This window comes from Romboutsia timonensis, from assembly GCF_900106845.1.
GTDB lineage: Bacteria > Bacillota > Clostridia > Peptostreptococcales > Peptostreptococcaceae > Romboutsia > Romboutsia timonensis.
Window position 1 is genome coordinate 546,736 of sequence record NZ_LT629850.1, and the last position, 57,671, is coordinate 604,406.

Consider the following 57,671-nt stretch of genomic DNA (forward strand, 5'->3'; position numbering starts at 1 on the left):
GCAAAATTTTGGCTATCAGTTTGTAATGATTTGAAAAATAGAGGCGTAGATGATATTTTAATTGCATGTATGGATGGTTTAAAAGGTCTACCTGAGGCAATTAAAACTGTATATCCAGATGTAAGTATTCAAACTTGTATAGTTCATCAAATTAGAAACTCTCTTAAATATATAGCATCAAAAGATCAGAGAGAGTTTATGAAAGATTTAAAAAGTGTTTATAGAGCATTTAATGAAGAAACAGCACTTAAAAATTTAGATATTCTTAAGGAAAAATGGTATTCAAAATATTCTGTTGTAATAGATTCCTGGTACAATAACTGGAGTAATCTGAATACGTATTTTGAGTATCCACATGAAATTAGAAGAATTATTTATACTACAAATGCTCTTGAGGGATTTAATAGACAGTTAAGAAAATATACTAAGGTAAGAACTGTATTCCCAACAGATGAGTCACTAAGAAAATCACTATATTTATCTACCATGAAAATTATGGAGAAATGGACCTCTCCAAACCAAAATTGGGCGTCTACTTTAGGACAGCTTACAATCATGTTTGGAGAAAGGATACCTAACTCTTACACAATATAAGTTTTTTTGAAATTATGGAAAATTTAGTGTATAAATAATTAAATTAAACACATAATAATTGTGTAAAGAATTCCAGTATTAGTATTTCTCAAAAATAAAAAAATATTACTGGAATTTAAAATTTCCAGTAATATAAATTATAAAAAATCTTATTTACACAAATCTATAGACATTCTCTTAAAAAATTACATTTTGAGTAAATCGAATTTTTATAATAATTTTATAGGTCACTTAAATAAACATAATTATAATGTTTTTAACTATTTTATCTTTTAAAAACTATTGTACTAATAAATTATTTAATGTAAACTATATTGTACTAATAAATTATTTAATGTAAACTATATTGTAGTTAGCAAATTAACAAATTTTGCATCTGGGGTGATAAAATGAAATTTATAGTGTCTGATACAATAAATTTTTTATCAAAGACATTTCCAAAGATATATTCTAGTTTTTACTTAGAATATTTAAAACAATATGCATCTACATATAGTGTTAATAAAACACAACTAAGGGCTTTAATTACTTTAAAAAATAATGGGGCAATAAGTATGACAGCTTTATGTAATAAGCTAAATATTGAAAAGGGTAGTTTAACTAGCATGGTAGATGATTTAACAAAAAAGGGTTATGTTACAAGGGAGAGAGATATATCTGATAGAAGAAAGTACCTAATAACTATAACTGAACGTGGAGAAGGAATTGCTTCTGATTTTGTAGATAAGTTAAAGCTTAGTTTAGAAGAAAGGCTTATTAAGCTTACTGAAGAAGATAAGAAAAAATATATTGGTGCAGTAAAAACATTAGAAGAGATATTTGATAAATATGAACAAGGATAAAAGCAACCGTTATAGGTTGCCTTTACTATATTAAGAATCAATATTTGATAATTAGTTTAAAATTTTATTTGTTTTTTAATTCTAAATATTTTTCTAAACCTTCTTTTAATATTATAGCAGCTTTATGAAGGTCATCTTCCTTTAGTACATATGCAAGTCTTATTTCATCTCTGCCAAGCCCAGGGGTAGCATAAAAGTCTTCAGCAGGACACGCCATAACGGTTTCTCCATCTTTATTAAAATCAGTAAGCATCCATATAACAAAATCTTCAGCATTTTCAATCGGTAATTTTGCAACAATGTAAAATGCTCCAGCTGGTTTTTTACAAATAACTCCCTTGACTTTAATTAATTCATTATATAAAACATCTCTTCTATTTTTGTATTCATTATTAACTTCAGTAAAATAAGATGATGGAGTATTATAGAGTTCAACTGATCCTACTTGATCTAATGTAGAAACACATAGCCTGCCTTGACATAATTTTAATATTTCAGCAATAAGGGTTTTATCTTTAGACGCTATAGAACCTATTCTTGCACCACAAGCACTATATCTTTTAGATACACTGTCTATTATTATAACTCTATCTTCGACTTCTTTTATATTTCCAAAACTCGTATACTCAAGTCCATCATAAACAAACTCTCTATATACTTCATCAGATATTATCCATAAGTCATTTTCTTTAGCTATTTCTGAAATCATGTAAAGTTCTTTTTTTGTATATACAGTACCAGTTGGATTACCAGGATTAGAAATTAGTATTGCCTTAGTTTTAGAAGTGATTAGTGATTGAATTTTTTCCTTGCTAGGTAGATGGAATCCTTCTTCAGCTTTAGTTGTAATAGGTGTAATATTAACATTTATAGATTGGCTAAATCCATTATAGTTACTGTAGAATGGTTCTGGAACTAATATATTATCTTTAGGATCACAAGTTGCCATAAGCGCAAATAATAATGCTTCACTACCACCATTAGTTACTAATATTTCATCAGATTCGAAATCCATATTATATGTAGTGTAATATTGTTGAAGTGAGGATATTAGCTCAGGGAGTCCTGGGGAAACAGCATATTCTAAGACTTCATTATTAAAATTTTTTACTGCCTCAAAAAAAACTTTAGGAGTTTTGATGTCTGGTTGACCTATATTTAAATGATAAATTTTAATTCCTTTAGCTTTAGCACTACTAGCTATATGAGCCAACTTTCTAATTGGAGAAGATTGCATAGTAGTTATTCTCTCTGAATATCTCATTAAAAAACCCCCTTAATATATATACATTTGTATATATATTTATTTAACTTAAGATTATAATAACATGTTTAAAATCAAAAATCATTAATATAAAAAGTACAAAAATTTATTTATAAATAAATACAATAAAAGATTATTATTTACCTATAAAAAGGTAGATGATATGGTAAAATAGTAACGAAGAGGTGCTGAATATGAAAGAGATAAGGGTTGATGAGATAAATAATGATATAGTAATTTTTGCAAAAGATAGAGCGAGAAGGCCTATGGATAAAGTTATTAATGAAAATGAGGAAAGTATAATAGCTGAGTATAATAAAGATTGTCCATTTTGTAAAGGAAATGAACATTATACTCCAAAATCAAAGTTTAAGATAGAAGATGAAAATGGTTGGATAGTAAGATCTATAGATAATAAGTTTCCAATAGTAGATAATTCACAAAAAAGCATATATGGAAGCCATGAAGTGATGATAGATACTTATAGACATAATGGAAATTTTTATAATATGGATGAAGATGAGTTTTATAATATGCTTTTAATGTATAAAGATAGATATTCAAATCTTATAAAAGATGAAAAGGTACAATATGTAAGTATATTTAAAAATTATTTAAGACAAGCAGGCGCATCTTTAAATCATCCGCACTCTCAGATAGTTTCTATATCGATAATACCACCTGACATAGAAAGAGAGATTAATATATCAAAACAGTATTATATAGAAAATAAAAGATACTTATATGATGATATTATAAATGAAGAAATAAAAGAAAAAGAGAGAGTTATAAATAACAGTGAAAGTTTTTTAACTTTAGTACCAAAATCAACAAAGTATACAGGAGAGATTAGAATTATATTTAAAAAAAATATAAAATTTGAAAATATATGCAATAAAGATATTAGAGAATTATCTATAATATTTAAAAATTTATTTTCAAATTTGTTTAAAGTAAATGGAAATTTACCATTTAATATATTTATACATTCTCACCCTAAGAATATTGAGGGAAATTATTTTAATGTACATATACATATAATTCCTAGAAAGTATAGCTTTGGTGGATTTGAATTAGGTACTGGGTTATATGTATCTTCAATAGAACCTAAAGATATAGCAAATAAAATAAAGTTTTAATAAATGTTAAAATGTTTACAACTAAGGGTAATATAAAAATATCAATATACAACAATTTGGAGGACAATATGAAATTTATATCATGGAATGTAAACGGCATAAGAGCCTGTGTTACTAAAGGATTTTTAGACTATTTTAAAGAAGTTGATGCAGATATATTTTGCTTACAAGAGACTAAACTTCAAGAAGGTCAAATAGATTTAAATTTAGAAGGATACTATGATTATTGGAATTATGCACAAAAGAAGGGTTATTCTGGTACAGCTATATTTACTAAGAAAAAGCCTATAAGTGTATCATATGGAATAGATATAGAAGAACACGACAATGAAGGTAGAGTTATAACATTAGAATTTGAAGATTTTTATTTTATAACAGTATATACACCAAATTCTCAAAGTGAATTAAAAAGACTTGACTATAGGATGAAATGGGAAGATGATTTTAGAGAATACTTAAAAAAATTAGATAATATAAAGCCTGTAATAGTTTGCGGTGATTTAAATGTAGCTCACAAAGAAATAGACTTAAAAAATCCTAAAACAAATAGAAAAAATGCAGGGTTTACAGATGAAGAGAGAGAAAAATTAACTACTTTATTAAATAATGGATTTATCGATACATACAGATATTTTAATCCAAATAAAGAGGGTATATATTCTTGGTGGTCATATAGATTCAATGCAAGAAAAAATAACTCAGGATGGAGAATTGACTATTTCTTAGCATCTGAAAAATTAAAAGATAGATTAGTTAGTGCAGATATACACACTGAAATATTGGGATCAGATCACTGCCCCGTTGAATTAGTTTTAAAATAGTATTAATTTATATCATAATTATATAAAATTATTAATAAAATATACTGTAGGATAATATAATGTATAAGATTATTAAATATTTTATTATTAGGGGGTATATTTATTAATGAATTTATTAGATTTTAAAAATAAATTAATAAAAGGAAAAGAATTAGGTGGAGAAGTTGTATACATAAAAGAGGACAACCTTTTATATGGTATAGAATCAATATATAAAAATCATGAAGTAAATAGTATATCTTTATTAAAGTCAGAGCAAAACTCAATAAAAGTACATGATCTTATAGAGTTTTTAGAAAGAGAATGTGATGATTTTTATGAAGGTGATGTATTTATAGGAAACACTATACATTCTCGAGAGGATAAAAAAGGGATTGTAAGTGTAGAGTTTGCACAATATGAAGCTATAAAGATGATATTTATAAACATATAATTATAAAAAAGATAGACAAATTTATAAAATGGATCCTATATGGTGGACACGAGAAAAAGCGTGTCTGTCTATATGGGATCTTTTTTTGTACAATATTAACTAAGAGGTGATTATAAGATGAGTAAAAAAATATTTACAGAACAAGAAATATTAGAATTATCTAAAAATAAATATGTAAAAAATGTAACTGCTAAAGGTATAACTTATACTAATGAGTTTAAATTGCAGTTTATTGCTGAATATGAGAATGGGAAAACTTCAAGAGCTATTTTTGAAGATGCAGGATTTGATGTTAATATAATTGGAATTAAACGTATAGATTCTGCTAGTCTAAGATGGAGAAAAGCATATAACGATAAAGGTATTTTAGGTTTAGAAGATACTAGGACTTTAAATTCAGGAAGAACACTTAATAGAGAATTAACTATTGAAGAGATTATCGCTAAAAAAGATGCTGAAATAGAGTATCTTAAAGCGGAGCTTGAATTGATAAAAAAGTTAGAGCTGCAAGAAAGGCAGGTGATAAATAAGAATATACCTGCATCTAAAATATTTAGACTAATACAAAATTTAATTCAAAGTTTCAATCTTAAAAACATGACGAGACATTTATGTAAAATTGCTAATGTCTCTACTTCAGGTTACTATAATTTTTTAAATAATTTTAAGACTAGAAGTATAAAGGAAAATAAAGATCTTATATCTAAAGAAATTATCTTAAAAGCATTTAACTATCGTGGATATAAGAAAGGATCTAGGTCTATAAAAATGGTATTAGAAAATAAATTCAATATTATAATGAATAGAAAGAAAATCCAAAGAATTATGAGAAAATATAATATTACTTGTCCTATACGTAAAGCTAATCCATATAAGCGTATTGCTAAGGCTACAAAGGAGCATAGAGTAGCTCCTAATAGACTAAATAGAGAATTTAAGCAAAACATACCTGGTAAGGTAATGTTAACTGATATTACATATATGCCGTACGGCAATAATAAGATGGCATATTTATCTACAATAAAAGATTCATCAACAAATGAAATATTAGCCTATAATCTTTCTAATAACTTAGCTATAGATATTGTAACTGAAACTATAAATAAATTAGTTAAACTAAAGTCATTTAAATTACATAAAGATGCATTTATTCATTCTGACCAAGGCTCTCATTATACAAGTCCAATCTTTCAAAAATTGCTTAAAAAATATAACTTGGGTCAATCTATGTCTCGTAGAGGCAATTGTTGGGATAATGCTCCGCAAGAATCATTCTTCGGACATATGAAGGATGAAATTGATTATAAAAGCTGTGAAACAATAGAAGAACTTAAAATATTGATAGATGATTACATGGATTATTACAATAATGAACGTTGCCAGTGGAATTTAAAAAAGCTGACTCCTGTGCAATACAGGAATCAGCTTTTAGTAACTTCTTAAGAACCCTTTTTTCTAGTGTACTTGACAAAGGGTCCATTTTATTATTGTCTATCTTTTTTTATATATGGTTGACTCAGTTAAAAACTGGTTTGTTTTACCCATTTTATAAGCTAGATCTATTATTTTTTTATCCTCTTTGGTTAAATCTCTTTGAAGAATCTTAGCAAATTCAGCAAATAGCTTATCATAATTAATTTGCTTTTTAATATTCTTTTTTGCTGAAGACGGCTTAACTGTAGTATACATATAAACATCAGGAACTATACTTGGATTATATATTCTTATAAATACTTGAGCTGTATAATAAGCATCATTTAAAGCATTATGATAAGATTTATCCTGATCTAAATTTAATATTTGTATAGCATTTTGAAGGCCGATACTTTTACCAGCGGGATTATTAAAGTATCTAGATGCGTAGTGTTGAATATTTATATATGATTTTGTAAGAGTTTTATAAGGTAAATCATAGTAAGTTATATTTCTGAATAATTCTTTCAAGTCTCCTGTTCCCCATACACAAAGAACTGTATTTTTCTTGGTAGATACAAATTTTTTAAATTCTTTATATACTTGAGGAAATGATGGTGCATCCATAACATCTTCAGATTTTATTCCAGTCATTTTGCCTACAAAAGGGTGTATAGATTTATATAGCTGTGGCTTAACATAGCTATTAAAAGTATCTATTATATTAAAATGAGAATCTAATTTTATAGCACCTATTTGAATTATTTCAAATGGACACCTTTCATTAGACACTGTCTTATTAAGAGTTTTATCAAAGCCTTGGTTAAACTCTAAATCGAAAACTACATATTCCATAATAATTCTCTCCTAAATTAAGTAACTGATATATTAAATTTATATTACAAAAAGTATATGATTAATAACTATATTGTTTAGTATACCAAAATATTTTTCTATTTTTAGTATACCCTATATTTATATAAAAGTTAAACTTTTAAATATAAGTATTTATATAAAATAAAAAATAAAAAATATTGCGAACTTTATATATCTAATATATAATAAGTATAAATAAAAATACGAATAAAAATGTTGGATAATAAGATAAAATACGATATTGAAAATTAGGGGAGTGACAGTATGAAAGGCTTATTATATACGATAGAAAAAGAAAAACATAATGAAAAAGATTTAAAAGAGATTTTAACAGCAAATCCGCAAATAAAATTTGTATCACTTATGGGGATAGATTTAGGTGGAAATGCAACTGATGAAAAAATACCTGTAGAGTTATTTTTAGAAGATATAAATGACTTTTTAGAATCAGCAGTTCAAACAGATGGCTCAAGTGTTGAGCTTTACAATATAGCTACTTTAAATAATGCAAAAGTAGATCTAAAGCCAGATTCAGATTGTAAGTGGTATATAGATTATAATATGGAACATATTGATAGTGAATTAAATTTACCAATAGGTACACTTAGAATACCAGCATTTTTAATACATGATAATAAGAAAGTATGTTCAAGAGGGGTTTTACAAAGAGCAGAAAAGTATTTTAAGACATCATTATTTGAAATATTTGAAAAATATCCTCATGTTATAAATAATATAGGGATAGATAGTGTATCGGATATAGAAGATATAATATTAACATCAGCTACAGAGCTAGAATTTTGGGTAAATACTCCAGAAGATAAAGCTGATTTAGAAAAGTTATATGTATCTCAAAGTCTAAAAGAGCAGTATTGGAAAAGAACTCATGGTATAATTAGAACTTGTTTAGAGAAAAGTTTAATTGCACTTCAAAATATAGGGGTAAATCCAGAAATGGCTCATAAGGAAGTTGGAGGAATAAACAGTTCTATAAGTATAGATGGGAAGACTAATCACGCTATGGAACAGCTAGAAATATCATGGAAATTTTCATCTCCTCTTCAAGCTGCAGATAGTGAATTAATAGTAAGAGAAGTTATAGAAGATATATTTACATCAAATGGGTTAGAAGTTACATTCAAAGCTAAACCAATACATGGAGTTGCTGGTAGCGGAGGGCATACTCATGTTGGTGCTAGTGCAAAGCTTAAGAACGGAAAAATAGTAAATATATTTGCACCAAAAGATATGAAAAATGATTATTTAAGTGAGTTAGGATATGGAGCACTTATGGGATTACTTCGTAACTATGAAGTATTAAATCCATTTGTAACATCTACAAATGATGGATTTAATAGATTAGTTCCTGGATTTGAAGCACCTGTTTGTACGGTAACTTCATTAGGTCATAGTTATGAAATACCATCAAGAAATAGATCAGTACTTGTAGGATTAATTAGGGATATAAAAAATCCTAAAACTGTAAGATTTGAATTAAGATCACCAAATCCATTATCAAATACATATTTAGTTTTAGCTGGATGTTATCAAGTTATGTTAGATGGTATAAAGGCTAGTGCTCAAAGTAAATTATCAACTAAAGACCTTGAAAAAGAATTGAGCAAGGGACTAGGTGAAGAGGGGTTCTATTTAGAAAAAGATAGAATGTATAGAGATGAAAATGATGTATTTGAGCATTATACAATGGAAGAAAGAAATGAAAGATTCTCAGTTCCATCAGCGACAGTTTATGAAAATATGCAAAATCTTGAAAAGTATAAAAACAAGTTAGACTCATTAAAACAAGGAAATGTATTTACAGATGCTATAATAGAATCATTTAAGGTTGGGGCTATAAAGAAATGGAAAAAAGAATTAAGTAATAGGATAATTGATGATGCTATGGATAGCATAAGAAGTTATTCAAAATTACATGAAAAAGAAAATAGGGATGCTTTAGATGAGGTTATGTGGAATTCTATAGCTGATATAAAGTTTAATGTAATGAAAGATACACTAACAAAAAAATCTTTATTTACTCAAATAAAGGAAGCATTGGAAGTTAAAGATTATGCAAGAGCTTCAAATTTACAATTAGAATTAAAAGCTAATATGGAAGAAATACAACAATTATATGTAAGATATAAGAAAAATATATATTAAGCAACAAAAAGGAAAGAGGACACTTATATAAGGAGAGGTCCTCTTTTTTACATTTCAAAAATTAAATTTTATATAAAGATATATTTATATAAAGTAATGGATAACTAAAGCAAATAAAAGTAAATAAGAAAGAACATTTAGTAGATAGCTATTATTAGAATTTTTAGATCCAAAGAAAGTGAATTTAGTAACCAGAAGTAATATAAAAAAAACTGCATATCCTGTGTTAAGAATAGGTGTATTAATAAATATACCTAATATATGAAGTATAGAGCTAACTAAAGCTAACACTAATAATAAAGAATTGTATTTTGAAAAAAATGGTAAAAGTTTATTTATGAACCTCCTTAAAGACTTATTTTCAAAATAATAATAAATATTTCTAAGTATATACATAAATGAATAAAGAGATATAGACACTGAGGCTATAATACCAAATAATAAACTATAAATTTTAACCATTATAGAACCTCCATCACTATATTAGTTACAAATAAAAGTATATTAATAATATATAATATTTAAATTTATAGAATATGTTAGTACAAAAAAATATGTAATAAAATAAAAAAAACATGTCAATATTAATAAATGGTTAAAAAAGGAGTGAAAATATATGAAAAAATATATAAGGTTTATTGCAGTATTTGCAACTTTAGTTTTAGGATTTTCTATTTATAAAAAAGAAGATTCTAATGTATACGCTATTGAACTAGAAAATAAAATAGACTTATTAATTGAAAATAAAGATATCCAAAAAGAATTAAGTTTAGAAATTGAAAATTTACAAAATGAAATTAATTCAATGGTAGAGTGTAAAAATAATAATACTCAGGTAGAAGTTGTAACTGTAAGCTTTGTGCAAACAAGTACAGTATCAAAAGAATACATAGAAAAAACTGAGCTAGAAAATTTAGCAAAAAAGAAAATTGAACTAGAATCTAAATTACAAGATTATATGATAGAAAGTGTTAAATTAGAAAAGCAAATAGAGGAAGAAAAAAAAGAAGAGCTTAGTTTAAACAACACGGAATATTTAAAAGGAATATGGCCAGTTAAATCATATAAAGAAATAAGTTCTCCATTTGGACAAAGAATTCATCCAATTACAGGTAAACAAAGTTTTCACAAAGGGATAGATATCCCAGCTCCACAGGATACAGATATATTATCTTGTGATGATGGTATAATTTCATTCTCAGGAGTAATGAATGGATATGGAAATGTAATTAAAATAAAACATTTTGATGGAAAAGAAACTTTATATGCACATAATAATTCAAATGTAGTTGAAGAAGGAGATGTAGTTAAAGCTGGACAGGTTATTGCAAAAGTAGGTACAACTGGAAATTCGACAGGAAATCATCTTCATTTTGAAACTATAATAAATAATGAAAATATAAATCCAATAAATGTTGTAAACTAGATTAAAAATCGAAGGAATAAATATTCTAGGAAAATTTAATATACTCATAAAGTAAAGTTTAAGAGGGTTTATTTGATAAAAGTAGAATTATATAAATGATAATTAATAGACAATCATTTAAAGGGGGAGGGCATTTTGAAAAATAAGCTATTATCTGACTCAATAGTATATATAATATCTCCGATAATATTATTAGCATTTACAAATTATAGCACAATTATATATTTTGCATCAGCTTTAGTATTTATTCTGAGTATTTATACTATAATAACTAAAAAAAGGGAATCGAGAATTAATGTAAGTGGAATTATATTTTCTACTACATATATTTTAATGTTTTTATTTAGACAAAAAGTACAGAAGGGATTTGATATGTATATATATGATACATGTTTGATGATAGTACTGACCCTAATTATTGTGTTACCACTACTATTAAATAAAAATATATTTAGACAGATATATATAGATATAAGAAAATGTAAGAATGATAATAATCTAAGAATACTTAATAATATAAAAAAAATTAATTTAGATAATGATTTTAAAAATTTATCTTTTATATTTACAATTCATTTAGTATCCTTAATACTTATAAGAGTATTTTCAATATATATTTTTGGATTTGAAAGTTATGAAAATAACTTTATGATACAAGTACTACTTAATATAGCATTTATAATATATGAAATGTATATGGTGTCTAAACTTATGTCTAAGTTAAAGAATAACATAACAATAAAAAAGAGAAGCTCTAGAATAAAAAAATCACCAATAAATTGCAGGGTAATAGACATAGAACAATATAAAAATATGAATAAATAACAAGAGTCTAGCTCTTGTTATTTATTATTTCTGATATATATTCGCAGATTTTATCTGGATGTATTGACTTTTTAAATTCACTCATATTATCTTTCATAAAACGCATTAATGGTTCAAATTCATCATCAACTATTTTAGTAAATATATCTTCTAAATCTTTTTCGTCATTATAAATTAAGCCAATTCCTTTATCAATTATGAATTTAGCATTTTCTATTTCTTGACCTACTTTAGGAGATTTAACTATAACTGGAGTGTTAGCATATATGGCCTCGAATAAAGTAGCACCTCCAGGCTTTGTTATTATCAAGTCACTTTCTTCTAATAATTCATACATATTATTTACAAATCCTAAAACTTTAATATTATTAAGTGGCTTTTTTTCTGTAAGGTTGCTATATAATTTAGAGTTACTACCTGTAACTATTGTAACTTCTAAATTTTCTTTATGATCTTCAATAAAGTTATCTATCCAATACATAAATTCTTCACTTACATCAAATAAACCTCTACCACCACCAAGTAATAATAATTTATATTTTCCTGGGGTTATATCTTTACTACTAACATTAAAGTTTTTACTGATTGGTACACCAGTTACTTTAATTTTACTAGGGTGTATACCTTTTTGTACAAATCTATTTTTTATTTCACAAGAAGGAACAAAGTACATATCTGTATTAGGGTAAACCCATTCTAAACTATCTACAACATCAGTTATAACAGTTAATGTAGGGATATTTATATGATTGTACTTCTCTCTGAAATTATAAACACAAGCGGCTGCAAGTGGGAATGTAGATATAATTAAATCAGGATTAACTTTAAGTATGTATTCTATAAGCTTAGGTGTATATAATTTATGTGCTATATCATGTCTAGGGTCAAAAGATTTTTTTAAATAATAATAGTAATTGTATAATCCAGGTGTATACTTAGTATTATTTTCATAAAGCTTAACCATAGGTTTATTCATAATAGGAAGGCTAGCATCTATAAAATTTTCAATAAGTATATTTGAATCACTGTATTCTTCAAGAATATAATCCTTTATAGCTTTTGCAGCACTTATATGACCTGCTCCAAATTGAGCTGTAAGAATTAATATTGTTTTATTATTAATGCTCATTGACCATTCTCCTTAAATTTCCAAATATATTAATTATAGTATTATACCTCTATAGAATATTTTAGGCAATAGTAATGAAAGTTATTATTAAAATAAAGGAAATATTTATTGAAAGTTGAAAAATATATAAGAGGTGGTGTGGATGGAGAATATATCTAAAGAGGTTGAATCGAATGATATAAAAATAGATAAATTTTTTGAAGTAGCGAAGGTTATAATATATTCTATAATAGGGATAGTAGTATTTTTTATACCTGTTACTATAGATAATCAAACAAAAACTATACTACATCATATTACATATAAACTACAAGTAAATTATAGAGGCTTGTTACAACTTTGTACAATAGTATATATAACAATAGGAGTTATTAAATCAACATTGTCAAAACATAAAAGTAACTTAAAGAAAATATATTCATACTTTAGTATATTTAGTATATTTATAGTAATAAGTATATTTTATGATAAATACTCAATAGTATTATTAGATGATAATATATCTTTAATACTAGAGGAAACTATATTAAATTTGATTACATTATTACCATTAAGCGCTATATTTATGCCATTTATATTGGACTTTGGTCTTATGGATATAGTAGAGGCTTATTGTCATAAATTAATGAAAAAATTATTTAATTTAAGCGGTAAGAGTGTATTAAATATAATTATGTATATATTCAATGACTGCTTTTGTGGTTATTTTATGACAAACTTACTATATAAAAAAGGCCAAATAAGACAAAGGGAAGCCTGTATTATACTATTAAACTTTTCTATAGCATCAGTTTCAATTAGCAATTATATAGCAGAAGAACTTAATATAAATAAGGTAAATTTTTTTATTTTATCTATGTTTATATTGATTTTAGTAAACACTATATTATGCAGAACTTATCCAATAAATAAAAAGAAAAAATCATACTATATAAAGACTAATTATAAAGAGTCATATTTTAAAAGTGATAAATTAATCAATTCTATAAATAAGCATATTAAGAATAAAGAAGATATAAATATATTCAAATCTATGATAAAAAATTTTGAAGAATCAATACACATAATAATTAGATTGATTCCTAACTTAGTACTAATAATGTATTTAGGGAATATAATAATAAATAATATAAATATTATATATGATTTAAAAATTGTTTTTTCTTATATTTTAGAAATTTTAAGATTTGATAATATAGATGAAATAAGTGTATTTTTAGTAAATGGATTTTTTAATGATGTAATAGCAATAGACTTATTAAAAAAAAATATAGGATATACAAGTAAATTATTAATAGGAATAATATGCATATTAAAGTGTACAAGCATAACTACTAATATTTTATATTTAGAGACTACGAATATTCCTATAAATAAAATTGAATTTTTAATTTCATATATATTAAGAATAATATTAATTCTACTGATATCATATATGATAATTTATTTATACAGTATATATACAATTTAAAATAGAGGAGGATAATATGGAAAATAATTATTTTGATTCAAAAATATTAGAAGAAATTTTAAATATTCCAAGTCCAACAGGATATACAAAAGATATGTTAAATTACCTACAGAAAGAATTAAATGATATGAATGTAGAGTATAAAATATCTAATAAAGGAGCCTTACTTGCAACTATTAAAGGAAAAGATTCAAATAAAAGTATAACATTTTCAGCACATATAGATACATTAGGGGCAATAGTATCACAAGTAAAGTCTAATTCACGTTTATCTATTAATCAAATAGGTGGATATATGATGAATTCAGTAGAAGGGGAGAATGTAATTATTCATACAAGAAATGGTAAAAAGTATGAAGGTACTTTACAAACAATAAAACCATCTGTTCATATTGATGGAAATGACGCTAAGGATTTAAAGAGAGAATGTAAAAATTATGAAATAGTCATAGATGAACAAGTAAGTAAACCTCAAGATGTGTATAATTTAGGAATAGAAGTAGGTGATATAGTATCATTTGATACTAGAACAAAGATAACTAAATCAGGTTTTATAAAATCAAGATATTTAGATGATAAGGCATCTGTATCAGCTATATTACATGTAATAAAATACATAAAACTAAATGATATAAAACCTAAATATGATATAAATTTTTTATTCAGTAATTATGAAGAAGTTGGTCATGGTGCATCAAGTTTTATTCCAGACAATACGGTAGAATTCATAGCAGTAGATATGGGATGTCCAGGTGAAAATCAAAACTCATCTGAGTATGACGTTTGTATATGCACTAAAGATTCAAATGGGCCTTATGATTATGAATTAATAAATAAACTTGTAGACGTGTGTAAGGAAAATAATATCAATTATAAATTAGATACATACCCAAATTATGGTTCGGATGCTACTGCAGCATTAAAAGCTGGAATGGATGCTAGATTTGCTTTAATAGGTCCTGGTATTTTTGCATCACATGGATATGAAAGAACGCATATAAGTTCTATAATAGAGACTGAAAAATTAATAATAAGTTATATAAAATAACATCTTGATTTAAATTTTTAGAAAAAAAATATATATTATGATATAATAATATTAAAAGTTAAGGCAAAAGAGGTATTCTAATGTATAAATTAACTATAATATTATTTATAATTTTTTTAACTTTGTTTAATACAGCATGTACTTTGGAAAATGAAGTAAAGGAAAGTAGTTCTATTGAAACTAATTCTTCTTCAATGATTAATGAAGAAGCTAAACTAAAGGACAAGTCAATTCAAAACAAACAGACTAAGAAAACATCTAGTACAGTAGAAATACCTATAACTTTAATGCAAGATTATATTAAAGAAGATAAACAAGTTAAATACTTACAAATTGAAGCAAATACAACTTTAGAAGAAAAAGTTAATAAAGTAGTAAGTGTTATTTCTAGTGAATGTTTTAGTAATCTTCCTATGAAGGTTAAAATTTATGGAAATGATATTGCAAAAATAGAGTTATTAGAGTTTGATGAGAGTTTAAATAAAAGAGTATCTTGGAAAGAAGATTATTTAAATGAAGATATTAAAGAACAGACATTAAAAGTTTTATTAGAAAATATACTTCAAGAAGAGTACAAAGGACAATGGATAGAAAAAGTACAATTATATTATGAAGGTGAATTATTATCTTTAAATTAAAGCAGTATTAGATATTAGTAATAATCTAATACTGCTTTTTTAATTCATTATAATGATAAATAATAGTAACCACATTTACATCCAATCATATAATTATATTAGGTAACATAAGTTTTTTCTTATGGGGGAAAAAAATACAGCAAAAGGAGTTTTGACTTATTATGAAAAAGAAAAAAAAATCATCATGCTCATGTATACCTCAACAAGATGTGTGTAATGATTCATTATTAAATACATGTAAACCTAATAATACATGTAAATCAGTTAATAGTTGCAAAAAATCTGTAAAAAAATATATAGAACCTATATGTAATGATTGTGAAGTGAAATTTGTTGATACATGTGCAGATTTAGCTTCAAAAGCTGAAGAGCTATTTGAAAAAGCATTGGAACATCAATGTATAGCAGAAGAAACACTAGAACAGGCAAAAGAATGTGAAGAATCAGCAAAAGTATTAGCAGCAGATGCTCAAAATTTAATGAAGAAAGCTAAAAATGCAGAAAAAGAATCTAAAGCAGCAAAATGTAAAGCTGAGCAATTACTAGAAAAATCAGAAAATCTTTGTCAAGAAGCTAAATGTTTATATAAACAGGCTGAAGAAACTCAAGCACAAGCACAAGAAAATTGTGAACAAGCTAAATGTTTATATGAAAAAGCTCAAGTTCATAATGAAAAAGCTAAAGAATTATATTGTCAAGCTATGAAGTGTGATGAAAAGGCATTACAATGCTATAAAAATGCTGGAGAAAAAATAAAAGAATATGAATCAAAATCTAATAAATGTGAAGATATGATTAACAAATGTAACATGAAATTAAACCAATGTAACTATAAAGAAACAAAATGTAATGATACAATGCCTAAATATGTTAAAATGGATAAATGTAAACCAAGCTGTAATAAAAATTATGAAGAATACAAATGTGGATGTAATTACACTAACAAAAAAGCAAATGAAACAAAATATGATATGAAAAATATGTGTAATATGAATAATAAGAAAAAAATGGATGATATGTGTAATATGAATAACAAGAAAAAAATGAATGATATGTGTAATATGAATTATATGAAAGATGATGATGAAATAATATATATAAATAATGAAGATTTATATATGAATGATTGTCCAACTTATGTAAGCCCTATGTATGACATGTATCAAATGCAATGTATGGGAGATTTTGCACAACAATATCCATCATTAGATATGCCATATATGAATGGTTATATGGATCAATATCAAGATGTAAATGATATGTGGATGAATTACTATATGATGATGCAAAATATGATGCAAAGCATGATGAAACCAAGAGATATATATTAAATTAAAGAATGCCTATTATAAAGTGTACCCTTTGTCAAGGACAATTTAAAAAAAGGTATTTCTAAGAAACAAGATGATTTCTGTACTGAACAGGAGTCATCTTGCTTAAATTCCATTGATATCTATAATTATTATAGTAATCCATATAATCATCTATTTCTTTTATCACTTCTTCTAATGTACTACATTTGCTAAGAATAACTTCATCTTTAAAATGCCCAAAGAATGATTCTTGTGGAGCATTGTCCCAGCAATTGCCTCTCCTTGACATAGATTGTTTTAAACCTAATTGCTGTACTTGCTTTTGAAATTTAGGACTCGTGTAATGAACACCTTGATCTGAGTGTAAAATAGCTTCGCTATGGAGTTTTAAATTCACATTTGACTTAAGTTTTTCTAGTGTATTTAAAACAATATCTAACCGTAGGTTATCTGAGACATAATGAGCTAATATTTCATTTGTAGAGGAGTCTTTTATTGTAGACAAGTATGCTTTTTTTCCATTTTTATAACTTAAATATGTAATATCTGTTAATAGCACTTTATATGGTATATCTTGCTTAAATTCTCTGTTTATGAAATTAGAAACAATAGTATGCTCTTTACTTGCTTTCATCATACGTCTGTAAGGATTCGCTTTTCTATACGGGCAAACTATTCCATATTTTTTCATGATTCTCCTAATACGCTTTAAATTATATATTATATTAAATCTATCTTTTAAAACCATTTTTATTTGTCTTGCACCTTTTTTACGTCCTTTAAAGTTAAAAGCTTTTAATACATTTTCTTTTGATAAAATATCTTTATCTTCTCTTGATTTTCTTAAATCCTTGCTTTCTGATGAGAAGTATTTATAATACCCAGAACGTGATACACCTGCAACTTTACATAAATAACTTATCATATTTTTAAGTTTATATTTTTTTATTGTAGACTTAATAATCTCATATTTTTCACAAGAAAATAAACTTACTTCTTCTTTAACACTCTCCTTTCTATCATATCTAACTTTTTTAGTAATTCATTTTCAGCTTGAAGTAACTTCATTTTAGCTTCTAGTTTTTTGTATTTTTCTTCTATTGAAAGATCTTTCTCAATAGGTCTTCCAGTATTGTATTTGCGAGTATCTGTAAGTTTTATAGCTCCGCCATTTTTAAAGGCCGTACGCCATCTGCTAGCAGAAGATTTAATCCTTTGCATGCCTATAATATCGATATTGAAGCCACACTCTTCAAATATTATTCTAGGAAGTTTACCATTGATACTTTCATTTATAAATATTTTTTTAAATTCATCGGTATAGGTAATACCTTTCGAACTTACTTTCTTAATGTATTTGTTTTGTTTTAATATTATTATTTCCTGTTCTGTAAATAATTTTTTACTCATTAAAATTTTCTCCGATCTAATTATTATTTATTTAATTATATACAAAAATACCCTATAGAGTAGACCTTTTTATTAGTTGTCTACTCTATAGGGTACATTTTATTACAGGCATTCTTTTTTATTTCTGAGATTCTTTAAGTTATTTTTATAAAAAAGTTTCTGTATTTATTTTAATAGTTCTTTTTCTATTAATTTATAGAAGTTTTCCATCATATTATTAAATTCTTTTGTCTTTTGTATATAATTTGATACTACAGGTAAATTAAAAAAATCATTATAATCTCTATTTAATTGATTTACCTTTTTAGAGGCATCCTCTAAAGAATAGTTTGAATATAGGTTATTTTTTTTATTAATATACATATCGAATTGCCTTTTTAAGTTTCTATTTTTATCCAATTCTAATTTACTTTTATTCATAGCTTTAAATTCATTTGTATTTTTTATAAATGATGCAACCTCTTTTGATAATTGATTTATGTTCATATAATATCCCCCCATTACAAAACTCTATATTATAGTTTATAATATTAAGGCTTGTAATAGACTAATAATTAATATATATATTTATATTTAAATGCTAATAAAAGTGTATAAAAAATAACTGCAAATTAATAATACATATAGTATTAAATAAGACTTAGAAGGAAATAGTATATTGAAAAAGGAGATCTTTATGACCTCCTAAATTTTTGTTAAATCGCTTAAAAACTCTTCAAATCTTATTCCGTCGTTTCTATCACTATTAAACTTAGCACTATATTCAACTACTTTGTATATAAAATTAGTTGCAGTGTTAACGCAATATACTAAATCAAATCCTCTACATATCATAGCACAAAGTATAGATGTAAATATATCACCTGTTCCGCTATAAGAGCAGTTATTATATTTTATAGAGGTAAAAAATATTTCATCAGTAGTTTTATCATATGCCATATTTGAAATATTATCTCCTTCTAGTATTCCTGTTATTATAACCTTGTCAGGACCTAATTTAGAAATGTCTTTAGCTATCTCTACAATTTCATTACGTGTAAGATCACGTTTTGTTATATCTCTCCCAGTCAAAAAGCATGCTTCTGTTAAGTTAGGAGTAGTTAAGTTAGATAATTTAACTAGCTCTTTAATTTTAAGACAAGATTCTTCATTAAATATAGGGTATAATACTCCATCATCTCCCATTATAGGATCTACAACAATAAAAGCGTTAGGATTCTCTTCTATAAATTTAGAAACAATATCTATTTGAGCTATAGATCCTAAAAAGCCACTATATATACAATCAAAATTTACATTTAAATCTTTCCATACTTTATAATAATTAGTCATTTCATTAGTTAAGTCTAAAAAGGTAAATTTAGGATATCCTGTTTGACTAGAAAGTATAGATGTTGGAAAAGGGCAGCATTGAACCTTTAATGCTGATATTATAGGCAAAGCAACTGATAATGAGCATCTACCAATTCCTGATAAATCATTTATTGCAGCTATTTTTTTCAAATTATATAGCACCTCCGTAAATTTTAAAGAAATTATATGTAATTTATATAACTATATAATTATACAATATATCTAAAAAAAATATAAACTAAATGAAAAATAGTTATTTATTTTATAAATTTATTTGGACATAATAATAGAAAATATAAAAGAAATTATAATATGAAGTAGATGTACTATTTATTAGGAGGTGTGACTTTGAGTAGGCTTAAATTTAAAAATAAGTACATTAAAATTATAGTTATGTCTTTATGTTTAATTTTACCTTTAGGTTTGGGGTCAATAATATATAAATTAAATTCAAAGGTAAGTGAAATAGAAGCTATAAAGATAGATGCAGATGATCAAATAAAACAACAATATCAACTTCTTTTACAAAATCTATTTGATTATAGAAACAAAGCTATATTAGAACAAAATGAAGAGATATTAAAGGAACTTTATGATACTGATAAAAAGACAGGGCTTTGGGCCTATGAACATGAAGTAGAAAAAATGAAGTATTTAAAAAATTGGTCTAGTAAGCAAGGGGTAACTTTTAACGATATAAAGACTAAAGTAAAAATAAGAAAAGTAAAGGAAAAAGAAACTGATTTATATGGAATAATATGTAATGTTGCTACAGATTATAATTATTCTTATGAAAATGAAAAAGATGTAAAAAATATATTTAGAATAGGTACAGAGCATTATCTAAATGTAAAAATAAAAGATAATCAATATATTATAACTAAAGAATGGTATACTGACCCATTTGCAGATTCTTTAAATTTAGAGAATATTAAATCTGATGATATAAGAAGTTATATACTAGCTCAACAAAAACCTGACATTCAATTAACACAAGAACAACAAAAGGCTATAGATTATGCTCATAGATATTGTGGAGTTTCAACCGAAGAAGAATATGAGTTTAAGTTTAATAGAGAGTATAAAAATTTTAATCCAGACGGAGGCGATTGTGCAAACTTTGCATCACAAATAATGTATGAGAGTGGAAGATTTAAGAAAAATTCTATATGGAATTATAATAATCGTGATGGAACAAAGGCTTGGGTAAATGCGCAAGGGTTTAAAAATTATATATTAAATAGTGGTAGAGGTAGTTTAATATGTAAAGGTTCATATGAAGAAACGTATAAGGAATCTTATAATTTAAGACCAGGAGACTTTGTAGCATATGAAAAAGGTGGAAGGATAACGCATGTATCTACAGTAACAGGAATGGATTCTAAAGGATATCCTTTAGTAACTTGCCATAATACTGATAGGCTATTAGTACCATGGGATTTAGGTTGGAGTAATAAAACTATAAGATTCCACTTAATAAGAGTTCATTACTAAATTTCAATAAATGTTATAAATTAATTAATATTTGACAAAGATATGTATGTATGATAAAGTAGTAATAAGGTTACAATAATTGTAGCTAAATAATTGTGTTTTTTTTAGGAGGATTTATCAATGAAAACTGGTGTAGTTAAATGGTTTAACAACGAAAAAGGATTTGGATTTATATCTGTAGAAGGTGAAGGAGATGTTTTCGTACATTTCTCAGCTATAACTGGTGAAGGATACAAGTCTTTAGAAGAAGGACAATCAGTTCAATTCGACGTAGTTGAAGGAGCTAAAGGTCCTCAAGCTGCTAACGTAGTTAGATTATAATCTAAAGTTCATATATATTAGTAATTCTAGTAATATGTGAAACACAGCCGCCTATAAGCGGCTTTTTTAATTTGAATAAATTTTCATATAAATATATTTAAATTTAAAAATAGCATTAAATGTGTTAAAATTAACTTAGAAAAGACATTTGAATATACCATATGGATTAAAAATTTAATTAGCATATATTATATATGAGTATATGGAGGTATAAATAGTGAATATATTATTTTTTTTAACACCAAAAAGTGAAGTGGCATACATATACGAAGACTATACAATGAGACAAGCTTTAGAGAAGATGGAGTATCATAGATATTCATCTGTTCCAATTATAAACAAAGATGGGAAGTACGTTGGGACAATCACTGAAGGAGACCTGTTATGGACTATAAAAAATGAACTTTCTCTAGATTTAAGAGCTATAGAAGATATCCCAATAACAGATGTTAAGAGAAGAAAAGATAATAGACCTGTGTCTATAGATGCTAATATAGAAGATTTAATATCAAAATCTATGAATCAAAACTTTGTTCCAGTTGTAGATGATAAAGATACATTTATAGGTATAATTAAAAGAAGAGATATTATAGAATATTGTTATGATAAAATAAAAGCCTAGTTATATAACTAGGCTTTTATTATTAAGCATGATACTTAACAGTATCGTTGTATTTAGATTTTAAGTTATTTAATTCTTTATTATAAGCTTCACTTTGCTTTTGATACATTAAACTTCTTTCTATTTCGTTTCTAACTTCTTCGTACTCAGATTCTCCACCAGCTTGTAGATTTTCTAATTTTATTAAGTGATATCCAAATTGAGTTTTAACAGGTCCAGATACTTCACCGTTTTTCATGTTGAATACAGCTTCTTCAAATTCTGGAACCATTTGACCTCTAGTGAAAGTACCTAAATCTCCTCCAGCATCTTTAGATGGGCAAGTAGAGTGAGCCGATGCAGCAGCTTCAAAAGTCATTTCATTGTTATTTATTTTATTTAATATATCATTAGCTAATTCTTCAGAATCTACTAATATATGTTTAGCAGATGCTGATTCAGGTTTATTAAATTTAGACTTATTAGCTTCAAAGAAAGCTTTCTTTTCTTCTTCAGTTAGTGTAACATTAGATAAAACTTTGTTTATAGCATATTGCTTTAACATATTTTCTTCAATTTTTTTCATTTCAGCTTTGAAATCTTCATCATTATGTAGTTGATCTTCTTTAGCTTGCATATAGAATAACTCTTGGTTAACTAAATCTTCTAATAGTTGTTTTTTACCTTCTTCAGTTTGGAAATGCATAGCTTGATATGGATCTAAGCTTTTTAAAGAATTTTCAACGTCTAAATTAGTTATTTCTTTTTCTCCAACTGTAGCTAAAATCTTTTTTTCCATAATAGTAACTCCTTTAGTTTATTAATAGTATCTTTTAATATAAATAATATCAGAAAAAAGAATATATGTCTAATATTTCCAAGAAACTAAAAATTATGTATTAATATCTAAACATTATAACTAAAAGTAATAAGGATGCTAGTATTCCTACAAGACCTTCTTCTATTTTATATTTAAATAGCTTAGTATATGATAAATATAAATATATAAATACAAAAATTACTTTTAATGTTAGAAAGAATAGACTAGTAGGAAATAGTAATAAGCTAAATAATGTAAAAATAAATGCAGTTAGAGTGCTTATTCTATAATATAAAGTTATAGATTTTATATTATTATCATTAAAAAATATTATAAGTGGTATGTAAATTAAAGTTGCAATACAATATAATGCTACTAAAATAGATTTTATAAATGGATCAGAAACAAAAATTAATTCATACCAAATTATTGGCCAGAAAGATAGAAATAAAAACTTAAAATAGTTATCCATAAACTTAGTATTTATCATTATAATATATCCTTTCATAGTTATTAAATAATAAATTTTATAGTATAAAATATTAAAATTTATCAAATGTGAAATATTAAATATTTTATATAATATATATTATTATATACGAAAGTAATTAGTCGTAACACATTTTAAATTAAAATAATAATATGGGAGGTAGGGAATATGTACAGATATTATACAAAGGGTGTATGTTCAAAGTCCATTTTAATGGATATAGAAGATGATATATTAAAAGATGTTACATTTGAAGGTGGATGTAGTGGTAATTTAATTGGTATAAAACATTTGATAGAAGGAAAATCAATAGATGAAATTATTGAAGAGCTTGAGGATATACCTTGTAAAAATAGAGGAACATCTTGCCCAGATCAGCTTGCTAAGGCTCTTAAAATTTATAAGAAATATGTTCTTAATAAGTAAAAAAACTTCTACTTTAAGTAGAAGTTTATTGTTTGTTAACTAATATAGCTATTTTAGCATCTGGATTGTAACTAACTTGAACCATTTGATTTTTCTTAAGGTTTTCGAAATCTTCTCCACCATAAGCTATTTGTAATTTAACAGGAAGTTTTCCTTGTTTTATTATAGCAACATACTCATTTTTGCCTTTTTTCTCAAGATTAATTAAGTTACCTACATAAGGTTTAAAGTTTTGGTATTTCTTGCTACTATTTTTTATGTAGAAATAAGTTCCAATAGCTATTAATATATTTACTAATAATGTAATCCAACCTGATGTTTTAGTTATTATTCCAGCTATTAATACAATAAACATTAAAATAATAGGAACTATAGCTTTCTTTAAAAGTAATTTACCCATTATTTCATTAGCTTTTCTCTCTGGACCAGTCATTGTTTTTGATCTAGCGAAAGATTCTGCAAATTTGTTTGTGAATCCCATATTGTTCCTCCTAATCCTGATAATTACTTATTCATTATTGCTATTTTGATTAAAAATAAAAGAATCTTTGTATTTATTATATACAAGTTTTATATTAAAATTTATATTTAATCAAATCAAGATATATTAATTATTTTATCATAAAATTATAAAAAAAGAAATAAATCAAACAATAAAATATACTAAAATAGTAAGATAAAGATATCTTACTATTTTAGTAGTAGTTATTTAACTGCGGCAACAATGCTTATTTCAACTAATAAAGCTTCTCTAGCCATTTTAGCTTCAACACATGCTCTAGCAGGTGCAAATCCTTTTTCAACCCAAGCATCCCAAACTGAATTCATATCTTTAAAATCTGCATCGATATCTTTTAAGTATATAGTAGCTGATAATATATGTTTTTTATCAGAACCATATTGATTTAATAAATTTTCTATTTTAGATAAGATAGCAGCTGTTTGTTCTTTAACATCCCCTTCATCATGAGTTTGTCCACATAAATATAATGTATTGTTGTGAAGAACAACCTTACTCATTCTCTCATTAGTTTCAAATCTTTTAATTTCCATATCTATAAACCTCCAAAATTATATGTATAAATTATATTACATATATAGTTAATAATCTATATATTTAGTTAAATTTAGTTATTAAAATATAAAATTTTAATATAAAGATATAACTAAAATAAAAAATATAAAAAATAATAAAGTAAATAATAATATTATTATAAAAATATATAAATTTAATCAACATAAGTATGATATAATTTTAAACAAGTAGAATTTTAGCTAGGAGGAATAAAACATGTCTGACGATAGAATAATTGATTTTAATGATTTAAAGAATAAAGTAAAAGATTCAGATGTTGATAAGTTTGAACAATATATATACAATTTATACTTCTCTGTCATGGACGGAAGTATGACTATGGCTGAATTTTCGAGAAAGATTTTTGATTATATGAAAGATAATAATATATCTCAAGAGAAATTTATGAATATACAAAAAAAATTCATGGAAAGATATGGTATGGATTCGGAGGAAGTAGAAAAGCAACTTAAAAATTTTGGAATAGATCCTTCAATTGCAGGGATGAATAATATAGATTTAAACAATATAAGTAGTGAAAACTTAGAATCTATTAAAAAAAGTGCAGGATTTTATGAAAAGTATGGAAGTAAAATAACTCCTAAAAGTTGTATAACTACTTATATAAAAAATGATGTAAATGATATTGAAATAGTTATAGAGCAAGAAAAAATTATGCTTCTTAGTAGTAAGAAAATAAATCTTATGGATGCAGAACTTAATGAGTTTTTATTAGCGTATAAAAATATGTTTAATAAAAAAATAAAAGTAGTATTATGTGAAAATTATACAGGATATGATTATTAATAAAAAATACCATCTCAGATAGTAATATGAGATGGTATTTTTTATATATTAAGTTATTATAAAATATATCTGTTTTGTATAATTTGTGATTTAATAATTGTTTTGAGCAAAGCGAATTTTTATTATTTTATTTCTTTAACAACTTTTATTCCATTTTGTATCATGCTATTTAAAAATACTATATTTAATAATTCAGCAGGATGAACGTTATCTATATTGTATGTATCAACTAAATTTATTGGAACTATAATATCTTTATTTATATTATTTTGATTAAAATAAGACTTTAAAGTTATAGCTAATTGATATATGCATATATCAGTACAATCTCCGACAATAATTATATTATCTGTATCGTCAAAATTTAAATTATCTAAGGCGAAAAACCCGTTAGTTGAATTTTTTTTAACTATTTTTATATTATCTATAGATTTAAGCTCATCAACTATTTCACACTCAATAGTATCTTTAATACAATGAGTAGGGTAGTTTAAAAGTTCTACAGATTCGTTTGTATGATAATCAGTAAAAGCTATTATACTTCTTATATCTTTTGATACTGATTTTGTAAAGTTAACTATAGGATTTATAAGACTTTCTATTCTAGGAGAATAAAGCGCTCCTCCTTTTGCAAAACCATTATTAATATCTACGATAAATAAATCTGTATTATTTAAATCTAAATCAGACAAATTCATTATAGGTAAATTATCCAAATTACTTTTTAAAGAGTTTAACTCGTTTAATAAATTATTCATATATAAACACTCCCAATACATATTTTACTTAAAATTTTACAGAATAATATTTATCAAGTCAATACTTCTGTAAAGACAGAAAAAAGTTATTTCTATGTATATAGAAATAACTTTTTTAATTATAGGCTAAATATTAATTTTGCAATAATTGTTATTACAGGTAGTGATATTAATGTACGTACTATAAATAACACAAATAAGTCTTTTAATTTAAGTGGAATATCTGATTTTAATATAACTGCTCCAGTTTCAGTTAAGTATATTAATTGAGTTATAGATAATGTACCTATTATAAATTGTGTTACTTGACTTATGTCATTTCCAGACACCATTATTGATGGCAAGAACATATCTGTAAATCCTACTAATACAGCAGGTGCAGCAGCTATTGCATCCGGTATTCCTAATAATTTAAGTATAAATACTACTGGTATAGATATAATTTTGAAAAATGGAGTAAATTCTGCCACTATTAAAGCTAAGGTACCCCAAGCCATAACAAGTGGTAAAAGTGCTAAGTACATATCTATTACAGTTTTAAATCCGTTTATCATAATTTCTTTAAATGATGGAGCAGTAGAAGCTCTATTTATTGCTTTATTTAAACCAAAGCTAAATAGGTTAGTTCCTGATGGAACTAGCTCTTCTTTTAAATGATTAACATTGTTATATGTAGAATCATTAAATTTATTTAACGGATATATACGAGGCATAATTAAAGCACAAGCTAATGATGCAAGACATACTGTTAAATAAAATGGAACAAACATTGGCATAAATCCTAATTGATCTGCTATAACTGTTGAGAACGGTAGAGAAACTAAAGAGAAACAAACAGAAATTATGCATGCTTCTTTAGCAGTATAAAAACCTTGTTTATATTGAGTATCAGTAATCATTATTCCTAAAGTTCCATCTCCAAGCCAAGATGAAATTGCATCTATAGCAGCACGGCCAGGAACTTTAAACAACTTATACATAGACTTAGATATTAAAGTTCCAAGTAAGTCCATAAGTCCGAAATCAACAACTAGCGGTAATAAAAATCCAGATACTAAAAATATTGCAAGTAAGCTAGGCAATAAGCCAAGAACAACTTCACCAGTAAGTTCTGAGTGTATAATTTCTGGACCAACTTTAAATACTGTCATAAATATAAATAGGGCACCTAATATTCTAAATGTCAGCCATAGCGGAGATACATTTAAAAGATTATTTATAAATTCATTTTTTATATTTATAAATTTACTAACAACCGATAAAATAGCAGATGCAAGTATAACAACTAAAGCTATATTAATAAGATAGTCAGCAGCAATTATTTTTATTAGTTCAGCTAAAAATCCGATTCCTATATTAATAGGAGATAAGCCGTCAAGTTTAAATAATTTACCATATGGAAGTGGTATTACAAATAGTAATAGTCCAAATAATGATGGTATTAAAAATTTAAATAAGTTTTTACTTTGATTTTCATTTTTTGATATAATAGTTTTTTCCATAAATATTCCTCCTTTATACTAAATATTAGTAAATATACTAAACATTGGTAAAAATTATAACAAAAAAGTCTCTTGGTTAAAAACCAAGAGACGAAATATCCGCGTTACCACTCTAATTAATAAAACATGCAAATATGCTTTATTCACTCAAATCTGTTAAGGCTAGATAGCCTGTTACCATACTTAGTTTCAAGTAACATTCTCAAAAGCTCTCTTCGATTAAACTTCATTACCAAGCTTCCACCATCCTTGGCTCTCTATAAAATCCACTTAATTTACTCTCTTTATCACTGAATTTAATATATTCACTTTTCTAATATATTAAATTAACTTTAGAAAAAAGTCAACTATATATTTAAAGTATTCTAAAATTTAGATTAAATGCAGTAATTAAAATATTAAGGGGAATTTAATAGAACGTATTTCGTAACATAAATTAAATTTCAAAATAAAATAATAGTGTAAAGTCAACATCTATGGGGTGAGTATATGGCTATAAATGAGATATTTAGAGAAATGTTTAGTGAACAGAAAAGACAAAGAGAACTTAAATTTCAACAAGAGATAATTAGAAAAACTTTAGAAGATCAAGGTTATAATATTGATGATTTTGATACAGGACTAGAATTACTAGATAATGAAGATTATGAAAATGCGATTATATATTTAACAAGATGTGCTAATAATGATAATTCTCAAGCTCAATATGAACTAGGAAGGTTATTTAAAGAAGGATTAGGAACAGAGAAAAATATAGTTAAAGCTAAAGAATACCTTATGAAAGCTTATAAAAATGGATTTAAGAGAGCGGGACTTTTATTAAGGGAACTTAGATATGAAGAAAATAAGAATTTAAGTAAAGATGTAGATATGGATTTTGAAAATAAAATAAGTGACTTAGGATTTATTATAGACATACCTAAGAATTGGGTTAAATTAGATCCTAAAAATAAAAATTGTTTTGATGCAGTAGCTATAGATAGCTTTGATGGAGATGTTATTTTTAATATAAAGATGCAAGTTTTTTTAATAGAAATACCTGAAAATATGTCTTATTGTGTAGACTTAGAAAGAGTAGCAAATAATATGGGATGCATAGAATCTGTGAATTTTAATAATGGAAATTGTAATGGAAAGCTTATATGTGGCGAGGGAATAGATGGAACTTGTGAGTATATATTTGTATCTAAAGGTAGAAGAGGAGTATATGATTTGAGGGTAATGGTAGATAAGTATCTAGAACCTATATATGAAGATATAATTGATCATATTATATATAGTTTTGATATAATTGATAAGATATAAATTTATATTAAATAAGAGCTATCCAAATGGATAACTCTTATTTTTTAGAATTCTCAATTTCTTCAGCTAAGTTATTTAAATACTCCCATCTCTCATATTTATGCTCAAGTTCAGCTTCAGCATTAGCTTTCTCATTAAGTATTTCTTGAAGTTTCACAAAGTCCGTTGCAAACTTAATAGAATCACTTTCAAGACTTTCTATTTTATGTTCAAGTTTTTCTATATCACTATCGATAGTTTCAAATTCTCGTTGTTCATTATAAGTAAATTTAAGTTTTTTACTTGGTTTAGGTTTTTCTTTTTTAGAAGGTGTCTTTTCATAAGATTCTTTAACATCTTCTTTAAATTCAATACCTTGAATTTCTCTATATATACTGTAATCACTATAATTTCCTGTAAATATATGAATTTTACCAACACCTTCATAAGCAAAGATTTTGTTACATATTCTATCTAAGAAATATCTATCATGAGATACTGTTATTACTATTCCATTAAATTCATCTAGATAATCTTCGAGTATATTAAGTGTAGCTATATCTAAATCATTTGTAGGTTCGTCAAGTAAAAGTACATTAGGTGCTAGCATTAAAGTTCTAAGTAGGTGAAGTCTACGTCTCTCACCACCAGATAAATTGCCTATAAAGCTATATTGCATAGTAGAATTAAATAAGAATTTTTCACACATTTGAGAAGCTGATATTTTAGTACCATCAGCTGTTTCTATATAATCACTAGCTTCTTTTACATAATCTATAGCTCTCATATCAGGATGCATATGTGAATCATCTTGGCTAAAACAGCCTATTTTAACAGTCTCACCGATTTCTATATGACCACTATCTGGTAAAATTTCGCCGTTTAATATTTTAATAAGGGTAGACTTACCCATACCATTTTTACCTATAATACCAATTCTATCAGTACGAGCTATAGTATAATCTAAATCATCAATAAGTACTTTATTATCAAATTTTTTAGAAATATGATGTATTTCAATTATTTTTTTACCAAGCCTTGTAGATCCAACAGATATATCCATTTTTTCATCTGGAGTATAAGTATCTTTATTTACTAATTCATCAAATCTTTGAAGTCTAGCTTTTTGTTTTGTAGTACGAGCTTTAGCACCACGTTTTACCCAAGCTAGTTCTTTTCTTATTAAGTTTTGTCTTTTTTCCTCCATGCTAGCTTCAAGGGCTAATCTCTCCATTTTCTTTTCTAAGAATGTAGAGTAGTTGCCATCATAGCTAAATAGTCTACCTTTATCAAGTTCTATTATTCTATTAGAAACTCTATCTAAGAAGTATCTATCGTGAGTTATCATAATTAGAGAGCCACGTCTTGAATTTAGATATTCTTCTAAATAATCAATGGTATCATTATCTAAATGGTTTGTAGGTTCATCTAATATTAATAACTCACATGGAGTAATAAGTGCAGATGCTAAAGAAACTCTTTTTCTTTGTCCACCAGAAAGTTCTTTTACTTTTTGGTTAAAGTTAGTTATGCCAAGTTTAGTTAAGACAGCCTTAGCCTCACTTTCTAAATCCCAAAGGTTAAGAGCATCTATTTTTTCTTGCAATGATATAAGTTTGCTGTTTAAGCTATCGTTATAATTATTAGATAAAGCAGTTAGTGTTTCTTCATATTCAAGTAGAAGTTTCATTTCACTAGAAGTACCTTTAAATACCTGTTGTAAAACTGTAAAATCTTCGTTATAGTCTGGATTTTGAGGTAGATATTCAACTCTAACCCTATTAGCTTTTATGATAGTACCATCATCAGGAACTTCAACTCCAGCTATAATTTTTAAAAGAGTAGATTTACCTGTACCATTAACTCCGATAATACCTATTTTCTCACCTTCATTAATACCAAGTGAGATATCTTTAAGTAAGATTTTTTCTGAATAGCTCTTACTTATATTTTCTAATGTCATTAAATTCATAATATCACCTATATTTTAAATTTTTAATTTAATTTTTTTTCAAAATGTTGATAGTCTGGATTTTTCCAGTGGCCTCCCCAAGTCCATCCTCTTTTTATAAATGCATTATATAAATCGTCACCTTCTATTATCATTCCTTGTTTAATATTACTTCTATCTTTAAAGTTATAACCACTCTTAGGACTAATATCATCTCCAATAACATGAGGGTTTTGAATAGGATTTATGTCGATAGCAAGGCCTTTTCCATGATTAGATACAATATTTGTGTTTTTTATAGTTCTATAACAAAAAGAAGAACTATTATTATCATTCATGGAAAGTTCATCAATTGCATTGTATTCATCTATTAACTTTATTTTATCAATAGGATATTTTTTTTCATATATTTCTTTAAATATATCAACAACATCGGCTGCAACTCTTTTATTGACAATCATTTCGCCTACATGAGTATTTCCATCAAATCCATAATAACTTAAAGTTAAATAACTAAGTTCATCAAAACTTAGAGGTATATTCTCAGGCATAGAAAATCCTAGCATTTTTTCCTTTACCTCTTCTGGAATAGGAGTATAAGAAAATATAGGATCTGTATTAATTTTCATATACTCATCGCTATAATTTGAATTTTGATTATATTCATTAAGTTCATCGTTACCAATAAAAAAAATTCCAATTGCAACTAAAATCAAACATATATAAGCAAAATTTTTTATAATAAAATCCCTCCTATAAATTATAAACTATAATATAAATATTGAAATATATATTACCAAGTACTAAAATTTAAACTATTATAGTACTTGTATAAAACTATATATATTATAACTCATAAAAATAAACTAGACTAATAATATTTATAAATATTTAAAAAGAGAGGATTTATATTTAAGGCATCTATAAACAAATAAAAAATATGATTTTATTACATTAAATTTATACAAAAAGCTTAAAATTATAACTATGAGGTGATAAGTATGAAAGAGGAAATAATTTCAATAGAAACTGTTGTGTCGAAAATGTTAATAGAAAAGAATCTAACAATATCTATAGCTGAGTCTTGTACAGGAGGGCTTGTAAGTGCGACACTTATAAATTATCCAGGCATATCTTCGGTATTTATGGAGGGATGTGTTACATATTCTAATGAATCAAAAATAAATAGGTTAGGTGTAAACCCTAATACACTAAAAGTATATGGAGCTGTTAGTGAAGAAACTGCTAGAGAGATGGCAGAGGGTATTGCGAAAAATTTTGATACTAATGTAGCGATATCAACTACTGGTATAGCTGGACCAGATGGTGGAACGATTGATAAACCTGTAGGACTTGTTTATATAGGAATTTATATAAATGGGAAAACTACAGTAAATAAATATATATTAAAGGGAAATAGAGAAGATATTAGACTTAGAGCTACTAAAAATGCAATTAATGATTTAAGGTTAAGATTATTAGAGTTATAAATAGCAAATAAATATGATGAATCTTGTATTCTATAGCTTAGATAGAACTTTATACTGTAATGATATATAAAAAGAATATATAGATGTTATAAAAATAAATGGTGTTGAATAAATTCAACACCTAAATAAAGTTTGATATACTATAAGATTTAACTGTATTTTTTAATATAGAGTCTAGTATATAATTTACAACACTGTTGCAAGCATATACAGAAAATAATAAGTCATTTTTATAATCTAAAATCTGTTGATATTCAGTGTATAAAGAATTGAAAAACTCTCCAAATGAATCGTATTTTATATCATCACCTATAAATTTATTTAAGTTAGTTTCCTTAGCTATAGTATTTAATTCAGTTTCATAAGATAGATGCTTTTTCATACTATGTTTAAATTCCCATCTATAGCTATGAGGTACACATAAAAAATCACATAAAAAGTGGCATATAACACCTAGTTCTTGGCTTAATACTCCAACTGAAAAGTATTTAGACAAGCTATTTAAGTTAAGGTTACATAAATAGTTTACTTTAGATTCAATCATATCATAAGATTCTTTTAAATAGTGTTTCTTAAAAAAATATTTAGAAGATAAATCTGGTTTTATATTTCCATAAATGAAATGATTTTCATTAAGAAAAAAATGTTTATTTTCATCTATATTATTAGCTATTGACTTTGCTATTAAAGTATGTGTATTTACAAACATTTCTACACCTCGATTTAACTAGAAATTATAATTAATTTAATGGTATCAACAATCTTATATATTTACAATATGTAAAATTTAGTAAGATTAAACATTGAATTATGTTAATATTTTATTATGTAAATTTTAAATTAGACACAAAAATATTGACAAAAATAAAATGAGGTGATAGTTTTATTTATATGAAAATGATTATCAATGGTTAAAATATAATAAATAAATTATAATTAATGTAAATTTTAATAATGTTAAAATTAATTAAAGTATAGATAACTAATATTTTAGTCAACAATATTATTAATAAATTAATTATAATAAACAATGTATATTACAAAATAAATAGTAAGGGTATCTGGACAAAATGCGAGTAATATAATTTATAATGGGTATCTATTAAGGAGGATTATGTATGAAAATTAAATTTAAAAAAATATTAATTATTTTAACTTTAGTGATTTTATCTATCACAGGGTGTAGTTCAAATACTAATGATAATAATAAATCGGGAAATAGCAAAGATAAAGAAGATAGTATAAAAGTGGTTACATCATTTTACCCTATGTACTTGTTAGCTTCTAATGTTGTTAAAGATATAGATAATGTAGAGTTAATAAATATGACAAACTCGGCTACAGGATGTTTACATGATTACTCATTAACTACAGATAATATAAAGTTATTGGAAGATTGTGATGTATTTATAATAAATGGTGCTGGTATGGAATCATTTTTAGATAAGGTATTAGAACAAAAACCAGATTTAAAGATAATTGATGCAAGTGAAGGAATAGAGTTAATCAAGTCAGATTATATGGATGAATCACATAATCACGACCACGGCCATGACCACGATGAAGAGTATAATCCTCATGTTTGGTTAAGTGTAGAAAATGCTATAAAGCAAGTTGAGAACATAGAAAATAAGCTTATAGAGTATAACTCAATAAATAAAGATAAATACAGTCAAAATGCTAGAGAATATATAGAACAGTTATCAAATCTAGATAATAAAATACATAGTGAATTAGATAATATAAAAAATAAAAATATAGTTACATTCCATGAAGCTTTTCCTTATTTTGCTAAAGAATATGGACTTAATATAGTTGGGGTGGTACAAAGAGAGGCAGGGTCAGAGCCTAGCGCAAAAGAGTTACAAGAAACTATAGAAAAAATTAAAAAATTAGATGTTAAAGCTATATGTGTAGAGCCACAGTACTCAACAAAAGCAGCAGAAACTATATCAAAAGAAACTAATGTTAAAGTATATACATTAGATCCGATAGTTACTGAAGAGTCTAAGAATTCTTCATATATAGATATTATGAATAAAAATTTAGAAACTTTAAAAGAGGCGTTTAAATAATGGAATTTAAAAATAATAAATCAGATTTTAATAAATGTAGTAGTGGTTTATGTTGTACTAAAATAGAAAACTTGTGTGTTACTAAGGGAAATCAAGAAATTTTAAAAAACGTAAATCTTCATATACACTGTGGTGAATTAACTGCATTAATAGGAGCCAATGGAGCAGGAAAAAGTACATTACTAAAAGCAATACTTGGAGAAAATGAGTATTCTGGAAGTTTGACATTTGTAGATGGAAATGACAAGATGTCAAGAAGACCAATTATAGGATATGTACCTCAAAAACTTGACTTTGATTATAGTTCTCCAGTAAGCGTACTTGATGTTTTTGCATGTACGCAAAGTAACAGGCCAGTTTACTTTTCTTATGACAAAAAAGTAAAAGATATTGCATTAAGAAGTCTAAGAAAAGTTCAGGGAGAAAATCTTATAAATAAAAGATTAGGAGTATTATCAGGAGGAGAACTACAAAGAGTTCTTTTAGCCCTTGCGCTTGAACCTATACCAGATATACTATTACTAGATGAGCCAGTATCAGGTATAGATCAAAATGGACTTAAATTATTTTATAGTATAGTATCTAATTTAAGAGAAAACTATGATTTATCTATAATATTGGTTTCTCATGATTTAAATGTAGTATATGATTATGCAGATAGAATTGCGTTTTTAAATAATAAAACTATTGAATGTGTAGGAAAGCCAGAAGAAGTATTTTCAAATAAAAGTGTTATAGATACTTTTGGATTAGAGTTGAATAAAAAGATAGATAAAATAGGAAGAGGGGGAATGAGATAATGTCACTTTGGTATAATATAATTGATTTCTTATTTCCTTTTGAATGGGCACAGTATGATTTTATGAAAAATGCATTACTAGGGATTTTACTTGTAACTCCTATGTTTGGAATTCTTGGAACTATGGTAGTTAATAATAAAATGTCATTTTTCTCAGATGCATTAGGTCATTCTGCTTTAACTGGAATAGCAGTTGGAGTAATGTTTGGAATTAATAATACACTAGTATCAATGTTAGCATTTTCAATATTACTAACTATAGCTATTATAAATGTAAAAAATGCTAAAACTGCATCAGTAGATACAATAATAGGTGTATTTTCATCCTCAGCAGTAGCACTTGGTATAGTTATATTATCATACAATGGTGGATTTAATAAATATTCAGCATATCTAATAGGTGACTTATTAAGTATAAGTAATAATGATATTTTTATGCTTATAATATCATTTATAGCTGTTTTATTAATTTGGTTTACTTGTTTTAATAAATTTTTATTGGTTAGTATAAATCATACATTTGCAAGAAGTAGAGGAGTAAATGTTAAATTTTACGAATATATATTTACAATATTAGTAGCAATTATAGTAACTATTTCTATCCAATGGGTTGGAATATTAGTTATAAGCTCGATGATGATTTTACCAGCTGCATCTGCAAGAAATATATCAAATAATATAAGACAATACCATATTTATTCTATATCAATAGCAGTTATATCAGGGATTTTAGGATTATTTTTATCGTATCATTTTGGATGTGCAACAGGGGCTACTATTGTTCTTATATCATCTGTATTTTTTGCTTTAACTTATTTTATAAGCTTAAGAAAAGTAACAGCATAGCAATAGTTTTAAGTAAGTGATGTATCCATAACATGAGTAAGGATACATAGTTGGCAAAATGAAAAAATGACATTTTGAGCAACGGATGTGACCGAAGCGGTAGCGAGTGTAATATCGTTGGCGACATGAGCGTAGCGAATTTTTTATTATTAATTTCCTAAACTATGATATTTATAAAAAAATTAAAATTATTGTTTAAGGTAATAAAGAGCGGGTATATATATACTATCTTAAATTTGATAAAAATGTTTTAAAATAAATTATAGATATAATATAGGAGGAGTAATAATATGAAAAAATTTGTTTGTACAGTATGTGGATATATACATGAAGGAGAAACTGCACCAGAAGTATGTCCAGTATGTAAAGTTGGAGCTGAAAAGTTTGAAGAAATGAAAGGGGAAATGGTTTGGGCAGATGAGCACAGAATAGGTGCAGCTCAAGGTGTAGATGAAGAAATATTAGAAGGATTAAGAGCTAACTTTGTTGGTGAATGTACAGAAGTAGGAATGTACTTAGCTATGAGTCGTCAAGCTGATAGAGAAGGATACCCAGAAGTTGCAGAAGCTTACAAGAGAATAGCATTTGAAGAAGCAGAACATGCTTCTAAATTTGCTGAATTATTAGGTGAAGTTGTAGTTGCTGATACTAAAGCTAACTTAAAAGCTAGAGTTGAAGCTGAATACGGAGCAACTGAAGGAAAATTAAAAATAGCTAAGAAAGCTAAAGAATTAGGATTAGACGCTATACACGATACAGTTCATGAAATGTGTAAAGATGAAGCTAGACATGGTAAAGCATTCTTAGGATTATTAGAAAGACACTTTGGAAAGCAAGCTTAATTTTAAATTAAATATATATTTTTAATTAATATAAAAGCTGAACTCAAATAAATGATGTTTGAGTTCAGCTTTATTTATATATAAGAGATAATAATAAAAGAGTACTTACTAATTAAAGGATATAAGTACTCTTTTATAAAAATATTACTTATTATATTTTACACCTTGATAAGAATTACGTTTTTTTAGTTCATCGTCAATTGCATTTAAAACTTCCCATTTTTTTAAACTCCATAAAGGACCGACAAGTTCATCTCTTTTACCATCTCCAGTAAGTCTATGAACAATCATAGTTTCAGGTAGAATCTCAAGTTGATCACAAACTAAATTTATATACTCTTCTTGACTCATTAATGTCAACATGCCCTTTTGAAGCATTTTTTCCATAGGAGTATCTTTTATAACATGAAGTAGATGTATCTTTATACCATCAACTCCCATATTAGCAACTGCTTTAGCTGTTTCCATCATCATATTATAGTCTTCTCCAGGAAGTCCATTGATTATATGAACTATAACTTTTATATTTTTAGCTTTTAGTTTTTCTAGTCCTTTTAAAAATTCATCATAATCATGACCTCTATTTATTAATTTAGATGTAGAGTCATGTATAGTTTGAAGCCCTAGTTCAACCCATAAATTTGTTCTTTTATTAAGTTCACCTAAATATTCAACTACATCATCTTCTAAACAGTCAGGTCTTGTAGATATAGAAAGCCCTATAACATCATCTAGAGCAAGTATAGTTTCATATTTTTCTTTTAAAATGTCAACAGGAGCATAAGTATTAGTGAAAGCTTGAAAATACCCTATATATTTGGCATTAGGCCATTTTTTATGCATCATTTGTGTTATATCATCAAATTGTTTTATAAGATTATCCTTAGGATTTCCAGCAAAGTCTCCAGAACCTTCTTTACTGCAATAAGTACATCCTCCGAATGCAACTTTTCCATCTATATTAGGGCAAGTAAAACCTGCATTTATAGATACTTTGAATACTTTTTCACCGAATGTATTTCTAAGATAATAATTCCAAGTATGATATCTTTTATTATCAAAAGCATATTTAAATTTAGTCAAATTCATCACCTTTTTCTAATGTATTTTACGATTAATTATATTAAATTATATTACCATAATTAAAATATATATACAAACTATATATACCCACTAATAAGGTTTCAACACTGTAACATTATTTATGAATACAGAAGATATTTATTTAATAATCTTTATAAGTATAAATTATTAAATGGGGGAGGGTATATATGGATAAGGAAATCAAAGATTATAAAGATGATTCTAATGAAGAAAAAAATACTGAAACTAACGAAAAAAATGATTTAATAGATAAAGAGATAGAAAAAGAAAGTGAAACATCAAATGAAGATAACAATAATGAAATAGATAAAGAAAATCAGATATTAAATACAGGTATTGATAAGCCTATAGAATGTAATAAATCAAAAATAGAAAATATAGAGGTTGAATTTGAAAGTGATGAAGATTTAATAGAGAAAGAAGACATCGATATAAATGAAGATATAATAGATAAAAATAAAATAAAAAACAAATTTAAATTAACAAAGAAAACAAGAAATATTATATTAATTGGAAGTATAATAGTACTATTGTTAGCAATATATATTGGAAAAACTGTATCTAAATATGAAAATAAAATCTTTCCAGGCACGTTAGTTTATGAACAGGATATATCTAATTTAGAAAAAGAAGAACTTTTAAGTAAACTTAATAAGATTGAAAAAAATATAGAAGATAAGAAAATTCAAATAAATATAAATAATAAAAGGTATGATATACAAATTAAGAATTTAGTATCAAAATATAATAATGAGAAATTATATAAAAATATAATAAAGAATCAGAATGAAAAAAATATACTTTCAAAATTCATATCTATAGCAAGTAAAAAAATTACAAATTATAATTTATACGTAGAAATAGATGAAAAATATTTTAATGACCTTAAAGGTGAAATATCACAAGATATTAATATAGAATGTATTGAACCAAAAGTAATAATAAATGATGATAAAATATCTTATAAAGATGGGGAAGATGGGGCTAAACTTGATGAAGAAGCTTTATATAATGATATAAAAGAAAGTATGAACTCAAGAAATTTACTTAAAGAGAATATAATAATAAATGCAAAACTTATAAAAGATAGCCCTAAAATATCAATGGATGATTTAAAACTAATAAATCATAAAGTATCTACATATACAACTACATATGGAAGTGGTAATTCTAGAGGAAGTAATGTAGAGAATGCAGCTAATAAAATAGATGATTTACTTTTAATGCCAGGAGAAGAATTTTCTTATGAAAATGCTGTTGGACCAGTAATTGCATCTAATGGATACAAATATGCACCAGTTATAAGTAATGGCAAACTTGTTGATGGTATAGGTGGTGGTGTTTGTCAAGTTTCATCAACACTTTATAATACTCAACTTAATGCAGGTATACTACCTACAGAAAGAAGAAATCACTCAAAGGCTGTAGGCTATGTTCCAAGGGGATTAGATGCAACGTTAGCTAGTGGAAGTATAGATTACAAATTCAAAAATACATATGAATATCCACTTGTAATAAATACGAAAGCTGCAAATGGAAAACTAACTATAGAAATTTGGTCAAATGAAGATGCATTAAAGGGAATAGATTATAAACCAGTAAGTTATGTTAGTGGAAATGTTGCAAATACTTATCTTTATGGATATGATAAAGATGGAAATAAGGTTTATGAAAAGCATATAGATACAAGTATATATAGATAAAACCATTGAACAGACTAAGATACTATGATAATTTTATATTAATAAAAAATACAGTTATATTTTTATAAACTTCAAATTTAGGAATTAATAAATAGCTTGTATCATAAAATTTATTAATTTATAAGTTTGGAGGGAGAGAATGAAAAATATATTTGCGATAATATTTGCAACATTAGCTGGGGTTTCAACATCGTTAGAAGCTTTTATAAATGGAGAACTTGGAAAAAATACAACTGCATTAGTAGCAACATTTATAAGCTTAGTTGTAGGAACTATATTTTTCTTTATAAATATATGTTTAACTGGAAATTTAAAAACATTAGCAAGCTTTAATGATATAAACCCTAAATTACTTTTAGGTGGAATTTTAGGAGGACTTGTAATTTATTTTACTGTAAAGTCTGTACCTAATTTAGGTGTATCAAAAACACTTACATTAATAGTAGTATCACAAATGATAGTAGGATTTTTTATAGATTCACATATATACAAAGAAGCTATGCATTTATATAATTATATAGGAGCTATTTTATTATTTATAGGAACATTCTTTATATTAAGTTAATAAATAAAATATAATAACAGTATAGGGGGACAGAAAAATTGACTAAAGAAAAATTTATAATGTCATTTAGTGGAGGTAAAGATAGTATATTAGCATTATACAGAATGATACAAGAAGGTCATGAGCCAGTTGCTCTTTTAACTACAGTAAAAAAGAATCAAGAGAAATCTTGGACACATGGTCTAGATAACGAAATTTTACATAGAATTAGTAAAAGTTTAGATATACCACTTTTGTTAGTTGAATGTGATGTCAACGAGTATGAAAGAAAATTTGAAGAAGCTTTGATTAAAGCGAAAGATATGGGAGCTACGATGTGTGTTTTTGGAGATATAGATATAGAGTTACATAAAAAGTGGGATGTAGATAGATGTAATAATGCTAGGATAAAAGCAAAACTTCCTTTATGGCAGCAAAATAGAGAAGATTTAGTTTATGAATTTATAGATAGAGGATTTAAAACTATAATAAATAAAGTAAATCTAAAATATATGGGTGAAGAATTTTTAGGTAAAGAACTTAATAGAAAAATTATAGATGATATAAAGTCAACAGGTGCAGATGCTTGTGGAGAAAATGGAGAGTATCATACTTTTGTCGTAGAAGGACCTTTATTTAAAAATAGAATTGATTTTAAAAGTGAAGGCATAGTTAAAGATACAAGCTATGCATATCTAAATATAAAATAAACTGATGAGTGAAATACTCATCAGTTTATTTTTTACTCAATCCATATAGGAGCGGTAACTGATATTTTATCATTATTTTGTATAACTTTTATATAATAAAATTTATTTTTATTTGATTTTAAAGTAAATTCTAATTTAGCTAAATTTGAATTAAAAGTTTTACTTTTTATTATTTCACCATTATTAGATATAACTTGAATTTCATCTATTTTATCATTTTCATCAGAGTCTATTGCACTTATATTGAAGTTTAGTTTTGATGTATTTTTTATCGTAGAACCCATAGGTAAATTATTTATACTATAATCAATTTTTATATTTTTATCCTCTGTAGCATATACCCTCATATTTCTAAGAGAATCATATAAAGCATCCTTGTTTAAGTCTGTAGCTAAAATTACAGTTCGAAATTCATTTGCAATACCAAAATCAACTCTATGATTATCTTGATTGCAAGTAGGAGCAAGATGCCATCCGTTATCTAATGCCAATTGATACATATCATGAGATCTTATATTTTTAGACATATCCTTACTATATCCATTTCCAACTTCAATAAGAGACATAACATAATCTCCATGATCAGAGTATTTAAAATCATTAAATGTACCGAATTTTTTACCAGGATGATTAAATTGACCAATTAAATCATCTTGTTCATACAATAAGTCATAAAATTTTTCTAAGCTCATATTAGGAAGTTCGGAAGATACAAAGCCATTAGAATTAAATACATTTATATGACCAATAGGATTTTTAACTTTAAATGGATACGTCATTTCAAATCCATTAAGGGCTATAAACTTATCTTTGACATTAAATAAATCTCTAGACTTTATTAAATCATTCCACTTTAAGCTAGGTGAAGCATCATTAATAGTACAGTCTAAATGATTATCAAGCAAATTAGAATGTTCTGTGATAGCAAAAAAGTCTAATTTAGCTTTATCTCTAGCCAAATAATATGCATCATTATAACTACCATGGCCATCACTTGCACTAGTATGAGAGTGTATTAATCCTCTATAATGGTTGTATATAGGTGTTCCAACTGTAAAATACCATTCATATTTACTTTTATTCTTTAATATATCAGATACTTCAAGTTGTATTATTTGGCTTCCTCTTTTAAATTTGTTTTCTGGTAAATAATATACATAACTATCAGTAATAGTACACTGTTTTGTAACATCTTTATAGTTTACAAATAATTTTACTGATGAAGTATCTATACCACTTTCATCTTTATAATTTATTTTTATGTCTGGTTTTGCTACGATAAATTGTTCACATCTATCAGGAGATAAACTACTAATAACAGGTCCTTCATTATCTGAATTAATATAACTTACAGTAGTATCATTTGTTGATATACTATCTAAATAGTGAAAGCTAAAATAAAATAATAAAATAAAGAATAAACTAATTGTTAATCTTTTTAATCTCATTCTTATCAGTCCTTTTTATATATTACGTGATTATAAATTAATGTTATATTGTGTACTAAAGTCTTGATTAGTTATATATGATTTGCTTTCTATTTTATTTAGTATGTCCACCATTTTTTTATTATTGTGTATATATTGATAGAATATATTTACAATTTCTTGATATAAGTGTTCACTATCATAATAAATATTTATTAAAGATTCATTATGTTCTTCTTTAGAAAATGGGTCTATCCAAGGAGATTTTTTTTCATTTAATAAATCGTTAATACAGTGAGTATGTTTAGAATAAATCTTATTTTCTATATATCCAGTTTTACACAACAAATTTTTGATAAATAAATATAACTTAGAATAAATACTATTAGAGTAAATAAGTCTAATTTGAGTTTGTTTAAATGTAGATAAGGACTTATTTATATCATTATAAGACACACTTTTATTAAACACAGATTTTAATAAAAAGTTATACATATCGCATAGTATCAGCATTTCACTATTAGATAAATTTATATTTATACTTTTTATAAAATCCTTAGGTATAGAATTTCTTAATTTATAAAGGAGTAAAGAGTCTATATGAGTTTCTATGCTTTTATGTAAGGAAGTATTAGATTTTAGTTTATATTGATTTTTTAAATTTAATTGTAAATAAAATATATAAGGATGCATAGATCTATCTAATATATAATGAGATAAAAATCCGCAAAAATATGATATAGAAATATCAGTAAATTTATCTTGATTAAATATACATTTTATATAGGGATTGTTTACAGAATAATTTATCATTTCTTCAAAAAATAAATTTATATTTTTATTGTGGATTAAGTTACTAATGTTTGCTAGATTTTTAGAGAATATATTAGGAACATTATTGCAATATTCAAAAAAATTTGGACCACAACTTCCTAATAAATATATATTAATATTTTTAGATAATATATTTTTTAAATTATTATTATCTAATTTGTCAAAACAATCTTTTGCGAAAATATAATGAGTTATACATCCAGGCATTTTATTACCTCCATTATTAAAAATATCTTATTTATAATGTGTATTTTTCTAATATACATACATGAAATAATAGGGTACCTTAATATAATTTACTAAGAGATGAAAATTTATCTAAGTAGGTGTTATATGAGGGTAGAAGTTATCGATATGGAGCAAACAAAAAATGAAGCTAAAAAGTATATATTAAAGAAAATACCTTTAGTAAGCAAAGTATTTCAATTTAATAGTGTTATAGGAGATATAAAATTAGAATATATAGAGTTTAAAGTATTGATATATGAGGTCATAAGTAAGAAAAAAAATAATAAAATATTTAGAAATGAAACTAAAAAAGAAACTATAACAATGTTAGTTAATACTTACAATGGTCATAGTGAATCTATAGATAAAATTCCTAACACTTTAAATAAATATATTTCTAAATCTTGTATAAGAGAAAGCAAAATAAATGAAGATGATTTAGTTAATGTTGTAAAGAAAGAAATAATAGCTCGGCTAACTGATAGATTAAGGTATGATAGTATTGATAAAGTCAGTATACAAATTAATATAGTAGATATTAAGAGTATATATAAGCCTTACTGGATAGCTGATTTTAGAGGGCGAAATATATTTATAGATCCTTAAAAAGGATGCCTCATAATATGAGGTATCCTTTTTAAGATGAAATCTAATTTTTATCTTTATTTTTAGTTAAGTAATCTAATGTTTTTAAAGAATAGCCTTCTTCTTTCCAATGAGTTATAACTTCATCTAATATTTCAGTGTTAGTTTTTGAGTTTGGATGAAGTAAAACTATCGCACCGGGATGAGTTCTTGTATATATTTTATCCTTTGCATATTCATGGGTTGGTTGCTTATCGTTATACCAATCTACATACGCAAAACTCCAAAATATAGAACTATATCCTAAGTCTTGAGTATACTTTAAGGACTGTTCGCTAAATTTACCCATAGGAGGTCTAAAGTATTTAGGCATATCTTTACCAATTAACTCCTTATACGCATCTTCTACACCAGTGATTTCTGATTTAAATTTTTCAAAATCAGTAATTTGAGCCATAGATAAGTGATTTTTAGAATGATTACAAACTAAATGACCTTCATTTACCATTCTCTTTACTAGTTCAGGATTATTTCTTATATAACTTTCAACTACGAAAAAATGAGCTTTAACATTATGCTTTTTTAAGGTATCTAATATACTTTCAGTTGTTCCGTTTTCATATCCTGCATCAAATGTAAGATATATTACCTTTTCATTTGGATCTCCAACATAATATGAGTTATATTTACTGAAGAAAGAAGCTTCTTTTATAGGTTCTGGTTGTTTTCCATCATTTCTTGGATTAAAATACCAGTTATATTCATAAGTAGCTGATTGTGGATCTGAAATCCTAGCTTTAGATTTATTTAATAGATATAAATTACCGCTAACTGCTACTGCACATATGATTGCAAATAAGCCTATAAAAAGATAACGTTTAGAGCTAGAGTTTTTGATTTTCATAAGAATCACCTCTTTATAAGTTTAAAGTACAAAACTATTACTTATTAAATACATCATTTATTAATTTATAAAAAAATTGTTTATCAGCTATTTGAATAGATTGAATTTTATCATCTTTAGTATATAAAACTACAGCTGATTTATAGTAATTAGCTAAGTCATTTCCATTAGTTTTGTTTGTGGAGCTAATATTATTATTTAAAGGATTTACAAGACCTAACTTAGCATCTTCATTAGAGCTATAGTTAGGATGTTTGTATTGGTCCTTATGAATTACATCGTGATTAACAAGTGGATAAAAATAAAGTGTATCAGATTCATTTATAGTAGATGCAACAAAGTTAGCAGACTTTAATTTATAGGTATTATTAAAATTAGATATTGGTTTTCCTACAAATTCTTTTTTTGCATTATCTATTGAAAAATCATTATAGCAGATAGCTCCACGATTTTTAAAGAAGCTTACTTTATAATCAGCATTAGATATATTTGAAGCTGAAATAACATTATCTAAATTATCTATTTTATATGGACCATAAAGGGCATCTTTAACAACACCATCTTCATAATATATATGAAGATAAGAATCGCTAGACTGGTTATCATTATAAGAAGCTAATAAAGACACATCTTCTTTTAAATCTTCAATTGAAATAGAATTAATGTTTTTACTTTTTAACTTATCTGCATCTATGTAATAAGTTGCATAATAAGGACTTCCTAATGATTTTTCTACATCTGCAGCATTGGCATTTATTAATTTATCAATATTTAATGAGGATTGATGTATTACTTTATCTGAAGAGGGTTGATTGTAATTCATAGTACATCCAACTATTGATAAAGAAATAAGAACTGGTATAAACAGTATAGACTTTTTCATAATTAAATAGATCTCCTTTCTATATATTTTATATTTAGTATTTAGAATATAAAAAAAAATATACGTATGAATGAAAGGTCTTATTAAATATTGTAAGTTAGTAAAAAAAGACATTGCAATCAAGCAATGTCTTTTTTTATACAACAATCTCAGCATTTTCATCATCTTTAATTTTTTCTATAGTTATTCCAGTTGCACCATATATTAATGAAATTATTGGGCAAAGTAAGTTGAAAAATGCAAATGGTAAAAATGCGAAACATCCTACACCAAGAGTAGCAGACATATATGCACCACATGTATTCCATGGAATAAGTGAAGAAGTTATAGTTGCACTATCTTCTAAAGCTCTAGATAAGTTTTTAGCATCTAAACCTTGCTTTTTAAATGCATCTTTATACATACTACCTGGAATAACTATAGCTAAATATTGGTCAGCTACAGCTAAATTAGTTCCTATAGCTGTAAATATTGTTGCAAATATAAGTCCAAAAGTTCCTTTTGCAAACTTTAATATGAACTTAGCTAATGCCTCAAGCATACCTGTTTTTTCTAATATACCACCTGTAGTTAAAGCACAAATCATAAGTGATACTGTAGATAACATACTATCAAGTCCACCACGAGTTAAAAGTGCATCTACAAATTCCATTCCAGTAGAAGAAACATATCCATCTTTTGCAACTATAAATACATCAGCTAATGAAGCTCCTTGGAATACGATAGCAACAAAAGCTCCCAATAAAACACCTATTATAAGTCCTGGTATAGCTGGAACTTTTAAGATAACTAAAGCAATAACTAAAACAGGTACTAAAAGAAGTAATGGTGATAATGTATTATAATTACTCATTAATGCATTTTGTATTTGTACTATTTGACTATTATCTATATTAGAACCTGCGTATTTAAATCCGATTATACCGTAAAGTACTAATGATATAACAAGGGCAGGTGTAGTAGTATATAACATATGTTTAATATGATCAAATAGATTAGTTCCAGCCATAGCAGGAGCTAAATTTGTAGTATCCGATAAAGGAGACATTTTATCTCCAAAGTAAGCTCCAGATATAATAGCACCAGCTATTATAGGCGATGGAATGTTTAAAGCACTACCTATACCTAAAAGAGCTATACCTATAGTTCCAGCAGTAGTCCAAGATGAACCTGTAGCAACTGATACTATAGCACAGATTATAGTTGTTGCAACTAAGAATATACTAGGTGATAAAATATTAAGACCATAATATATCATACTAGGAACGATTCCTGATATAATCCAAGTACCTATTAAAACACCAACAATTAATAGGATAAGAATTGATGGCATTGTTGTATTTATTGTAGATAATATACCTTCCTCTAATTCTTTCCATGTAAAACCTAATTTAAATATAGCAATACCTGCAGTGAATATTCCACCTACTAAAAGTGGTATATGAGCGGAAATTTCATATTCCTTTAAAAATACTAATGACGTAACAAGTACTGTTACTAAAAAACCTAAACATAAAAGTGCATCAAACAAAGATGCTTGTTTTCTTTCTTTTTTCATTTCAATCTCCTCCTGTATATATTTCGAATATAACCAGTTGATAAGAAAATAGGGATTAAAAAAAGCCTAGGATAGACGTATCCTAGACTTAAGTATCAAAAAAATATTAAAAATATAGTTTTAATTTACTTAATCTAAAGATAGCCCTCCACAAATTAATGTGACAGTGTTATATATATTTTATATAACCCCAACATATAAGCTTAAAGCATCACTTATACATTTCGGCACTATTACCTTTCACTTTGCTTCATCGTGCTTAGCTCTACAAAATTACTGATTAATAGTGCAACCTCTATCATTTAGGTATATTCGATATTTACTTATAAATTATTATAGCATAAATATTTATATATAGAAAGTATAAATTTAATAAAAATTTTAGACTATATAAAATAAACTTTAAAAAATTATATTAATAATATAGAATTATTGTAGAGTAGAAACTTTTTTATATATGTTATAAAGAAACTAAACTAATAGGAGTGATTAATTTGAGTAAGAAGAAATTTTATGCTGTAAAAAAAGGATATAAAGTAGGCGTATATAATACATGGGATGAATGTAAAAAACAGGTTAATGGTTTTTCTGGGGCTGAATATAAAAGCTTCCAAACATTAGATGAAGCATATGAATATATGGGTGTTAAAAAAGATGTTAAAGTAGAAAATGGAGATTTTGTTAAAGCTTATGTAGATGGAAGTTATGAACATGCAATAAGAGAATATGGGTCAGGCGTGGTTATATTAAGAAATGATATAGTAGAAAAAACATATAGTATAAAAGGAAATGAAGAGTCGTTAGTGGGTATGAGAAATGTAGCCGGAGAAATAGAAGCATCAAAAATGGCCATGAAATATTGTATAGATAATAATATAAGATATTTAAAATTATACTTTGACTATGAAGGAATAGAAAAGTGGTGTGTTGGTGTATGGAAAGCTAATAAAGAAGGGACTATAGAATATAAGAAGTTTTATGATAGTATAAAGGATAAATTACATGTAGAGTTTATAAAGGTTAAAGCTCATAGTGGTGATAGATATAATGAAGAGGCAGATAAGCTTGCAAAAGCTGCTATAGGAATATAAAAAGTCTTGCAAATTAAGCAAGACTTTTTTATTTTGTTATACTAAATTATTGAAGTTGATTAGAATTGGCCAAATACTTGCTCTAATTCACTTTTTAATGCGTCAGGATCATAAATACTTTGATTCATATATTTTGCTAAAATATTTGCTTGGTCATAAGTTGATGTCCAAGCAAATATTCCACCAAGACAGTTTCTAAGAACATATTGTCCTTTTAAGAAAATAGATAGTGCATTATCATAGGACATTGCAAATTTACCATCTTTTACAAGGTAAGGGACTTGAGCTTGTTTATCAAAGGCTATTTCATATCCATTTTTATTTATATAATCTTTTCTAAGATCATCATAAGATTTAGTTACAGTAGCACCTAAGCGACCATAAAAAGGTACTCCAAGTAATATTTTTTCTGATGGCATACCAGCCTCAATAAGATTATTTACCATATCATCAACGCTGTATCCAGGTAATGAAAGATCTGATGGATACAGATTAGCTTGATGTTTTCTAGCATTTTCACCTGTTTCTCCTGCTGTAAAGTCATAACTCATAAGGTTAAAGTAGGTTATAAGTGGAGCTATTTTATTTATCTCAGCACTATTTCTTATATAAGCACTATCACCAGTACCTGCAACGCTTAACCAAGCATCATCTCCTAGTACGTCTCTTAATGCAGTAATCAATAAAGTGAAATTTTCCCTATCTTGAGGGCTTGATTTTATACCAGCTGCACTGCTTCCTGGATATTCCCAGTCTATGTCTATACCATCTAAACCATATTGATTCATAAGTTTTTTAGCTTCTCTAGCAAAATTATATCTAGAAGCTGGAGTTGCAGCTGCATCAGAGAAACCTTCTGTTCCCCAACCACCTATAGCTGCTATTACTTGTAGTGCTGGTTTTTCTAATTTTAATTGTACTAGCTGTCTTAAGAACCTAGGTGTAGGAACGTATAAAGTACCATCAGGGTTTATTTCAACAAAAGCATAAATTACAGCATCCAAAAGTTGAGCATCAACATTTTCTGGATTTCCTAATACATATTCCATAACTATAGGGTTAACATTAGGACAGTAGTCAATAGTTACAGGCTGAAATTTTGGATTGGTAATTTCAGGTCTAGAATTTTTAGAACTAGGTGTCTTAATTTTAGATTTACTTGAATCTTTTTTACAGTTTTTATCTGGAACAAAACAAAGATACCAATCCATACAAGAATAATCAGAATTAGCGTTGCTACATTTTTTAACTTTATTTTTTAATTCTTTATAAGTTTTTGGATATGGTAGTATAACTGGCATTCCAGGAAACCAATTTGCAGGTGTTACAACATTATCTCTATCGCTAGTCTGTAAAGCTTCTATTATTCTTAATATTTCAGGTATATTTCTACCTGTAGTTAAAGGATAATAAAGAATTGTTCTTAATATTTGTTTATCATCTATAATAAACACAGATCTTACTGTAGAAGTATTACTCATAGGTTCTGATATCATTCCATAAAGTTTTGCTATAGACATATCTCTATCTTCTATTATAGGAAAAGGAATTTCCATTCCTGTAAATTGGAATATATTATATATCCACGCAAGATGAGAACTATTACTATCAACACTAAGTCCTATAATTTCTGTATTTCTTTTTTTAAACTCATCATAATATTTAGTAAAACATAAAAATTCTGTTGTACATACTGGTGTAAAGTCGCCAGGATGAGAAAATAATACAACCCACTTACCTATATAATCAGATAGTTTTATAGGTCCGCTAGTTGTGTTAGCCTTAAAGTCCGGAGCTTTTGACCCTAAACTAGGAAGATTTGCCACATAAATCACCCCTTATATAAAATTTATCTATTTTTATTGTATTAATAATAAAGGGGGATTGTTACTCAATGAAATAATCACATTTCAAGATTGTTTTACCAAAAAAACAATAGTAATTGAAATATTTAACTAAATTTGATATATTTAATAATATAATCAATGTAAATAATTGTTGGTATATGAGGTGAAGAATTTGAAAAAAGTATGGAAAATATTTATTATGTCAGCTATTGTATGTTTTTCTTTAACACTTACACTGATGATAATAAATGCGGTAGTTGGGATATCGATAAGATTAAACTTTTATTTACTTTTATTTACTATATTAACAGCAGGATTTACAGTAGCATTAACTCTAGTTGATAGTAAAACAATATTCTATTCTAAAAAGGTTAAAAAACCTGTGAAGAGTAAAACGGTAAGAAAAACTAAAAAAGTACAATCACATACTAAAGCGAAACGAAAAATATCTTAAGACACAGCTAAATATGATTATGCTGTGTCTTTTTTTTATAAAAACTTTATTTAATACGTTATAATTTATAAGATTTTATAATAAAAAATAATTATAAAGGTAGGGGAGGGATACAATGAGGTTTAATATACTTGGAAATAGCGTAACAGGATATAAAAACTTAGTTAGAGGATCTAAGTCTCAAGACTATATTGATTATAAAGAAGAAGATAAATATATTATATGTTCAGTTGCAGATGGGCATAGTACACCTTTTTTTAAGCATAGTTTAGATGGTGCTAAATTTGCATGTGAAGCATCAATAGATGTACTTAGTGAGAATTTTGATATGGATATAGAGAAATTAGAAGAAAAGTTAATAAATTATGAAATTCAAAAGAAGATAGAATCTAGATGGAGATCTTTAGTTGAAGAGCACTATAAGAAAAATTATCCTAATGTATTTAAGATAGAATATATAAAATATTCTACAACACTTTTATCGGTTTTAATAACAGATAGTTTTATATTATATTTAAAATTAGGTGATGGGGATATAGTATTAAAAAGTAAAGATGAATATAAGGTAGTAATAAATACTAGGAATAATTTAACCGTTGACTCTTTGGGAAGAGAAGGTGAGTATATACATATAATGTATTCATTAGAAAAAATAGAAGAAAATGAAAGTATTAGTATAGCTTTATTTACTGACGGTTATTCAAATGCATTTAAGAATAAATTAGATTTATTTAATAGTATAGAAAGTACTTTACAGGAGTATAATAAAAGTATTTTTTCAAGATTTAGGCTAGTTAATACATATGTTAATTATTTAAATAGTATAAGTAAAAATATAACACATGATGATATAAGTATTGTATTTATTGTATAAAATTTTATAAATAGACTTATTATTATCAAAAAATAAATAACTACTTACTGAATATGGTTAATAATGAATATATATGCTATAATTTAATAAATGTTTGAATTAAATAAATTATTAGGCTTAAGAAAGGGACAAAATTTATGAATCTTAAGGAAAAATTTGATGAGTGTATAGATTTTATAGATTCTAAGAAAAAGGCTATAATAACAATTTCACTTTCAATATTAGGATTTATAGTTTTAATTATAATATTTTTAGTAAGTAGTGAAGAGTTAAGTGTTTCAAAAGAGTCTAACATTTTAGTTAAAAATATAGAACAAAGAAAATATTCAATTGCACTTAATAACTATGAAGACTGGGAAAAAGAATTTTCAAGATCTAAAATGAATAGACTTAATAAGTCTGTTTCTAAAAAGATTAATAAGTTACTTCTTGATAGTGGGGATAAGTATATAACAGGACAAATATCAAAAGAACAATATATAGGTCTTATAAATACTATTAATGCCTTAGAAGATATAAATGTAGATTTAAAAAAGATAATAGAGCAGGCAAAGAGAGTAGATGAAATGTATAAAGACGAAAATATAAAATATGATATTGCAATATCATACATAAATACAGCTTCTATTATAAATGGCATGGTAAATAATTTAGATATTTATAAAAATAATATAGAAGAAATAAATCAATCAAGAAAACTATATAAATCTGCATTGAAAAATCAAGATGAAAAAAAATATTATGAAGCTATAACTTCTTATGATAAAGTTTTACAAGTTGATAAAAAATACTATGAATTAGCTAATAAGAATAAAAAAGAATGTATAGAGCTTATGTATAATTATTACATAGATAAGTCGAAGGAAGCTAATAAAAATGGAGATTACGAAGAAGCACTACAATATATAGATTATATTAAAGAATATTATATAGATGATGAAACTATATTAGAACTAGAAAAACAGTACCAAACTAATTTAGCTATGTATACACTAACTACAGATGATATACTTAATTTAATTGCTAAAAAAAGTAATAAGAAAAAATCAAATTTATCTGTGAATTCATTCCAACAGATGGTTGATGATAAGAAGTATTATTATACAGAAGTATATGAACATGATACTTTAATAGATGAGGTATTAATTGATGCAAAATCTAAAAAAATATATTCTTATAAAGATTCAAATAAGGATTATAAAACAAATTATAGCGATGGATACTTTAGGGTTACATCAGATGGAAGTATTCAATTTGCAATAACTGAAGAAAAAGCACAATTTATACTAGAGAAAAAATTAGAAGAAAAACAAAATAAATATAAAAAGATTATAAGTGTATCAAATGATAAAATAGATAAATATATAGATAATAAAGTTGACTTAGATAAAAAGTTAAAAGATGATGGAGATATATACTATTATAAAGTTGTTAATAAAGGGTTATTTAAGAAAAAAGAAGTCTATATTATAAATATGTATACTGAAAAGGTGTATTTAATAGATAATGACGGTATAAAAGATTATTAAGCGTGTTTTTAGCACGCTTTAATAATTGATGCTAGTTTAAGGAGAGAGCATATGAAAAATATTAATAAAAAAATATGGATAGTATTAGGTATTATTTTATCAGTTTGTTTTATATTTATAGGAACACTAACTGTTATTATAAATGGAGATAAAATATGTAAAAATACTTATATAAATGATACTAATATAGGTGAATTAACTAAGGAACAAGCTAGTGAAAAACTAAAANTAGTTTATATTATTACTAAACAATGTAACCCAATTAAATAAATCTATAATTTTAAATATTATAATATTATTTTTAAATAATATATTAATAAAAATAAAATATATTGTAAAACTATATATGATTTAAAATTAAACAATAAAAAATTTAAAAAAATATCAAATGAAAATGAAAAATATGAAATACAGTTATGCATATATTTTATTATATATACATAATTGTATTTTTTTGTTTTTATGAATACCTTAATATACCTGATATTATAAACAATTATATTTACAATTAAATATATAAATAAGTTATAAAATGCAAGAAAAAAATACAACTAATCATTTGTCAAAAGAATAGCTACAATATACACAAAAGGCTGATTAAAAATGCACTAGACATATTAAAAAAAGGTAATATAATATAACATGTAATGAATAAAGAAACAAAATAGTTATATACTATTGAGCTTGAAGGGAGAATACGATGAGTAAAGTTAATACCGCCGTAGAAGATAATATTTTTCTAAGATATCTTGTAATAATAACAGGTATGCTAATAGCATGCATAGGTATAAATGGATTTATAAGGCCAGCACATTTGCTAAGTGGAGGGGTTCCAGGAATATCTACAGCTATAAACTATTTGACTGGAATTAATATAGGTATATTAACATTTTTAATAAACATACCAATATTTATATTAGGGTTTATATATTTAGAAAAATCATTTTGTATATCTAGTTTAATCAATATGATATTATTTTCTATATTATTAGGTTTAACTCAAAATATAGGTGATATAATCCCAGTAAATGATATATTACTTCAAAGTGTATTTGGAGGAATACTAGCTGGAATTGGATCAGGGCTTGTATTTAGAACTAAATCATCTCAAGGTGGAACGGATATAATAGCTGCAATATTAAAATTTAAAAAAAATATTCAAGTTAAGGATACAACATTAAGTATAAATATATTAATAGTTTTAGTTAGTGGAGTATTGTTTGGTATGGATTTAGCATTATATACTCTTATTGAAATGTTTTTAAGTGCTTCTGCTATGAATATTGTAAAGGATGCCATGAACTCTCAAAAATCTGTTATGGTTATATCTAGAGAAAGTGAATCTATAGCAAAAGATATAATGACTATTGTTCATAGAGGTGTAACATTCTTAGAAGCAGAAGGTGCATATACAAAAGAGAAAAAAAGAATTATATATTGCATAGTATCATCAAATGAGATACCTAAAATAAAAGAAATAGCTTTAAACTATGATAAAAAATCATTTATATCAGTAAATGATGTCACCGAAGTTAAAGGAAGAGGATTTAAAGAAAAATATTTATAAAAATGAATAAAATTTAATTTAATTAACATAATATTTAAAGAGAGGTAATGCTCTCAAAAAACTCTAGAGTTGTATAAATTTATCGGGAAGTTTATACATACGGTATAAATTACTTTAAAATTGAAAATGTTTAGTGTATTAGAGCGGGTGTCTTAATGGATTTAATGGAATCGGACAATGTCTACTCTACAAATAAAGTGTTTTATACAAAAAACACTTTATTTTTTTTTGTAAATTAAAAATATTTATAGAAAATAATACAAAATATATAATATAATAAATTTAATAATGTGATAATCTATCAATCGTATAGGAGATATAAGAGCTATGAATTTATCTAAAGAGCATTTTGATATGTATAATGAGTATACATTAAATATAAATAAAATAAAAAGAGAAGTTAATGCAATAATTAAAAGGCAAAGATTTACGGCTAGAAGATGTAAGAGAGCTTCTGAGGAAGAGATACTAGACCTTGAAATTAATAAATATGAAGAAGTAGAAAGTATAAATAAAAAGAAAATACCTAGTAAAATTTATGAATTTTCTAATGGAGATATATATATAGGGAAAATAGTAAATGGTAAAATGGATGGAATAGGAACATATAATTTTGTAGAGGGAATAGAGTATATAGGAGAGTTTAAAAATGATATGAAGAATGGTCTGGGAATGTGTACATTTAAAAGTGGTAATATCTATATAGGAAATTTTTTAGAGGATACTATAAATGGAATGGGACAGATGGTATATAAAAGTAAAGATGAATATATGGGAAACTGGTTAGATGGGAAAAAACATGGTAAAGGAATATATATATGGCGTGATAATAGCATGTATATAGGAGAATTTAAAAATAATAAAATGGATGGATATGGAGTATGTTATGATTGCCATGGAAATATAATATATGAAGGAGAATGGAAAAATAATTTAGTTCATGGCAAAGGAACGTATATATGGGAAGAAGGAAAAAGATATGAAGGTGAATTTTTACATGGTAAAAAGCATGGAGATGGAACTTTCTATTTAAATAATGAATTAGTATATGAAGGAACTTGGAAGTTTGACAAGCCTTGCATATTTGATAGAAGTTTAGATGAAATATTTGCAATAAAACTTTAGCTTTGTCTATAAAATTAGACAAAGCTATTTTTATTTAAAATATCATTAATTTAAATAAATTATATACTAGCTTAGATAATAAATGAATATAGAATAATTATATTAAGGGGTATTAATTGTTTTATAAATGTTTATTATACATAGATAGTAAATAATTATTGGAGGATGATATTTTGAAAAAAATAATCTTTATATTTTTATCTATAATATTAGTATATTCTTATTACTCTAACAGAAATACTATACAAGAAATTGAAACTATAAATACTAAATTAGCATCCAATGATACTAGAGTTAATAATAATATAAATATGGATAATTTTAAGAATATAAAAATTGGTGACAATAAAGCTTATGTAATATCTAATATAGGGAAACCATCGAGAATCGATTATAGTGAGTATAATTTTAAATGGTATGTATATAATGAGGATTTAAATAAATTTGCAATGGTAGGAATAGAGGAGGATAATGTAGTAGCTCTTTATAGTAATGGAATTGATAGTAATGAAATAGATGTAAAATTAAACTCAAATAGAGATTTTGTAAGAGAAAAATACAGTCCATTAGAATATAAGAAAAAGGGAAATACTAGATATGTTATAAACTCTGACAATCAATATGATATATTAGAAATTGGAAAAAACTATGTAACAGTTTTTTATGATATACATGAAGATAATAAAGTATGTGGATACCAAATTATAAGTAAAAAAGCAGAATCAACATTAAATGGAATCTATCCACAAGGAAATGATAGATTACAAGAAAGTTTTGAAGCTCAAACTAAAGACCTTGTAAATACTGAACGTACAAAAAATAATTTAAATATATTATCTTATAGTGAAAAAGCAACTACTAGCTCAAGAAAGCATAGTGAAGATATGATGATAAAAAATTATTTTGATCATACTAATAAAGAAAATAAAAGTCCTTTCGATAGGATGGAAGNATAATGAAGATAA

57 protein-coding genes, 1 riboswitch and 1 other annotated feature are annotated in these 57,671 nt (G+C 25.6%); of the genes, 35 read left to right on the forward strand and 22 right to left on the reverse strand.

Annotated elements, in window-relative coordinates; translation table 11 throughout:
- Both BN7997_RS05210 and BN7997_RS05215 read left to right on the forward strand, forming a co-directional pair.
- Positions 1-594, forward strand: a 594-nt coding sequence (locus tag BN7997_RS05210; RefSeq protein ID WP_143023224.1) for an IS256 family transposase, incomplete at its 5' end; no start/stop codon positions are given.
- A gap of 389 nt (positions 595-983) precedes the next feature.
- Positions 984-1,436 (forward strand): MarR family winged helix-turn-helix transcriptional regulator, encoded by a 453-nt coding sequence (locus BN7997_RS05215; RefSeq protein ID WP_071119803.1) that lies wholly within the window; start codon positions 984-986, stop codon positions 1,434-1,436.
- Between the two features lie 64 nt (positions 1,437-1,500).
- On the opposite strand, the gene BN7997_RS05220 is transcribed toward BN7997_RS05215, so the two are convergent.
- Positions 1,501-2,700, reverse strand: coding sequence for a pyridoxal phosphate-dependent aminotransferase (locus BN7997_RS05220; RefSeq protein ID WP_071119804.1), 1,200 nt, complete (start codon positions 2,698-2,700; stop codon positions 1,501-1,503).
- A gap of 194 nt (positions 2,701-2,894) precedes the next feature.
- Between BN7997_RS05220 and BN7997_RS05225 the strand changes: the two genes are divergently transcribed.
- From BN7997_RS05225 to BN7997_RS05240, 4 genes are all read left to right on the forward strand, one after another.
- On the forward strand, positions 2,895-3,839 hold the full coding sequence (locus BN7997_RS05225; RefSeq protein ID WP_071119805.1) for a galactose-1-phosphate uridylyltransferase: 945 nt from the start codon (positions 2,895-2,897) through the stop codon (positions 3,837-3,839).
- A gap of 68 nt (positions 3,840-3,907) precedes the next feature.
- Positions 3,908-4,660 (forward strand): exodeoxyribonuclease III, encoded by a 753-nt coding sequence (locus tag BN7997_RS05230; protein ID WP_071119806.1) that lies wholly within the window; start codon positions 3,908-3,910, stop codon positions 4,658-4,660.
- A gap of 106 nt (positions 4,661-4,766) precedes the next feature.
- Entirely contained in the window at positions 4,767-5,093 is a 327-nt protein-coding gene (locus BN7997_RS05235) for a hypothetical protein (protein WP_071119807.1), read from the forward strand.
- 117 nt (positions 5,094-5,210) lie between these two features.
- A complete protein-coding gene (locus BN7997_RS05240) occupies positions 5,211-6,536 on the forward strand; it encodes an IS3 family transposase (RefSeq protein ID WP_071119808.1) in 1,326 nt (441 codons plus the stop codon).
- A 48-nt stretch (positions 6,537-6,584) separates the two neighbouring features.
- On the opposite strand, the gene BN7997_RS05245 is transcribed toward BN7997_RS05240, so the two are convergent.
- Positions 6,585-7,361: a 3'-5' exonuclease gene (locus tag BN7997_RS05245; RefSeq protein ID WP_071119809.1), complete on the reverse strand. Its 777-nt coding sequence runs from the start codon at positions 7,359-7,361 to the stop codon at positions 6,585-6,587.
- A 285-nt stretch (positions 7,362-7,646) separates the two neighbouring features.
- Here BN7997_RS05245 and BN7997_RS05250 point away from each other — a divergent pair, with 285 nt between their 5' ends.
- The 3 genes from BN7997_RS05250 to BN7997_RS05265 all read left to right on the forward strand — a co-directional run bounded on the left by BN7997_RS05250 (position 7,647) and on the right by BN7997_RS05265 (position 11,796).
- Positions 7,647-9,545, forward strand: a complete 1,899-nt coding sequence (locus tag BN7997_RS05250; RefSeq protein ID WP_071119810.1) for a type I glutamate--ammonia ligase — start codon at positions 7,647-7,649, stop codon at positions 9,543-9,545.
- Between the two features lie 616 nt (positions 9,546-10,161).
- On the forward strand, positions 10,162-10,971 hold the full coding sequence (locus BN7997_RS05260; RefSeq protein ID WP_071119812.1) for a M23 family metallopeptidase: 810 nt from the start codon (positions 10,162-10,164) through the stop codon (positions 10,969-10,971).
- Positions 10,972-11,106: 135 nt separating this feature from the next.
- Positions 11,107-11,796, forward strand: a complete 690-nt coding sequence (locus BN7997_RS05265) for a hypothetical protein (protein WP_071119813.1) — start codon at positions 11,107-11,109, stop codon at positions 11,794-11,796.
- Positions 11,797-11,803: 7 nt separating this feature from the next.
- Here the strand turns inward: BN7997_RS05265 and BN7997_RS05270 are convergent, their stop codons facing one another.
- Entirely contained in the window at positions 11,804-12,925 is a 1,122-nt protein-coding gene (locus BN7997_RS05270) for an MGDG synthase family glycosyltransferase (protein WP_071119814.1), read from the reverse strand.
- Positions 12,926-13,067: 142 nt separating this feature from the next.
- Here BN7997_RS05270 and BN7997_RS05275 point away from each other — a divergent pair, with 142 nt between their 5' ends.
- The 4 genes from BN7997_RS05275 (at position 13,068) to BN7997_RS05290 (ending at position 17,413) form a co-directional block, all read left to right on the forward strand.
- Positions 13,068-14,396, forward strand: coding sequence for a nucleoside recognition domain-containing protein (locus BN7997_RS05275; RefSeq protein ID WP_071119815.1), 1,329 nt, complete (start codon positions 13,068-13,070; stop codon positions 14,394-14,396).
- Between the two features lie 16 nt (positions 14,397-14,412).
- Positions 14,413-15,444 carry a M42 family metallopeptidase gene (locus BN7997_RS05280; RefSeq protein ID WP_071119816.1) on the forward strand — a complete coding sequence of 344 codons (1,032 nt, stop codon included), beginning with the start codon at positions 14,413-14,415 and terminating at the stop codon, positions 15,442-15,444.
- Between the two features lie 80 nt (positions 15,445-15,524).
- Complete coding sequence (locus BN7997_RS05285; RefSeq protein ID WP_071119817.1) at positions 15,525-16,082, forward strand: hypothetical protein; 558 nt, start codon at positions 15,525-15,527, stop codon at positions 16,080-16,082.
- 161 nt (positions 16,083-16,243) lie between these two features.
- On the forward strand, positions 16,244-17,413 hold the full coding sequence (locus BN7997_RS05290; RefSeq protein ID WP_071119818.1) for a hypothetical protein: 1,170 nt from the start codon (positions 16,244-16,246) through the stop codon (positions 17,411-17,413).
- 61 nt (positions 17,414-17,474) lie between these two features.
- Here BN7997_RS05290 and BN7997_RS15195 read toward each other — a convergent pair.
- The 3 genes from BN7997_RS15195 to BN7997_RS05310 form a co-directional block, all read right to left on the reverse strand.
- Positions 17,475-18,805 (reverse strand): IS3 family transposase gene (locus BN7997_RS15195; RefSeq protein ID WP_408638337.1). Its coding sequence is split into 2 segments (ribosomal slippage): positions 17,475-18,418 and positions 18,418-18,805, totalling 1,332 coding nucleotides; the frame shifts between segments, so codons are not numbered across the junction.
- A gap of 165 nt (positions 18,806-18,970) precedes the next feature.
- Entirely contained in the window at positions 18,971-19,291 is a 321-nt protein-coding gene (locus BN7997_RS05305; RefSeq protein ID WP_071119820.1) for a YlbF/YmcA family competence regulator, read from the reverse strand.
- Between the two features lie 198 nt (positions 19,292-19,489).
- Positions 19,490-20,308, reverse strand: coding sequence for a pyridoxamine kinase (locus BN7997_RS05310; protein WP_083335014.1), 819 nt, complete (start codon positions 20,306-20,308; stop codon positions 19,490-19,492).
- 198 nt (positions 20,309-20,506) lie between these two features.
- On the opposite strand from BN7997_RS05310, the gene BN7997_RS05315 reads away from it, so the two are divergent.
- From BN7997_RS05315 to BN7997_RS05325, 3 genes are all read left to right on the forward strand, one after another.
- Complete coding sequence (locus BN7997_RS05315) at positions 20,507-21,652, forward strand: amidase domain-containing protein (RefSeq protein ID WP_330385861.1); 1,146 nt, start codon at positions 20,507-20,509, stop codon at positions 21,650-21,652.
- A 120-nt stretch (positions 21,653-21,772) separates the two neighbouring features.
- A complete protein-coding gene (locus tag BN7997_RS05320) occupies positions 21,773-21,973 on the forward strand; it encodes a cold-shock protein (RefSeq protein ID WP_071119823.1) in 201 nt (66 codons plus the stop codon).
- Positions 21,974-22,190: 217 nt separating this feature from the next.
- Positions 22,191-22,595 (forward strand): CBS domain-containing protein, encoded by a 405-nt coding sequence (locus BN7997_RS05325; protein ID WP_071119824.1) that lies wholly within the window; start codon positions 22,191-22,193, stop codon positions 22,593-22,595.
- Positions 22,596-22,617: 22 nt separating this feature from the next.
- Here the strand turns inward: BN7997_RS05325 and BN7997_RS05330 are convergent, their stop codons facing one another.
- Together BN7997_RS05330 and BN7997_RS05335 are read right to left on the reverse strand one after the other, a co-directional pair.
- Complete coding sequence (locus tag BN7997_RS05330; RefSeq protein WP_071119825.1) at positions 22,618-23,373, reverse strand: peptidylprolyl isomerase; 756 nt, start codon at positions 23,371-23,373, stop codon at positions 22,618-22,620.
- Between the two features lie 100 nt (positions 23,374-23,473).
- Positions 23,474-23,902 (reverse strand): hypothetical protein, encoded by a 429-nt coding sequence (locus tag BN7997_RS05335; protein WP_242873388.1) that lies wholly within the window; start codon positions 23,900-23,902, stop codon positions 23,474-23,476.
- 150 nt (positions 23,903-24,052) lie between these two features.
- Here BN7997_RS05335 and BN7997_RS05340 point away from each other — a divergent pair, with 150 nt between their 5' ends.
- On the forward strand, positions 24,053-24,310 hold the full coding sequence (locus BN7997_RS05340; RefSeq protein ID WP_071119827.1) for a TIGR03905 family TSCPD domain-containing protein: 258 nt from the start codon (positions 24,053-24,055) through the stop codon (positions 24,308-24,310).
- A gap of 25 nt (positions 24,311-24,335) precedes the next feature.
- Here the strand turns inward: BN7997_RS05340 and BN7997_RS05345 are convergent, their stop codons facing one another.
- Both BN7997_RS05345 and BN7997_RS05350 read right to left on the reverse strand, forming a co-directional pair.
- Complete coding sequence (locus tag BN7997_RS05345) at positions 24,336-24,791, reverse strand: hypothetical protein (protein ID WP_071119828.1); 456 nt, start codon at positions 24,789-24,791, stop codon at positions 24,336-24,338.
- A 224-nt stretch (positions 24,792-25,015) separates the two neighbouring features.
- The gene (locus tag BN7997_RS05350; RefSeq protein ID WP_071119829.1) at positions 25,016-25,363 is read right to left on the reverse strand and encodes a RidA family protein; all 348 of its coding nucleotides are present in this window, start codon (positions 25,361-25,363) and stop codon (positions 25,016-25,018) included.
- Positions 25,364-25,601: 238 nt separating this feature from the next.
- On the opposite strand from BN7997_RS05350, the gene BN7997_RS05355 reads away from it, so the two are divergent.
- Entirely contained in the window at positions 25,602-26,192 is a 591-nt protein-coding gene (locus tag BN7997_RS05355; protein WP_071119830.1) for a DUF3867 domain-containing protein, read from the forward strand.
- Between the two features lie 122 nt (positions 26,193-26,314).
- Here BN7997_RS05355 and BN7997_RS05360 read toward each other — a convergent pair whose 3' ends face one another.
- The gene (locus tag BN7997_RS05360; protein WP_071119831.1) at positions 26,315-26,950 is read right to left on the reverse strand and encodes a cysteine hydrolase family protein; all 636 of its coding nucleotides are present in this window, start codon (positions 26,948-26,950) and stop codon (positions 26,315-26,317) included.
- A gap of 119 nt (positions 26,951-27,069) precedes the next feature.
- Complete coding sequence (locus tag BN7997_RS05365; RefSeq protein ID WP_071119832.1) at positions 27,070-28,452, reverse strand: YjiH family protein; 1,383 nt, start codon at positions 28,450-28,452, stop codon at positions 27,070-27,072.
- 83 nt (positions 28,453-28,535) lie between these two features.
- Positions 28,536-28,752: a binding site (T-box leader), on the reverse strand.
- Positions 28,753-28,941: 189 nt separating this feature from the next.
- On the opposite strand from BN7997_RS05365, the gene BN7997_RS05370 reads away from it, so the two are divergent.
- Complete coding sequence (locus BN7997_RS05370; RefSeq protein ID WP_071119833.1) at positions 28,942-29,757, forward strand: tetratricopeptide repeat protein; 816 nt, start codon at positions 28,942-28,944, stop codon at positions 29,755-29,757.
- 37 nt (positions 29,758-29,794) lie between these two features.
- Here BN7997_RS05370 and BN7997_RS05375 read toward each other — a convergent pair whose 3' ends face one another.
- Together BN7997_RS05375 and BN7997_RS05380 are read right to left on the reverse strand one after the other, a co-directional pair.
- Positions 29,795-31,708 carry an ABC-F family ATP-binding cassette domain-containing protein gene (locus BN7997_RS05375; protein WP_071119834.1) on the reverse strand — a complete coding sequence of 638 codons (1,914 nt, stop codon included), beginning with the start codon at positions 31,706-31,708 and terminating at the stop codon, positions 29,795-29,797.
- Positions 31,709-31,731: 23 nt separating this feature from the next.
- On the reverse strand, positions 31,732-32,403 hold the full coding sequence (locus tag BN7997_RS05380) for a M15 family metallopeptidase (protein ID WP_242873389.1): 672 nt from the start codon (positions 32,401-32,403) through the stop codon (positions 31,732-31,734).
- A 285-nt stretch (positions 32,404-32,688) separates the two neighbouring features.
- Here BN7997_RS05380 and BN7997_RS05385 point away from each other — a divergent pair, with 285 nt between their 5' ends.
- Entirely contained in the window at positions 32,689-33,177 is a 489-nt protein-coding gene (locus BN7997_RS05385; protein WP_071119835.1) for a nicotinamide-nucleotide amidohydrolase family protein, read from the forward strand.
- Positions 33,178-33,298: 121 nt separating this feature from the next.
- Here the strand turns inward: BN7997_RS05385 and BN7997_RS05390 are convergent, their stop codons facing one another.
- Positions 33,299-33,886 carry a zinc dependent phospholipase C family protein gene (locus tag BN7997_RS05390; protein WP_071119836.1) on the reverse strand — a complete coding sequence of 196 codons (588 nt, stop codon included), beginning with the start codon at positions 33,884-33,886 and terminating at the stop codon, positions 33,299-33,301.
- 409 nt (positions 33,887-34,295) lie between these two features.
- Between BN7997_RS05390 and BN7997_RS05395 the strand changes: the two genes are divergently transcribed.
- The 4 genes from BN7997_RS05395 (at position 34,296) to BN7997_RS05410 (ending at position 37,739) form a co-directional block, all read left to right on the forward strand.
- Entirely contained in the window at positions 34,296-35,252 is a 957-nt protein-coding gene (locus BN7997_RS05395) for a metal ABC transporter substrate-binding protein (protein ID WP_071119837.1), read from the forward strand.
- Positions 35,252-36,052, forward strand: coding sequence for a metal ABC transporter ATP-binding protein (locus BN7997_RS05400; protein ID WP_071119838.1), 801 nt, complete (start codon positions 35,252-35,254; stop codon positions 36,050-36,052). Before BN7997_RS05395 ends, BN7997_RS05400 begins: the two co-directional genes overlap by 1 nt.
- Positions 36,052-36,897, forward strand: coding sequence for a metal ABC transporter permease (locus BN7997_RS05405; RefSeq protein WP_195906798.1), 846 nt, complete (start codon positions 36,052-36,054; stop codon positions 36,895-36,897). Before BN7997_RS05400 ends, BN7997_RS05405 begins: the two co-directional genes overlap by 1 nt.
- A gap of 290 nt (positions 36,898-37,187) precedes the next feature.
- The gene (locus BN7997_RS05410) at positions 37,188-37,739 is read left to right on the forward strand and encodes an NADH peroxidase (RefSeq protein WP_071119840.1); all 552 of its coding nucleotides are present in this window, start codon (positions 37,188-37,190) and stop codon (positions 37,737-37,739) included.
- 144 nt (positions 37,740-37,883) lie between these two features.
- Here the strand turns inward: BN7997_RS05410 and BN7997_RS05415 are convergent, their stop codons facing one another.
- On the reverse strand, positions 37,884-38,822 hold the full coding sequence (locus BN7997_RS05415; protein ID WP_071119841.1) for a tRNA modification radical SAM protein MnmL/YtqA: 939 nt from the start codon (positions 38,820-38,822) through the stop codon (positions 37,884-37,886).
- Between the two features lie 188 nt (positions 38,823-39,010).
- On the opposite strand from BN7997_RS05415, the gene BN7997_RS05420 reads away from it, so the two are divergent.
- The 3 genes from BN7997_RS05420 to BN7997_RS05430 all read left to right on the forward strand — a co-directional run bounded on the left by BN7997_RS05420 (position 39,011) and on the right by BN7997_RS05430 (position 41,800).
- Complete coding sequence (locus BN7997_RS05420; protein WP_071119842.1) at positions 39,011-40,546, forward strand: VanW family protein; 1,536 nt, start codon at positions 39,011-39,013, stop codon at positions 40,544-40,546.
- Positions 40,547-40,685: 139 nt separating this feature from the next.
- Positions 40,686-41,111 (forward strand): DMT family transporter, encoded by a 426-nt coding sequence (locus BN7997_RS05425; protein ID WP_071119843.1) that lies wholly within the window; start codon positions 40,686-40,688, stop codon positions 41,109-41,111.
- 38 nt (positions 41,112-41,149) lie between these two features.
- The gene (locus BN7997_RS05430; RefSeq protein ID WP_242873390.1) at positions 41,150-41,800 is read left to right on the forward strand and encodes a Dph6-related ATP pyrophosphatase; all 651 of its coding nucleotides are present in this window, start codon (positions 41,150-41,152) and stop codon (positions 41,798-41,800) included.
- Between the two features lie 32 nt (positions 41,801-41,832).
- Here the strand turns inward: BN7997_RS05430 and BN7997_RS05435 are convergent, their stop codons facing one another.
- The gene (locus BN7997_RS05435; protein ID WP_071119844.1) at positions 41,833-43,248 is read right to left on the reverse strand and encodes a CehA/McbA family metallohydrolase; all 1,416 of its coding nucleotides are present in this window, start codon (positions 43,246-43,248) and stop codon (positions 41,833-41,835) included.
- A 30-nt stretch (positions 43,249-43,278) separates the two neighbouring features.
- Positions 43,279-44,268: a zinc dependent phospholipase C family protein gene (locus BN7997_RS05440; RefSeq protein ID WP_071119845.1), complete on the reverse strand. Its 990-nt coding sequence runs from the start codon at positions 44,266-44,268 to the stop codon at positions 43,279-43,281.
- Positions 44,269-44,394: 126 nt separating this feature from the next.
- Here BN7997_RS05440 and BN7997_RS05445 point away from each other — a divergent pair, with 126 nt between their 5' ends.
- A complete protein-coding gene (locus BN7997_RS05445) occupies positions 44,395-44,895 on the forward strand; it encodes a hypothetical protein (RefSeq protein WP_071119846.1) in 501 nt (166 codons plus the stop codon).
- A gap of 43 nt (positions 44,896-44,938) precedes the next feature.
- On the opposite strand, the gene pdaA is transcribed toward BN7997_RS05445, so the two are convergent.
- The 3 genes from pdaA to nhaC form a co-directional block, all read right to left on the reverse strand.
- Positions 44,939-45,778 carry a delta-lactam-biosynthetic de-N-acetylase gene (pdaA, locus tag BN7997_RS05450; protein WP_083335015.1) on the reverse strand — a complete coding sequence of 280 codons (840 nt, stop codon included), beginning with the start codon at positions 45,776-45,778 and terminating at the stop codon, positions 44,939-44,941.
- A 37-nt stretch (positions 45,779-45,815) separates the two neighbouring features.
- Positions 45,816-46,661, reverse strand: coding sequence for a hypothetical protein (locus tag BN7997_RS05455; RefSeq protein ID WP_071119847.1), 846 nt, complete (start codon positions 46,659-46,661; stop codon positions 45,816-45,818).
- 136 nt (positions 46,662-46,797) lie between these two features.
- Entirely contained in the window at positions 46,798-48,219 is a 1,422-nt protein-coding gene (nhaC, locus tag BN7997_RS05460) for a Na+/H+ antiporter NhaC (protein ID WP_071119848.1), read from the reverse strand.
- 133 nt (positions 48,220-48,352) lie between these two features.
- Positions 48,353-48,525: riboswitch (Lysine riboswitch) on the reverse strand.
- A gap of 179 nt (positions 48,526-48,704) precedes the next feature.
- On the opposite strand from nhaC, the gene BN7997_RS05465 reads away from it, so the two are divergent.
- Entirely contained in the window at positions 48,705-49,310 is a 606-nt protein-coding gene (locus BN7997_RS05465; RefSeq protein WP_334292253.1) for a ribonuclease H family protein, read from the forward strand.
- Between the two features lie 59 nt (positions 49,311-49,369).
- On the opposite strand, the gene BN7997_RS05470 is transcribed toward BN7997_RS05465, so the two are convergent.
- Positions 49,370-51,136: a peroxiredoxin gene (locus BN7997_RS05470; RefSeq protein WP_071119849.1), complete on the reverse strand. Its 1,767-nt coding sequence runs from the start codon at positions 51,134-51,136 to the stop codon at positions 49,370-49,372.
- A 193-nt stretch (positions 51,137-51,329) separates the two neighbouring features.
- Between BN7997_RS05470 and BN7997_RS05475 the strand changes: the two genes are divergently transcribed.
- The 6 genes from BN7997_RS05475 to BN7997_RS05505 all read left to right on the forward strand — a co-directional run bounded on the left by BN7997_RS05475 (position 51,330) and on the right by BN7997_RS05505 (position 57,662).
- Positions 51,330-51,611, forward strand: coding sequence for a hypothetical protein (locus BN7997_RS05475; protein ID WP_071119850.1), 282 nt, complete (start codon positions 51,330-51,332; stop codon positions 51,609-51,611).
- Positions 51,612-51,726: 115 nt separating this feature from the next.
- Positions 51,727-52,485 carry a PP2C family serine/threonine-protein phosphatase gene (locus BN7997_RS05480; protein ID WP_071119851.1) on the forward strand — a complete coding sequence of 253 codons (759 nt, stop codon included), beginning with the start codon at positions 51,727-51,729 and terminating at the stop codon, positions 52,483-52,485.
- A gap of 137 nt (positions 52,486-52,622) precedes the next feature.
- Positions 52,623-54,014, forward strand: coding sequence for an outer membrane protein assembly factor BamD (locus BN7997_RS05485; protein ID WP_071119852.1), 1,392 nt, complete (start codon positions 52,623-52,625; stop codon positions 54,012-54,014).
- A gap of 700 nt (positions 54,015-54,714) precedes the next feature.
- Positions 54,715-55,581: a YitT family protein gene (locus tag BN7997_RS05495; protein ID WP_071119854.1), complete on the forward strand. Its 867-nt coding sequence runs from the start codon at positions 54,715-54,717 to the stop codon at positions 55,579-55,581.
- A 327-nt stretch (positions 55,582-55,908) separates the two neighbouring features.
- On the forward strand, positions 55,909-56,706 hold the full coding sequence (locus tag BN7997_RS05500; RefSeq protein ID WP_071119855.1) for an MORN repeat-containing protein: 798 nt from the start codon (positions 55,909-55,911) through the stop codon (positions 56,704-56,706).
- Positions 56,707-57,017: 311 nt separating this feature from the next.
- Entirely contained in the window at positions 57,018-57,662 is a 645-nt protein-coding gene (locus BN7997_RS05505; RefSeq protein ID WP_456300064.1) for a CAP domain-containing protein, read from the forward strand.
- The last annotated feature ends 9 nt before the right edge of the window (positions 57,663-57,671 follow it).

Coding starts and splice junctions, on each gene's coding strand:
- BN7997_RS05215 (WP_071119803.1), top strand. CDS start 984: ATGAAATTTATAGTGTCTGATACAATAAATTTTTTATCAAAGACATTT.
- BN7997_RS05220 (WP_071119804.1), bottom strand. CDS start 2,700: ATGAGATATTCAGAGAGAATAACTACTATGCAATCTTCTCCAATTAGA.
- BN7997_RS05225 (WP_071119805.1), top strand. CDS start 2,895: ATGAAAGAGATAAGGGTTGATGAGATAAATAATGATATAGTAATTTTT.
- BN7997_RS05230 (WP_071119806.1), top strand. CDS start 3,908: ATGAAATTTATATCATGGAATGTAAACGGCATAAGAGCCTGTGTTACT.
- BN7997_RS05235 (WP_071119807.1), top strand. CDS start 4,767: ATGAATTTATTAGATTTTAAAAATAAATTAATAAAAGGAAAAGAATTA.
- BN7997_RS05240 (WP_071119808.1), top strand. CDS start 5,211: ATGAGTAAAAAAATATTTACAGAACAAGAAATATTAGAATTATCTAAA.
- BN7997_RS05245 (WP_071119809.1), bottom strand. CDS start 7,361: ATGGAATATGTAGTTTTCGATTTAGAGTTTAACCAAGGCTTTGATAAA.
- BN7997_RS05250 (WP_071119810.1), top strand. CDS start 7,647: ATGAAAGGCTTATTATATACGATAGAAAAAGAAAAACATAATGAAAAA.
- BN7997_RS05260 (WP_071119812.1), top strand. CDS start 10,162: ATGAAAAAATATATAAGGTTTATTGCAGTATTTGCAACTTTAGTTTTA.
- BN7997_RS05270 (WP_071119814.1), bottom strand. CDS start 12,925: ATGAGCATTAATAATAAAACAATATTAATTCTTACAGCTCAATTTGGA.
- BN7997_RS05275 (WP_071119815.1), top strand. CDS start 13,068: ATGGAGAATATATCTAAAGAGGTTGAATCGAATGATATAAAAATAGAT.
- BN7997_RS05280 (WP_071119816.1), top strand. CDS start 14,413: ATGGAAAATAATTATTTTGATTCAAAAATATTAGAAGAAATTTTAAAT.
- BN7997_RS05285 (WP_071119817.1), top strand. CDS start 15,525: ATGTATAAATTAACTATAATATTATTTATAATTTTTTTAACTTTGTTT.
- BN7997_RS05290 (WP_071119818.1), top strand. CDS start 16,244: ATGAAAAAGAAAAAAAAATCATCATGCTCATGTATACCTCAACAAGAT.
- BN7997_RS05305 (WP_071119820.1), bottom strand. CDS start 19,291: ATGAACATAAATCAATTATCAAAAGAGGTTGCATCATTTATAAAAAAT.
- BN7997_RS05320 (WP_071119823.1), top strand. CDS start 21,773: ATGAAAACTGGTGTAGTTAAATGGTTTAACAACGAAAAAGGATTTGGA.
- BN7997_RS05330 (WP_071119825.1), bottom strand. CDS start 23,373: ATGGAAAAAAAGATTTTAGCTACAGTTGGAGAAAAAGAAATAACTAAT.
- BN7997_RS05335 (WP_242873388.1), bottom strand. CDS start 23,902: ATGAAAGGATATATTATAATGATAAATACTAAGTTTATGGATAACTAT.
- BN7997_RS05340 (WP_071119827.1), top strand. CDS start 24,053: ATGTACAGATATTATACAAAGGGTGTATGTTCAAAGTCCATTTTAATG.
- BN7997_RS05345 (WP_071119828.1), bottom strand. CDS start 24,791: ATGGGATTCACAAACAAATTTGCAGAATCTTTCGCTAGATCAAAAACA.
- BN7997_RS05350 (WP_071119829.1), bottom strand. CDS start 25,363: ATGGAAATTAAAAGATTTGAAACTAATGAGAGAATGAGTAAGGTTGTT.
- BN7997_RS05355 (WP_071119830.1), top strand. CDS start 25,602: ATGTCTGACGATAGAATAATTGATTTTAATGATTTAAAGAATAAAGTA.
- BN7997_RS05360 (WP_071119831.1), bottom strand. CDS start 26,950: ATGAATAATTTATTAAACGAGTTAAACTCTTTAAAAAGTAATTTGGAT.
- BN7997_RS05365 (WP_071119832.1), bottom strand. CDS start 28,452: ATGGAAAAAACTATTATATCAAAAAATGAAAATCAAAGTAAAAACTTA.
- BN7997_RS05370 (WP_071119833.1), top strand. CDS start 28,942: ATGGCTATAAATGAGATATTTAGAGAAATGTTTAGTGAACAGAAAAGA.
- BN7997_RS05375 (WP_071119834.1), bottom strand. CDS start 31,708: ATGAATTTAATGACATTAGAAAATATAAGTAAGAGCTATTCAGAAAAA.
- BN7997_RS05385 (WP_071119835.1), top strand. CDS start 32,689: ATGAAAGAGGAAATAATTTCAATAGAAACTGTTGTGTCGAAAATGTTA.
- BN7997_RS05390 (WP_071119836.1), bottom strand. CDS start 33,886: ATGTTTGTAAATACACATACTTTAATAGCAAAGTCAATAGCTAATAAT.
- BN7997_RS05395 (WP_071119837.1), top strand. CDS start 34,296: ATGAAAATTAAATTTAAAAAAATATTAATTATTTTAACTTTAGTGATT.
- BN7997_RS05400 (WP_071119838.1), top strand. CDS start 35,252: ATGGAATTTAAAAATAATAAATCAGATTTTAATAAATGTAGTAGTGGT.
- BN7997_RS05405 (WP_195906798.1), top strand. CDS start 36,052: ATGTCACTTTGGTATAATATAATTGATTTCTTATTTCCTTTTGAATGG.
- BN7997_RS05410 (WP_071119840.1), top strand. CDS start 37,188: ATGAAAAAATTTGTTTGTACAGTATGTGGATATATACATGAAGGAGAA.
- BN7997_RS05420 (WP_071119842.1), top strand. CDS start 39,011: ATGGATAAGGAAATCAAAGATTATAAAGATGATTCTAATGAAGAAAAA.
- BN7997_RS05425 (WP_071119843.1), top strand. CDS start 40,686: ATGAAAAATATATTTGCGATAATATTTGCAACATTAGCTGGGGTTTCA.
- BN7997_RS05435 (WP_071119844.1), bottom strand. CDS start 43,248: ATGAGATTAAAAAGATTAACAATTAGTTTATTCTTTATTTTATTATTT.
- BN7997_RS05440 (WP_071119845.1), bottom strand. CDS start 44,268: ATGCCTGGATGTATAACTCATTATATTTTCGCAAAAGATTGTTTTGAC.
- BN7997_RS05445 (WP_071119846.1), top strand. CDS start 44,395: ATGAGGGTAGAAGTTATCGATATGGAGCAAACAAAAAATGAAGCTAAA.
- pdaA (WP_083335015.1), bottom strand. CDS start 45,778: ATGAAAATCAAAAACTCTAGCTCTAAACGTTATCTTTTTATAGGCTTA.
- BN7997_RS05455 (WP_071119847.1), bottom strand. CDS start 46,661: ATGAAAAAGTCTATACTGTTTATACCAGTTCTTATTTCTTTATCAATA.
- nhaC (WP_071119848.1), bottom strand. CDS start 48,219: ATGAAAAAAGAAAGAAAACAAGCATCTTTGTTTGATGCACTTTTATGT.
- BN7997_RS05480 (WP_071119851.1), top strand. CDS start 51,727: ATGAGGTTTAATATACTTGGAAATAGCGTAACAGGATATAAAAACTTA.
- BN7997_RS05485 (WP_071119852.1), top strand. CDS start 52,623: ATGAATCTTAAGGAAAAATTTGATGAGTGTATAGATTTTATAGATTCT.
- BN7997_RS05495 (WP_071119854.1), top strand. CDS start 54,715: ATGAGTAAAGTTAATACCGCCGTAGAAGATAATATTTTTCTAAGATAT.
- BN7997_RS05500 (WP_071119855.1), top strand. CDS start 55,909: ATGAATTTATCTAAAGAGCATTTTGATATGTATAATGAGTATACATTA.